The 50,856-nt window shown below is 40.6% G+C and carries 43 protein-coding genes (1 of these 43 running past the window's edge); 24 read left to right on the top strand and 19 right to left on the bottom strand.

All coding sequences use genetic code 11. The features are described from left to right. Positions 1–1,185: an elongation factor Tu gene (tuf, locus tag I6E85_RS06710; RefSeq protein ID WP_024589451.1), complete on the top strand. Its 1,185-nt coding sequence runs from the start codon at positions 1–3 to the stop codon at positions 1,183–1,185. A gap of 246 nt (positions 1,186–1,431) precedes the next feature. Here tuf and I6E85_RS06705 read toward each other — a convergent pair whose 3' ends face one another. The 5 genes from I6E85_RS06705 to I6E85_RS06685 all read right to left on the bottom strand — a co-directional run bounded on the left by I6E85_RS06705 (position 1,432) and on the right by I6E85_RS06685 (position 7,147). Then, a complete protein-coding gene (locus I6E85_RS06705; RefSeq protein WP_197236728.1) occupies positions 1,432–2,628 on the bottom strand; it encodes a dipeptidase in 1,197 nt (398 codons plus the stop codon). A gap of 64 nt (positions 2,629–2,692) precedes the next feature. Beyond that, the gene (locus I6E85_RS06700) at positions 2,693–2,947 is read right to left on the bottom strand and encodes a YheU family protein (protein ID WP_007582257.1); all 255 of its coding nucleotides are present in this window, start codon (positions 2,945–2,947) and stop codon (positions 2,693–2,695) included. After that, positions 2,944–3,936, bottom strand: coding sequence for a hydrolase (locus I6E85_RS06695; protein ID WP_007582255.1), 993 nt, complete (start codon positions 3,934–3,936; stop codon positions 2,944–2,946). The genes I6E85_RS06700 and I6E85_RS06695 overlap by 4 nt, the downstream gene beginning before the upstream one ends. An 882-nt stretch (positions 3,937–4,818) precedes the next feature. Then, positions 4,819–5,241, bottom strand: coding sequence for a TIGR02444 family protein (locus I6E85_RS06690; protein WP_101162982.1), 423 nt, complete (start codon positions 5,239–5,241; stop codon positions 4,819–4,821). Then, complete coding sequence (locus I6E85_RS06685) at positions 5,225–7,147, bottom strand: ATP-binding cassette domain-containing protein (RefSeq protein ID WP_024589507.1); 1,923 nt, start codon at positions 7,145–7,147, stop codon at positions 5,225–5,227. Before I6E85_RS06685 ends, I6E85_RS06690 begins: the two co-directional genes overlap by 17 nt. A 132-nt stretch (positions 7,148–7,279) precedes the next feature. On the opposite strand from I6E85_RS06685, the gene I6E85_RS06680 reads away from it, so the two are divergent. Further along, positions 7,280–7,483, top strand: a complete 204-nt coding sequence (locus I6E85_RS06680; protein WP_007378899.1) for a YheV family putative zinc ribbon protein — start codon at positions 7,280–7,282, stop codon at positions 7,481–7,483. Between the two features lie 32 nt (positions 7,484–7,515). On the opposite strand, the gene I6E85_RS06675 is transcribed toward I6E85_RS06680, so the two are convergent. Next, positions 7,516–7,731 (bottom strand): SlyX family protein, encoded by a 216-nt coding sequence (locus I6E85_RS06675; protein WP_007378900.1) that lies wholly within the window; start codon positions 7,729–7,731, stop codon positions 7,516–7,518. After that, complete coding sequence (locus I6E85_RS06670) at positions 7,718–8,716, bottom strand: WD40 repeat domain-containing protein (protein ID WP_101162983.1); 999 nt, start codon at positions 8,714–8,716, stop codon at positions 7,718–7,720. Before I6E85_RS06670 ends, I6E85_RS06675 begins: the two co-directional genes overlap by 14 nt. A gap of 215 nt (positions 8,717–8,931) precedes the next feature. Between I6E85_RS06670 and fkpA the strand changes: the two genes are divergently transcribed. Continuing rightward, on the top strand, positions 8,932–9,678 hold the full coding sequence (fkpA, locus tag I6E85_RS06665; RefSeq protein WP_101162984.1) for an FKBP-type peptidyl-prolyl cis-trans isomerase: 747 nt from the start codon (positions 8,932–8,934) through the stop codon (positions 9,676–9,678). Between the two features lie 65 nt (positions 9,679–9,743). Here fkpA and I6E85_RS06660 read toward each other — a convergent pair whose 3' ends face one another. Then, positions 9,744–10,214, bottom strand: a complete 471-nt coding sequence (locus I6E85_RS06660; protein ID WP_007582240.1) for an Rsd/AlgQ family anti-sigma factor — start codon at positions 10,212–10,214, stop codon at positions 9,744–9,746. A 530-nt stretch (positions 10,215–10,744) separates the two neighbouring features. Between I6E85_RS06660 and hemE the strand changes: the two genes are divergently transcribed. After that, the gene (gene hemE / locus I6E85_RS06655; protein WP_002961084.1) at positions 10,745–11,809 is read left to right on the top strand and encodes a uroporphyrinogen decarboxylase; all 1,065 of its coding nucleotides are present in this window, start codon (positions 10,745–10,747) and stop codon (positions 11,807–11,809) included. Positions 11,810–11,904: 95 nt separating this feature from the next. On the opposite strand, the gene sthA is transcribed toward hemE, so the two are convergent. Both sthA and I6E85_RS06645 read right to left on the bottom strand, forming a co-directional pair. Next, on the bottom strand, positions 11,905–13,335 hold the full coding sequence (gene sthA / locus I6E85_RS06650) for a Si-specific NAD(P)(+) transhydrogenase (RefSeq protein WP_007582237.1): 1,431 nt from the start codon (positions 13,333–13,335) through the stop codon (positions 11,905–11,907). 13 nt (positions 13,336–13,348) lie between these two features. Further along, entirely contained in the window at positions 13,349–14,482 is a 1,134-nt protein-coding gene (locus I6E85_RS06645) for a fatty acid desaturase (protein ID WP_024589509.1), read from the bottom strand. 126 nt (positions 14,483–14,608) lie between these two features. Here I6E85_RS06645 and fabR point away from each other — a divergent pair, with 126 nt between their 5' ends. From fabR to leuD, 12 genes are all read left to right on the top strand, one after another. Beyond that, a complete protein-coding gene (fabR, locus tag I6E85_RS06640; RefSeq protein ID WP_007582233.1) occupies positions 14,609–15,232 on the top strand; it encodes an HTH-type transcriptional repressor FabR in 624 nt (207 codons plus the stop codon). Between the two features lie 147 nt (positions 15,233–15,379). Beyond that, complete coding sequence (locus I6E85_RS06635) at positions 15,380–16,549, top strand: hypothetical protein (protein WP_308807815.1); 1,170 nt, start codon at positions 15,380–15,382, stop codon at positions 16,547–16,549. A gap of 9 nt (positions 16,550–16,558) precedes the next feature. Further along, the gene (locus tag I6E85_RS06630) at positions 16,559–17,215 is read left to right on the top strand and encodes a peptidoglycan-binding protein (protein ID WP_024589511.1); all 657 of its coding nucleotides are present in this window, start codon (positions 16,559–16,561) and stop codon (positions 17,213–17,215) included. 1 nt (position 17,216) lies between these two features. Then, positions 17,217–17,579 carry a hypothetical protein gene (locus I6E85_RS06625; RefSeq protein ID WP_024589512.1) on the top strand — a complete coding sequence of 121 codons (363 nt, stop codon included), beginning with the start codon at positions 17,217–17,219 and terminating at the stop codon, positions 17,577–17,579. Between the two features lie 94 nt (positions 17,580–17,673). Continuing rightward, complete coding sequence (locus I6E85_RS06620; protein WP_024589513.1) at positions 17,674–18,744, top strand: PD40 domain-containing protein; 1,071 nt, start codon at positions 17,674–17,676, stop codon at positions 18,742–18,744. Between the two features lie 2 nt (positions 18,745–18,746). Beyond that, positions 18,747–23,423 carry an OmpA family protein gene (locus I6E85_RS06615; protein WP_024589514.1) on the top strand — a complete coding sequence of 1,559 codons (4,677 nt, stop codon included), beginning with the start codon at positions 18,747–18,749 and terminating at the stop codon, positions 23,421–23,423. Positions 23,424–23,584: 161 nt separating this feature from the next. Beyond that, complete coding sequence (locus tag I6E85_RS06610) at positions 23,585–24,661, top strand: hypothetical protein (RefSeq protein WP_024589515.1); 1,077 nt, start codon at positions 23,585–23,587, stop codon at positions 24,659–24,661. Positions 24,662–24,706: 45 nt separating this feature from the next. Then, the gene (locus I6E85_RS06605) at positions 24,707–25,777 is read left to right on the top strand and encodes a hypothetical protein (protein ID WP_024589516.1); all 1,071 of its coding nucleotides are present in this window, start codon (positions 24,707–24,709) and stop codon (positions 25,775–25,777) included. Positions 25,778–26,370: 593 nt separating this feature from the next. Beyond that, positions 26,371–27,924 carry a 2-isopropylmalate synthase gene (gene leuA / locus I6E85_RS06600; protein WP_008171909.1) on the top strand — a complete coding sequence of 518 codons (1,554 nt, stop codon included), beginning with the start codon at positions 26,371–26,373 and terminating at the stop codon, positions 27,922–27,924. Beyond that, positions 27,921–28,997, top strand: coding sequence for a 3-isopropylmalate dehydrogenase (gene leuB / locus I6E85_RS06595; RefSeq protein WP_024589517.1), 1,077 nt, complete (start codon positions 27,921–27,923; stop codon positions 28,995–28,997). Before leuA ends, leuB begins: the two co-directional genes overlap by 4 nt. A gap of 60 nt (positions 28,998–29,057) precedes the next feature. Beyond that, positions 29,058–30,458, top strand: a complete 1,401-nt coding sequence (gene leuC / locus I6E85_RS06590) for a 3-isopropylmalate dehydratase large subunit (protein ID WP_024589518.1) — start codon at positions 29,058–29,060, stop codon at positions 30,456–30,458. Further along, positions 30,458–31,057 (top strand): 3-isopropylmalate dehydratase small subunit, encoded by a 600-nt coding sequence (gene leuD / locus I6E85_RS06585; protein ID WP_010555450.1) that lies wholly within the window; start codon positions 30,458–30,460, stop codon positions 31,055–31,057. Before leuC ends, leuD begins: the two co-directional genes overlap by 1 nt. A 93-nt stretch (positions 31,058–31,150) precedes the next feature. On the opposite strand, the gene I6E85_RS06580 is transcribed toward leuD, so the two are convergent. Next, positions 31,151–32,650, bottom strand: a complete 1,500-nt coding sequence (locus I6E85_RS06580) for a DUF3360 family protein (protein ID WP_007582201.1) — start codon at positions 32,648–32,650, stop codon at positions 31,151–31,153. A gap of 418 nt (positions 32,651–33,068) precedes the next feature. Here I6E85_RS06580 and I6E85_RS06575 point away from each other — a divergent pair, with 418 nt between their 5' ends. Next, a complete protein-coding gene (locus tag I6E85_RS06575; RefSeq protein ID WP_024589520.1) occupies positions 33,069–34,055 on the top strand; it encodes a hypothetical protein in 987 nt (328 codons plus the stop codon). Between the two features lie 87 nt (positions 34,056–34,142). On the opposite strand, the gene I6E85_RS06570 is transcribed toward I6E85_RS06575, so the two are convergent. Beyond that, positions 34,143–35,768: an endonuclease gene (locus tag I6E85_RS06570; protein ID WP_197236727.1), complete on the bottom strand. Its 1,626-nt coding sequence runs from the start codon at positions 35,766–35,768 to the stop codon at positions 34,143–34,145. A gap of 303 nt (positions 35,769–36,071) precedes the next feature. Here I6E85_RS06570 and I6E85_RS06565 point away from each other — a divergent pair, with 303 nt between their 5' ends. The 5 genes from I6E85_RS06565 (at position 36,072) to I6E85_RS06545 (ending at position 42,546) form a co-directional block, all read left to right on the top strand. Then, entirely contained in the window at positions 36,072–37,886 is a 1,815-nt protein-coding gene (locus tag I6E85_RS06565; RefSeq protein WP_024589522.1) for an assimilatory sulfite reductase (NADPH) flavoprotein subunit, read from the top strand. Between the two features lie 61 nt (positions 37,887–37,947). Then, complete coding sequence (gene cysI / locus I6E85_RS06560) at positions 37,948–39,645, top strand: assimilatory sulfite reductase (NADPH) hemoprotein subunit (protein WP_024589523.1); 1,698 nt, start codon at positions 37,948–37,950, stop codon at positions 39,643–39,645. A gap of 43 nt (positions 39,646–39,688) precedes the next feature. Beyond that, on the top strand, positions 39,689–40,429 hold the full coding sequence (locus tag I6E85_RS06555; protein WP_024589524.1) for a phosphoadenylyl-sulfate reductase: 741 nt from the start codon (positions 39,689–39,691) through the stop codon (positions 40,427–40,429). 141 nt (positions 40,430–40,570) lie between these two features. Beyond that, complete coding sequence (locus tag I6E85_RS06550) at positions 40,571–41,881, top strand: IS4 family transposase (RefSeq protein ID WP_024589525.1); 1,311 nt, start codon at positions 40,571–40,573, stop codon at positions 41,879–41,881. A gap of 116 nt (positions 41,882–41,997) precedes the next feature. Continuing rightward, positions 41,998–42,546, top strand: coding sequence for a DUF4124 domain-containing protein (locus I6E85_RS06545; RefSeq protein WP_024589526.1), 549 nt, complete (start codon positions 41,998–42,000; stop codon positions 42,544–42,546). Here the strand turns inward: I6E85_RS06545 and I6E85_RS06540 are convergent, their stop codons facing one another. From I6E85_RS06540 to I6E85_RS06525, 4 genes are all read right to left on the bottom strand, one after another. Then, positions 42,547–42,801 carry a hypothetical protein gene (locus I6E85_RS06540; RefSeq protein ID WP_024589527.1) on the bottom strand — a complete coding sequence of 85 codons (255 nt, stop codon included), beginning with the start codon at positions 42,799–42,801 and terminating at the stop codon, positions 42,547–42,549. It abuts the gene before it with no gap. 137 nt (positions 42,802–42,938) lie between these two features. Next, positions 42,939–45,683 (bottom strand): aconitate hydratase AcnA, encoded by a 2,745-nt coding sequence (gene acnA, locus I6E85_RS06535; protein WP_024589528.1) that lies wholly within the window; start codon positions 45,681–45,683, stop codon positions 42,939–42,941. A gap of 202 nt (positions 45,684–45,885) precedes the next feature. Then, on the bottom strand, positions 45,886–46,314 hold the full coding sequence (locus I6E85_RS06530; protein WP_024589529.1) for a hypothetical protein: 429 nt from the start codon (positions 46,312–46,314) through the stop codon (positions 45,886–45,888). 101 nt (positions 46,315–46,415) lie between these two features. Continuing rightward, entirely contained in the window at positions 46,416–46,799 is a 384-nt protein-coding gene (locus tag I6E85_RS06525; protein WP_010554787.1) for an RNA-binding S4 domain-containing protein, read from the bottom strand. A gap of 245 nt (positions 46,800–47,044) precedes the next feature. Between I6E85_RS06525 and I6E85_RS06520 the strand changes: the two genes are divergently transcribed. Both I6E85_RS06520 and I6E85_RS06515 read left to right on the top strand, forming a co-directional pair. After that, on the top strand, positions 47,045–47,332 hold the full coding sequence (locus I6E85_RS06520; protein WP_007582180.1) for a hypothetical protein: 288 nt from the start codon (positions 47,045–47,047) through the stop codon (positions 47,330–47,332). A 55-nt stretch (positions 47,333–47,387) separates the two neighbouring features. Continuing rightward, the gene (locus I6E85_RS06515; RefSeq protein WP_024589530.1) at positions 47,388–48,053 is read left to right on the top strand and encodes a hypothetical protein; all 666 of its coding nucleotides are present in this window, start codon (positions 47,388–47,390) and stop codon (positions 48,051–48,053) included. 1 nt (position 48,054) lies between these two features. On the opposite strand, the gene I6E85_RS06510 is transcribed toward I6E85_RS06515, so the two are convergent. The 3 genes in view from I6E85_RS06510 to glnL are tightly spaced (at most 29 nt apart) and all read right to left on the bottom strand, a layout consistent with a single transcriptional unit that may run on beyond the window. Next, a complete protein-coding gene (locus I6E85_RS06510) occupies positions 48,055–48,513 on the bottom strand; it encodes a cyclic nucleotide-binding domain-containing protein (RefSeq protein ID WP_010554789.1) in 459 nt (152 codons plus the stop codon). Between the two features lie 29 nt (positions 48,514–48,542). Further along, positions 48,543–49,928 carry a nitrogen regulation protein NR(I) gene (gene ntrC / locus I6E85_RS06505; protein WP_007582175.1) on the bottom strand — a complete coding sequence of 462 codons (1,386 nt, stop codon included), beginning with the start codon at positions 49,926–49,928 and terminating at the stop codon, positions 48,543–48,545. 14 nt (positions 49,929–49,942) lie between these two features. Further along, on the bottom strand, positions 49,943–50,856 hold the 3' portion of the coding sequence (gene glnL / locus I6E85_RS06500; RefSeq protein ID WP_007582173.1) for a nitrogen regulation protein NR(II). The gene runs 157 nt beyond the window's last position; only the last 914 of its 1,071 coding nucleotides appear in the window; its start codon lies off the right edge, out of view — the gene reads right to left on this strand; its stop codon occupies positions 49,943–49,945.

Raw genomic sequence — 50,856 nt, 5'->3', positions numbered from 1 at the left:
ATGGCAAAAGAAAAGTTTGAACGCGTAAAACCGCACGTAAACGTTGGTACAATCGGCCACGTTGACCACGGTAAAACTACACTAACTGCAGCAATCACTAACGTACTTGCAAAAGTATACGGCGGTGTTGCTAAAGATTTCGCATCAATCGACAACGCTCCAGAAGAGCGCGAACGTGGTATCACTATTTCAACGTCTCACGTTGAATACGATACTCCTTCACGTCACTACGCACACGTAGATTGTCCTGGTCACGCCGATTATGTTAAAAACATGATCACTGGTGCTGCTCAAATGGACGGCGCGATCTTAGTAGTTGCTGCGACTGATGGCCCTATGCCACAAACGCGTGAGCACATCCTTCTTTCTCGTCAAGTTGGCGTTCCTTACATCATCGTGTTCATGAACAAATGTGACATGGTAGATGACGAAGAGCTACTTGAACTAGTAGAAATGGAAGTTCGTGAACTTCTTTCAGAATACGATTTCCCAGGTGATGACTTACCTCTAATTGCTGGTTCTGCGCTTAAAGCGTTAGAAGGCGAGAAAGAGTGGGAAGATAAGATTGTTGAGCTTGCAAACGCACTTGATACTTACATCCCAGAGCCAGAGCGTGACATCGATAAGCCTTTCATCATGCCTATCGAAGACGTTTTCTCAATCCAGGGTCGTGGTACTGTTGTAACTGGTCGTGTTGAAGCTGGTATCATCCGCATCAATGACGAAGTAGAAATTGTTGGTATCAATGATACAACTCGTTCTACTTGTACTGGTGTTGAAATGTTCCGTAAGCTTCTAGACGAAGGTCGTGCTGGCGAAAACATCGGCGCACTTCTACGTGGTACTAAACGTGAAGACGTTGAACGTGGTCAAGTACTAGCTAAGCCTGGTTCAATTAACCCACATACTACATTCACTTCAGAAGTATACGTACTTTCGAAAGATGAAGGTGGTCGTCATACTCCATTCTTCAAAGGTTACCGTCCACAGTTCTACTTCCGTACAACTGACGTAACAGGTGACGTACAGTTACCAGATGGCGTAGAAATGGTAATGCCTGGTGATAACATCAAGATGACAGTAACTCTAATCGCACCAATCGCGATGGATGAAGGTCTTCGTTTTGCTATCCGTGAAGGTGGTCGTACTGTAGGTGCTGGTGTTGTAGCAACTATCGTAGCGTAATAATTAACGTTAAAGTTAATTGTTAGAAAAAGGTCACTCAGGTGGCCTTTTTTAATGCCTGAAGAAAAGTGATTTGCTCCTAGGTATAGCTTTATTGCCGTAGCTTAGGTTGAGTTTTACGAAACCCGAGGAAAAAGGTTGCTGAAAATAACTGAGCTCTTAGATATAAAAAAAGCACGGCTAGGCCGTGCTTATATTGAGTTAGCTCTTGGTCTTTTAGCCAATTACTAATATATGATAAAAGCTTTAATGCTTTTTCGCATACTCTTGCGCTTGTTTTAAAACTCTTAATAAATTACCGCTAAGAATCTTTTTAATATCTTTGTCGCTGTAATCTCTGTCCATTAAACCTTGAACAAGATTAGGATAGCTAGATACATCTTTTAAACCGATAGGTAATGAATCGCCAACTCCATCATAATCAGAGCCAATACCTACATAATCAATACCAATTAGCTCAACTACGTGATCAATATGGTCAAGTACTTGCTCAAGGCTTGCAAATGGGTATGGGTTTTTAGCACGGTATGCAGCATCAAAATCTTTGCTTAATTTAGTGCCGTCTTTTTTAACGGACTCTTTTTTGCTTTTTAACTGCTTGCCCCAACTGCCTGCTTTAGCGGTAACAAAGCTTGAGCCAAAGTTAATTTGAATAACGCCGCCATTTTCTTTAAGTGCCAATAGCATATCGTCATTCATATTACGCTCAAAGCCAGGCGTGTATTTACGAAGTGATGAATGTGAGGCAATTACGGGTGTTTTAGATAGATCCATAACCTGATAAAACGCATCATCAGAAATATGCGAAACGTCGATTAGCATACCAATATTATTCATTTCAGTGACAAGCTTTTTACCAAATGGGCTCAAGCCTTTCCATTTACGGCGTATATCGTAAGACGAATCCGAAATATGGTTGCTTTGCGAGTGCGCTAGCGTAATGTAGCGAATGCCACGGTCGTAAAAGTGCTGAAGGTTTTTCATATCCCCTTCAATAGGAGAGCCGTTTTCCATACCCATCGCTATAGAAAGCTTGCCTTGTTTAAATTGCTCTTCTATATCAGTACTTGAGCTAGCAATAGCAAACTTATCGGGCGCGCGCTGGGCTATGGCTTCCATACTATCAATCATTTGATTGGCTAGCTGGTAGCTTTTTCCTTTACCTTCAAATTCCAAATGCGCAGGAATATAAATCGACATAAACGGTGCGTTTAAACCGCCTTTTACAGCGCGAGGGTAGTCAAAATCGCCATCAGTTGTCGCTTTAGTTACATCAACCCAGCTTTCGTGAATTCGATAAGGTACGTCGATATGGGTATCAATTAAAATGGTGTCTTTAGCGAGTTTAATTGCCTTGCCAGATGCTGTTATTGTTGGTTCTGCTTGGGCTTGGCTAGTTAAAGCTAGTGATATGGCTACCACTAGAGTGCTGAGTTTTATCATGTTTTGGCTCTTTGGGTAAAAAGCCATTGTGTACGTTCAATTCAAAAGTTACAAGTACTACACCTTAATCAAACGCCTCTGCTTGATGCTCTTCACTTTGCAGCGCTTTAAATTCGCCCTTAGAAATAATAGTAACTGACTCATGTAATTCTGAGAAAAACACCATTGCTTCGCCATTTTTAAGCTGTAGCTTAACTTGGTTAACTTTAGATTCGATGCTTGCTTCTACTTCGCCATAATCGGTGCCTTCGCGCAGCACATAGCTTTCTATTAGGTTGTATAGTGTATCTTTATCGAGTTGTTCAAAAGGGATAATCATAATTGCTCTTTGTTTGCGTTGCCTAAAACATGTTGCCCAAAATAGCATGGCACGGCTTTCTCTAACCAAAATATAGGCTTAAACGGATTTTTACCGCTAATAAAACCAACGTGTCCGCCTTTGTCAGAGATGCGCAGCGTAACATGCTCACTTACGTCTTGCCTACTTGGTACGGCCTTAATTGAGAGCATAGGGTCGTCTTTTGCATGAATAATAAGTGTAGGTATAGCGATATCTTTTAAGTACGGCATTGCACTGGCTTTGCGATAGTAATCGTGTGCGTTTTCAAAACCATGCAGAGGGGCTGTTAACTGATTATCAAACTCTAATAAATCGTCAATTTTCATTAACTGTTTTGGCGTTAATGAAATTTGCTGCTTAATTTGTGGTAGCTTTCGCTGCATTGATTTTTTCATGCGATCGAGCAGATATTTTTGGTAAATTTTACCTAAGCTTTTACGAATAACATCGCTTGATGACGACAAATCATAAGGAGCAGATACCACCGCTGCAGCACTTAGTGGGCATGCTTGTGATTGTTCACCTAAGTATTTGGCCAGTACGTTACCGCCTAACGAAAAACCTACAGCGACCATAGTGCGCTCAGGAAATTGCAGCTTTAAGTGATTTATAAAAAAGGCTAAATCGGCGGTGTCACCGCTGTGATAAGCGCGAGGTAGGCGATTGACTTCAGTTGAGCAATTTCTAAAGTGCATAAGCACCACTGCATAACCTTGCTTTTTTAACGCCTTCATCATGCCTTTAGCATAAAAGCTATTTATGTTGCCCTCAAGGCCATGTAAAACAACGGCAAGTGGAGCGGTTTCGTTATGTGGAAGTGACCATGCTAGCTCAATAAAGTCACCATCAGGTGTATCAAGTTGCTCAAGTTCGTAGCGAGTGTGGTGAAATGGGCGGAAAAAACGCGGCATTATGGTTTGAACGTGACGATTGGTCATCCACCATGCTGGTTTGAACTGAGAGATCATGTTTGTACTACGCACTTTGTATTAAACGAAAAGCTAGTGTACCAAATTTTTCGCTTCAGAAAATAAAAAGCGCCTAACTAGTAAACTAATAAGGCGCTTTAGTGCGTCGTGCTTAATTTTGTTCGGGGATTTCTGCATCATGTATTTTTTTCAAAAAGAAAAAAGCAAAAAATATACACAAAGAAACAACGATGGTTAAAAACCCAAAAGACATAAATAAAACTGGATCTGTAAAAAAGTCTCTAAAGAATACGTTCATGAGTTGTTCCCCTCGTTGTTGATGGGTTAATCATAGGCGGTGTTTGCAGGTCGCAACGTGATCGAGATCAAGTTATTTACATAAGCAGATATAGGGGTGAAGCTAAGTTGATTTAGATCATGCTTTAAAGGCTACTAAGTTATTACCACTGAGAGCTAAGAGAGTTTTTCGCTTGAAATAGTGAGCTGATTGTAATCCATGTTTTTTCACTTTATCTAAAAGCGTAGCGCTTTTAACTTTTTTGAGTAAACCACTTAAAGATTTTTTGCACAAAGAGAAAAGAATGAGAAGTAAATGAGGGTAGAGCAACAAACTGCTCAATATTTATATCTAAGTAATTTAGTTTGTTTTCCTCTAAAAGCGAAGCGCCTCTTAACCTCTTTGTGAGTAAATTACTTAAAGGTCTTTGCGCAAAAAGAAGAAAAAGAGAAGAAAATTAGGGCAGGGTAATAAAATGCTGAGCTAAACAATCGCTCAATATTTATATTTTTATCTAAGTAATCTAGTTTGTTTTTCCTCTAAAAGCGAAGCGGCTCTTAACCTCTTTGTGAATAAATTACTTAAAGGTTTTTTGCACAAAGAAAATAGAATGAGCAGTAGAAGAGGGTATAAAAAGTAGCAGCCTAAGTGGCTTTCATATACAGCTCAATATTGTTTGGTGCTGCATGCTCGATTAATTCAAACTCATTTACTGCTTCAATCAACATATGTTGCTGTTGTTTTTCAAGCTTTAGCTCAGTGCTTAGTAACTCTGCGCGTATTGTGGCGTAATCACTTATCGTATTCTGATTAGCTTTTAAATAGCTACGGGCAGCGCGCAGAGGTTGTAATGCGTGAGTATCAAACTCACTAATTACGTTTATTAATGTATTTAGTTGTTGAGCATTAACACTTAAATTTAATGAATCTAAATAAAGCAGTAATAAGCATAAATTAACATTTTTTCCTTGCTGGTTTTGTAGTGCCAGCAAGGTTGTTTGTTGATCAGGCTTTGCGTACAAGGTGCACGCAAACTGCCAAAAATGGTCGCTATTGAGCAAGTTCATCGGCGAATGCCTGCTCTTTTTCTTCCATTTCTTCAAGTGCCATAAGTAGCTCTTCTTCAACGTCGTTAAGCTTAGGCGTAAGGGTTGCTTGCTTGGCTAATAACTCTTTAAGCTTGGCTTTGTTGTCGTCGTTGTACAGTTCGTTATCACCTAAGGTCACTTCAACTTCACTTAATTCGGCGGTAAATTTATCGAGTTGCTTTTCAAGCTTTTCAATTTGCTTTTTAAGTGGCTGAGTGGCTTTTCTAAATTCAGCCTCTAAGCGCTTTTGCTCTTTTCGGTTAACGCCTGGGTTTGCTTTAGGCTCGTCGGTTTGCTGCGCTTTAACCGCTTCTTTATTCGCGTTAAGTAACCATTGATAATATGCATCTAAGTCGTAGCCAAACTGAGTTACTTTGCCGTCATCTACTAAGTAAAACTCATCGGCAGTATTTTTAAGCATATGGCGATCATGCGATACGGTAACCATAGCGCCTTCAAAGCCTTGTAGTGCCATAACAAGTGCATGGCGCATTTCTAAATCAAGGTGGTTGGTTGGCTCATCCAGTAATAATAAGTTTGGCTTTTGATATACCAACATGGCAAGCACTAAACGTGCTTTTTCGCCGCCCGAAAATGGGGCTACAGGCTCAAGTGCTTTATCGCCAATGAAGGCAAAGCCGCCTAAAAAGTCACGTAGTGATTGTTCAGTGGCTTTTGGGTCTAGTCGTTGTATGTGCGTTATTGCACTGGCTTTTAAATCAAGAGATTCCAGCTGATGCTGCGCAAAGTAACCAATATTTAATCCGTGATGCTGAATAACTTCGCCCGCTTGCGGCTCTAAATCACCAGAAAGCAGTTTAATTAACGTTGATTTACCCGCGCCATTTCGACCAAGTAAAGCAATTCGGCTACCTGGTACAAGGTTTAGCTCTATATTATTTAAAATAGTGACGTCACCATAACCCGCTTTGGCTTTATCTATTGTCATTAGTGGGTTTGGTAATGCTTTTGGCTCTGCAAACTCAAAGTTAAATGGCGAGTCGGCATGTGCTGGCGCTAGTTTTTCCATGCGTTCCAGTGCTTTTACACGGCTTTGTGCTTGTTTAGCTTTACTGGCTTTTGCTTTAAAGCGCGTTATAAATTGCTCTAAGTGTGCAATTTGATCTTGCTGCTTATCAAACATTGCTTGTTGTTGTAGTAAACGCTCTGCTTTTTGGCGTTCAAACTGCGAGTAGTTACCTTTGTACACATTGATAAGTTGCTTATCTACATGCCAAATTTGGTCAACCACCGCATCTAAAAACTCACGGTCATGCGATATAAGTACAAGGGTGCCGGTATAAGCACGTAAAAAGCGTTCAAGCCAATAAACGGCATCTAAATCAAGGTGATTTGTTGGCTCATCGAGTAATAGTAAATCGGCGTCGCGTATTAATGCTTGGGCAAGGTTTAAACGCATACGCCAACCACCCGAAAACGAGCTGACAGGGTTTTCTATTAGGTTATTGGCAAAGCCTAAGCCGTGTAATAGCTCACCGGCGGTTGATTCAATGCTGTAGCCTTTAATGTTTTCAAGCTGAATATGTACTTTGGCTTGTGTGTCGCCATCGTTGTTTTTCTCGGCCTCACGCAGTGCTATGCGCATTGCGTAGTATTCTGGGTGGCCTTGAAGTACATAATCAATCGCGCTTATTTCAAGTGCAGGTGTCTCTTGCTTAACAGAGGCAATAGACCAATCTTTTGGAATGCTGCAGTTACCGGCATCTAGTTGCAGTTCTGATTTTAGTAAACCAAATAGCGTTGATTTTCCACAGCCATTAGCGCCAACAAGGCCTACTTTGTGCTCTGGGAATAACGTAGCTGATGCGTTTTTTAATAAGGCTTTACCGCCACGAAGTAGTTCTATTTCTGAGATTTGGATCATGAATGCGTTACTTTGCTGTGCCCTTGTTAAGTTGGCGCTATCATAACATAGAACTTAATGCTCTTATCAAGCGTATCAACAAGTGAAGTTATACGATAAAATAGCGGCAGTTCAAACCACAGGAAAAATGTTGTGAGACAAAAGAAGCGATTTATTGCTGGTGCATCGTGCCCTGACTGCAAAGCCATGGATACTATGATGCTATACAGAGAACATGATGTTGAAAAAGTAGAGTGTGTTGAGTGTGGTCATAAAATGGCGCAACCCGATAACGCTGTTCAGGCGTCTACTCGCCAATTTGAACAAGTAATTGGTGTATTTAAACCGGGCGACTAACCCGGTTTTTTATTGCCTAATTTTTACCGGTTTTAGTAATGCGGCGGAGGCGGCTCAGGTGCTTCAGACATCATAGACGATGATGACTGCGACTCTTTAATTTTTTCTGCTAGCAGCTCAGTTTGGCGTTTCATTTTTGCTAAAAGTTGCTGGTGCACTTTTATTTCATCATTTAAGACTTCAATTGTTTCGTCTTGAAAAGCCACTTTGGCTTCAAGTTCCATTAAGCGATGTTCAATTGTGTTCATTATTCTCTCGTATAATAAATCGCTCTGCGATACCGCTGGAGCTTTCGGTTAACAACGACTTACCGTTATCTGTAAATGTCACATCTAGCACCACCGCCGATTTAGGCTTACTGCCTTCGCGCGGGGTAACCTGCCAAGTTTGAATTTTTTCACCGCTTGGTATTTGCCACAAATCTACGCGCTTATTTGGTGAGCCGGTTGCAAGCAAAGTGCCTTGTTCGTTAAAACGCACAGCAGTAAAAATTTTCTGACGCGCAATATACTTCAGTTTACTCACAAGATCACCTGTAGTCAGCTTCCATACATTTGCTTGTGCCATACTATCGGCCGTAAACGCATAGCGACCTTGTGGATCGAGCGTCACTTGGGTAACACGCGTTGGGTGATTAAAACGATGAATTACTTGCCCTGTACGTGTATCCCAAAAGTAAGCAACATAATCGTTAGAACCACTTAAGGCGTAGCGTCCGTTAGGTGATAGGTCAACGGTGTTAACTTTATCTTGATGACCTAAAAACTCAATACGACGTCCGGTTTCTAGGTTTACAAATACGACAACGCCGTCGCTACGGCCGTATAAAACACTACGGCCTTGATTGCTAATAGCAATATCGCGAATACTGGCTTTTTGTATTTTGTAATAACCTTTATTTTTGCCTGTGGCTATATCCCACACAGCAAACGTGGTTTTTTCGGCGGTAACAGCCACGCTGTTATCAAAAGCAATAGCAACGGCGTATACCAAACTGTCTTGATCTTGCTGCTGAAACCATTGGTATTTTAGTACCTGCTGTTGATTATCCCACAGGGCGACCCCATGGTTGATAGAGGAGATCAAACTGTATTTACCATCGTTTGAAAGTGTTGATGAAAACGCACCTTGTGCAGCATGTTCGTAACTTGCTACAGCGTGTTGTTTTTTATCGGTACAGGCGATGGCTAAAAAACAGCTAAATACGATTAAAAAAGTACGAAATATCGACATATTACAGGTATTTCCCCTTAACTCTTAGTGACTGAGAGGTTAGACTAGGACGCGTTAAATGCCTAGGTTGTTTGTCTAATCACTGGATATGTTTTTAGTTTAGCTAACAATGTGGAATTTAGTCATTAAACAAGCAGCCTATCATGTGGGCCGTTAATCTTTAACTAGTAATAATACATTAAAATGACAACTGCAAAGTGTGTCGGAGATTTAAAATGAAAAAGACGATTAGATTGTCATTGATTGCAGCGTCAGTTTTAGCGCTTACAGCTTGTAATCAAGAAACAAAAAAAGAACAAGCTGAAGTTAAATTAGACACTGTAGAACAGCAACAAGCATACGGTATTGGTGCATCTGTAGGTAACTTTTTAAATAAAGACTTAGCAGACAAAACAGAAATTGGTATTGAACTAGACCAAGCACTTCTAATCCGTGGTTTTGAAGATGCACTTGCTGGTAATGCAAAAATTGACGAAGAAAAAATTCGCGAAGTATTAACTGAACTAGATACATCAGTACGCACTAAGCAAGAAGAAAAAGCAAAAGTAGAGTCTGAAAAAAGCAAAGAAGCGGGTGTTAAATACCTAGCTGACAACGCTAAAAAAGAAGGCGTTACAGTAACTGAGTCTGGCCTGCAGTATGAAGTACTTAGCGAAGGCGATGGCGAAAAGCCAGTAGCAACTGATGTAGTTAAAGTACACTACAAAGGTACTTTATTAGACGGTACTGAGTTTGATAGCTCATATGCACGTAACGAACCTACAACTTTCCCTCTTAACCGCGTAATTGCTGGTTGGACTGAAGGTTTACAACTTATGTCAGTGGGTTCTAAGTACAAGTTCACTATTCCTTCAGAACTTGCTTACGGCGACCGTGACTTAGGTAAGATTCCAGCTAATTCAACACTTGTATTTGAAGTTGAATTACTTGAAATTCAAAATGAAGAAGCACCAGCACAATAATAAGTTTATTGTGTAAATGCAAAAAGGGACCTTAGGTCCCTTTTTTAATATGCGTAAATAACATATTAGTTTGCGTGATTAGAAAACAAGTTATCAATAAGCTCATCTTCAAGTGCAAAGCGTGCTTCTAATGCCTCACCAATAACAGACAAGTCATCATCAAAACCCTTTAACAAGTCTTCTTTGTCTACTTCAGCGTACTTATCATTAAAATCTAACGCTATGTCGGTTGTACTGGAAATACGCGGGTAAATAGAGTTTGCAAGCTCTTGGCTCTGTAAGCCCTTTTTTTCACATGCTTTTGCTATATCGTCATACACTTCAAAATGGCCCGCAGATAGGTAATCCATTAAAAGTTGGCAAAATGATTCAATTAGTTTTGGCTCTGGCAATGCTTGATCTTGTTTTTCGTACGGCGTAAAACCTGCAATTTTGCAATAAAGTACAATAAGGTCTTGGCGTTCGTTTAGCCATTTATCAATTACTGTGTGGCTACCACCCCATTTTTGTTGAGCTTTTTCTACACGCGTCAGCATAACTGTTCTCCTAGCTGGGTTGGTCTTTCAATTAGAATATAATAAGTTTATGTACATCAAGATATATTTAATTTGCGAGTATATCAACAAGTAAAGTTGAGCTACTTTGAGGGGTGTACCTTTTTATATAATCTAAGGCGAGGGATTTTATTTTAGGCAAGAAAAAACCACCAGTTACGGTGGTCTAATTTCTTTCAGTGACTTGTTATAACAAGCTTTCTTATTTTTATGAGATGATTTTTATTGTTATTATTTTAAAACATTTATTTTTATTGTTTTAAGATTTTTATTATTGTTTTTGTTAACGCGGGACAAACAATAACAAGGTTTTTGTAATGTTGCAAACATATTAATAAAAAGTTTTAAATGTTATTCTTTTTTGCTTGTTTTATAGTCAAAATGGATTAAAGCACGCCATTATATTGATCTGCCTCTAGGGAATATTGTTTTCGTCCCTAAGCAATAGAGGGTCGGAGAATATGGTGGTACAATCTTGCACAATTTATACAAGTCTTAGGATAATTTACGCCATGAGCGAATTAAAAAACGACCGTTATTTACGTGCACTTGCAAAACAACCTGTTGATGTAACTCCGGTATGGATGATGCGCCAAGCAGGACGCTATTTACCAGAGTATCGCGCTACACGTGCACAAGCGGGCGATTTTATGAGCCTGTGCCGTAATGCTGAGCTTGCATGTGAAGTAACACTGCAGCCATTACGTCGCTACCCGTTAGATGCCGCTATATTATTTAGTGATATTTTAACGATTCCAGATGCGATGGGTTTAGGTCTTTACTTTGAAACTGGCGAAGGCCCTAAGTTTGAACGTCCTATTTCATCACTTGCTGATGTTAAAAAAATTCCAAAGTTAGATCCTACAGACGAGCTTGGCTACGTAATGAACGCAGTAAGCACTATTCGTCGTGAACTTAAAGGTGAAGTACCGCTTATTGGTTTTTCTGGTTCACCTTGGACGCTAGCAACTTATATGGTTGAAGGCGGTAGCAGCAAAGTATTTGGTAAAATCAAAAAAATGGCGTTTGCAGAGCCGCAAACACTTCATTTATTACTCGATAAGTTAGCTGACTCAGTTATTGATTATTTAAATGCTCAAATTAAAGCTGGCGCGCAATCGCTAATGGTATTTGACTCATGGGGTGGTGTATTAAGCCCGCGCGATTACAACGAATTTTCACTGCAATATATGCATAAAATTGTAGATGGCTTAATTCGTGAATACGATGGTCGTAAAGTACCGGTTACTTTGTTCACTAAAAATGGTGGTCAATGGATTGAAGCTATTGCAGCAACAGGTTGTGATGCAATTGGTCTTGATTGGACTATTAATATTAGCGACGCTAAACGCCGTGTGGGTGATAAAGTAGCTCTACAAGGTAATATGGACCCATCTATGTTACACGGTACACCAGAGCGTATTCGTCAAGAAGTAGGCACTATTTTAGAAGACTTCGGTACAGGCAATGGCCACGTGTTTAACTTAGGCCACGGTATTACACCAGATGTAGACCCTGAAAATGCTGGTGTATTCATTAATGCAGTACATGAGCTAAGTGCTAAGTACCATAAGTAATAGCTACTTAAATAAACTTTAAAACTGTTTAAAAGTAAAAAACCCGCTAAGTTGCGGGTTTTTTGTTACCTATTTATAAAGGCTTTTAAAACTACTTATTTAAATAAGCGATTTAAACCATTTAATGCCGCAACACGGTAGGCTTCAGCCATGGTCGGGTAGTTAAATGTGGTATTTACAAAGTAGTCGATATTATTGCCACCATTTTTCTGTTCCATAATGGCTTGGCCAATGTGAACAATTTCAGATGCACGCTCGCCAAAACAATGTACGCCAAGTACTTCTTTGGTTTCAGTGTGGAATAATATTTTTAAACTACCTACTTCAGTGCCCGCAATTTGCGCACGTGCCAAATGCTTAAACTGAGCACGGCCAACTTCATATGGTACTTTAGCGGCTGTAAGCTCTTGCTCGGTTTTACCGACTGAGCTCATTTCTGGGATGGTATAAATACCGGCCGGAATATCAACAATCAGTCTGTCATCACAGTTACCACATGCAATTGCATCAGCAGCTATGCGACCTTGGTCAAACGCAGCACTAGCAAGGCTTGGATAGCCAATTACATCACCTACAGCGTAAACGTTATCAACTTCTGTTTGGTATGTTTCGTTAACTTTTAATTGGCCACGGCTATCGGCTTTTAAACCAATGGCTTCAAGGTTTAATGTATCAGTGTTACCAGTACGGCCATTAGCAAATAAAATACAGTCAGCTTTTACGCGTTTGCCTGATTTTAAATGCATAATAACGCAGTCGTCACGGGTCTCTATTCGGTCAAACTCTTCGTTGTGACGTATCACAATACCGCTGTTCCAAAAGTGATAGCTAAGCGCGTCAGATATTTCAGCATCCATAAAAGCAAGTAGTCGGTCGCGTGTATTAACTAAATCAACTTTAGCGCCTAAACCTTTAAATATAGAAGCGTACTCACAACCAATTACACCAGCGCCGTATATAAGTACGCGGTGAGGGTCGTGTTTAAGACCTAAAATAGTGTCGCTCTCATAAATACGAGAATGCGTAAAATCTACCTCTGGTGGGCGATAAGGGCGTGAGCCGGTTGCTATAACAATCGTTTTAGCAGTCAGTCGCTCAGTTGAACCATCATTTCGTTTTACTTCAATTGTGTGCTTATCTACAAAGCTCGCATCACCTTGAAACATATGAATGCGGTTACGATCGTAAAAGCTACTACGTAAATTAGATTGCTTAGAAATAACAGAACTTGCGTGACGTAAAATATCAGGAAATGTCAGGCGGCTAGGGCGCTCACCAACATTAAATAACGGATTTGCTTTGTATTCAATATAGCGGCTAACAGAGTGGCGAAGCGCTTTTGAAGGAATTGTTCCCCAATGTACACAACCGCCACCAACTGATTCTTGGCGTTCAATAACCGCTACTTTTTTGTCGTTTTTTGAAAGGTTCATGGCGGTACCTTCACCGCCAGGACCCGTGCCAATAATTATTGCATCATATTGGTATGTCACGGGTACTTTTTTTTGTTCTGGTTGTTTGGCCACAGCCACTCCTAAATTAATTAAAAGAGGCTTTTAATAACCTCGCATTAAGTGCTAGCCATGCCTGTTTTTGATTTTCCCAGGCGGCTTCCAACTCATGGTATTGTGCCATTAATGCTGAGCGTTCACACTGCTTTGCCATGTTATTTTTTTTAACTTCTAACACTTGTTTTTGTAGTGAACAATAATTTTGCAGTTTTTTCAGCAGTAAATCGTACTCTTGTTGTAATAATGTAATCTTATCTTGTGCTAAAGGCAATTTTGCAAGACGCGTTTGCGTTTTGCTCATTAGCGTTTCGGCCTTTGCTTTTTCGATACGTTCAACAGGTGTACGCTTCAATTTATTAGCTAAACCAACAGCTGCTAAAGAGCGGATCATCCATTTTGTTGGATCGTAATGAAACCATTTAATACCGTTACGGTAGTCGCTTGCAAAAATATGGTGGAAGTTGTGATACCCCTCACCGTATGTAAATAACGCTAAAAAGCCGTTATCGCGTGCCGTATTTTTTTCGGTGTATGGGCGAGAGCCCCAAATATGTGCAACTGAGTTTATAAAAAAGGTAAAGTGTTGGCTTAGTACTAAGCGTAGTAAACCTGCAAGAATTAACATACCCCACACATCACCAACTAATAAACCAAGTGCAAGAGGCAAACCTACGTTCATAGCAATAGCTAGTTTTAAGTAGTGCTTATGTTGCCACATAACGACTTTATTTCGTTGTAAATCACGACAATTACTATAGTCGTTGTAGCTATCGCCTTGGTAGTCACGTAACATCCAGCCGATATGGCTATACCAAAAACCATTGGTAGCCGCGTAAGGGTCTTTTATTGGGTCGTCAACTTGACCGTGATGTATACGGTGATCGCTACTCCAATGCAGAGCACTGTTTTGTAGTGCAAAAGCACCGCCTAGCGCAAAAATAAATTCAACTGCAGGGTGTGCGTTATAGGTTTTATGTGCCCATAATCGATGGTAGCCGGCAGTAATTGATAAGCCTGCGTAAAACATGCAGCCAACAAAAGCAATCCAATGCGCGCTGGTAAATCCGTAGCTAATGGCGTACCAAGGTACAAGTGTGGCAGCCGCCAAAAAGGTTAGGCTAAAAAATAGGACGTTTGTCCAAATAATCGGTGGTTTATTCATAATTCTCAATCTCAGCGTACAACTGTAAGCTAAAATAGTATTTCAAACTCTCGTCGTCAAGTATTAGACTGTACAATTGAGCTAATATCACTAAATATTCATATAAAATAATTCAGGGAGCTGTTGATGTCGGGTGTTAGAGCGCAACAGAAACAAAAAACACGACAGGCGTTAATTCAAGCGGCATTTAATCAGCTGAGTGCTGATCATAGTTTTTCGAATTTAAGTTTACGCGAAGTGGCACGAGAAGCTGGTATTGCCCCAACTTCTTTTTATCGTCATTTTAAAGACATGGATGAGCTAGGTTTAACCATGGTAGACGAAGCGGGCTTAACTCTTCGCCAACTAATGCGTCAAGCACGCAGACGAATAGCAAACGATGGCGGCAGTGTTATAAATACCTCAGTGGTTACTTTTATGGAGTTTATTGATAACTCAAGTAACCAATTTAGGTTGTTGCTGCGAGAACGATCTGGGACTTCTAAAGCATTTAGAGCCGCTGTAGCCCGCGAGGTAAAGCATTTTATTTTAGAGTTGGCTCACTATCTAGAAAGCGAAACTAAGTGCAACGCTATGCATGCCTATATTCAGGCGGAATCTATGGTAACGCTCGTATTTAATGCGGGTGCAGAAGCGCTCGATATAGAAGGATTGCAACGCGACGAATTGATTGAGCGCGTTATTTGGCAGCTGCGTTATATTACTCGTGGAGCCGGACATTACGTAAGAGAAAACACTGAACAAAGTTAGCAAATTTAAAAATTCATTGTAGATTTTTTGTGCCTATTTCTTTATATTAACGCACTATAATAACGGCATACCTTTTAGCCGTAACTAAATAATAAATAAGTCTCTTATTAAGAGAAAGCGAGGATGCAAATGCTCACCAAGGATCCGGTGAACTTAAATTACCCCCCACTATTTGAACAACCACATAATGAGCCTGAAAATTCAGAGCCTGTGGTTACATTCTCTTATTTAAGTCGTGCTCAGCTTTGCAAACTTCCTAAAGTGTTGCAAAGGCAACTGCAAGACAACCTGTTTGGTGCGCTAGATAAACACCAAGCTGCGCGATTACGCGACGACACTCGGTGCCAATATTGGGCTAAAGACAAAGAGTGGAAAAAGGTACCATATTCTCTGTTTAAGCAAGCTAGTACACGCCTAGCTGTTTACCCAAAACAAACTCAAGCACCAACAAAGTACTCGGGCGCGGTTAATAATGGTTCAATTACATCATCGCAAACAGCGTTGCAAAACAATACTTTTATAAATAACACAGTAATGACGCCAAGCACTTCTGCATTTATAAACAGCCAATCAGCTGCGCAAAATAGTCCGCAATTTATAAATCAGCAAAGTTATAACCAAAAACCTAAAAAAGCAGCGCAACCTATACAACAGCATGCGCCCGCTGTACGTATTTATAAGCCAGAGCTAAACAGCACAATGCTACTAAAAGCGTCTCACACTGTTAGGCAAAATTTTACAACCCATGTACTTAGCGCCGCCGAAACCGTAGAGCAACTCGCACAGCAATATACCGGCTATAAAAATGCCAATTTAATTTACGATTACAACTTAGGCTATAGCGAGCGAAAACCTGCTAAAGCAGGCACAAGCTTAACAGTACCCAGTGGTTGGAAACTCAATATAGAAGGCTCATGCAGTAACAGTCGCAGTGTAGTTATTCAGTGGCAAGGGCCAACAAGTGGTCAAATAACACTACAACTAGAAAAAAAACGCCCAGACGAAGTCTCGTTTTGGCAGCACTACGCTGAGGTAAAACCGGGTCTTTATAATGTTACGGTAACGGCCAGTGGCGCAACCGACACCACCACATTTACTGTTGAACAACCCACTTTAGCCTACGAAATAGAACTACTCGACGAAGCTGGCGAACCACAAGCTAATATGGGCTACAAAATACGCCTACGCAACGGCCACATTATTACCGGGCAACTTGATCAAAACGGTTATGCCAACGTATCAGGCCCCGACTTTGAAAACGCTAAAGTCAGCTTTTTTGAACTCGACAGCGAAGATTGGTCTGTAGGCAAAGTTTAAGGATACACAATGACCCAACAACACACTGTAGCTCAAGGTGAAACGCTATTGCGCATAGCAAAGCAATACGGCTACCAAACATCTAAAGCGCTTTACAACCACCCAAGCAATGCAGAGTTTAAAGCCCTACGCCCAGACCCAAACTTAATTTACCCGGGCGATAAAATTACGATTCCGCCTAAAAAAGAAAAGTTTATACCGCTGCGCACCAACAGTATTAACAGCTTTGTTGTACAAAACGAAAAAGAGTACTTTCGTCTGCAAGTATCGTACGACGACGGCGATGACGTAGTCGGTAAACGCGTAGTACTTAATATTGGTAACCAAACAATAGATACCGTATTGCAAAGTGATGGGCTTATCGAAGTAGAGCTTAATAGTAACGACGCCCTAACCGGCACAGTCGATTTATACCTAAATGAAGGCGATACCACACCAACTAAAAGCTTTAACGTGCAAATAGGCAATCTAGATCCAATAGACACGCTTTCAGGTGTGCAAGGCCGGTGCAATATGCTTGGGTTTGATTGTGGTACGGTTGATGGTGTTATGGGTAAAAAAACTCGCATTGGTGTAAAGGAATTTCAGTACGAGCACGATCTCGACATAGACGGCATACCAGGCCCTAAAACCAAAGCAAAACTACAACAAGTATTTGGGAGTTAGTATGAGTGCCTCGCACAGTATGGCAATGGTAGTAAATAACATAAACCCGTTAACTCTGGTTAAGCCTGCTTTTGTATTTATGTATCAGGTTGATCCAAATACGCCAAAGTACGATAAAGAGCAGCTTATACTTATAAATAAACAACATAGCTGGCAACAGGTACAGTCTATAGCCAGTGTAAGGCTCGATTCTACCTGGGTAAAAATAAAATTTACTGATATCCCTCAAAGTGGCAATTTTGATTTAATGCAAGACCCAAATGATGGTCAGCCAGCTTATTATATTTTCGACAATGTCCCATTCAGTGAGCTTCACGACCAAACGCCAGAAACCGTTTTAATGGCAGAAATAGTAGAAGAGTAAGTGCAAGCACTTTATTTTAATAACACAAGTTTTAATGAATGCACTTATTTATATTACCTCGTAAATAAGTGCATGTAGTAAAAGGATAGTTTTAATGACATTTTTAAAAAATCACAGCATGCTTTGCGCTCTCAGCGTTTGTTTTAGCTTACTGCTAAGCGGTTGCTCAGAGCCCTCATCGCAAAGTTCACCACAAGCAGAGGTTGATGTTGCTAAATACCCATGGGCTAAAGAGCACAAAAACCACCCAGAGTGGCCACTCGAAATACGCGAAGAGGTGTACGGAGATGCAGATACATTTTCAACCCCGCGGTTAATGTTTTGGAATAAATATAAAGGCAGTGAAGTGCGCACACTGTGGTCATCACGGTTAGATGGTTCAGACAGGCGCCGTATTATTCCAGAAGAGGTATTTCAAAAGCTTGAATCTATTAGTATACATGCACCAGCACGCTCACCAGATAACCGCTATATTGCTATTTCGGGCTATATAAATGACCGAGCGACTCGCCAGTTATACGATACTAAAGAGAAAAAGCTAATCACCATGTCAAGCGGTGGCGGCTACCCGTGGTTTAATTGGACCTCAGACAGTGAAAACGTCATTTTTTACTCAGATGGCAAAAACTTTAATTACCATGTACCTACAGGGGAACTCACCTCTCGACCGCAAATTCACCACAGTGGCGCTGCTTTTTTACTGCCTGGTGATAAAGAGTTTTTAGCGGTAAAGCACGATGGCTTTTGGATACATAAGTTTAATGGTGAAGTAGTGCGTAAAGTGAACTTTGGTTTTCCGAGAGCATGGGAAATGAAAAACCACCGTATTTCACCAGACGGCAAGTATTTAGCGTTTATGACGTATGGTAGAGAAGATTTTCACTTCCACTGGGTGAATATTGCAAACCCTGAAATAGAGCACTCAGAAAAAGGGGAGGGTGGTGGAGTGATATTTTCATTGGACGAAAATGTCACGCTTAAATTTGGTTTTAACCCGATGGGCGAGGTTGATGAGCTTGGTAGACCTGTTACTTATAGCATTATCACTAGAGCCAATATTTTAACGAGAGAGAAACGTATTACGCGTACTAAAGAAATGAATATTTGGGGCCTTAACGTTTTAGCACCTATCGCTATTACCAACCAAAAAGCACAGAGTAACTAATTATGCATGATATTAGCAAAGGATCTGCAAGCCCATTGGTTTATTTACTAACTGGATATGTTAAACATAATAAACCGATTGGCAAATTAACGCCGGTAGCAAACCGAATTGTTATTGCTGAACAGCCAAAGTCAGCCACTTATAATACAAAAAAGCCTATTGTGTTAAAAACGAATAAAGCCGGTATTTTATCGACAATAAATAGTGACTCATTAGAAGTACGTCAGCCGTTTCATGCCTACATGGCTAATAATCAACGGCCTATTATTATTCCGCCAATGGAGTCCATTGGCCTCATTGCCAATAATAACCCTAGAGGATGGGCTAAAGAATTTGTTGATAATTTAAAAAATTACAGTAGCTCAAATACACCGTTATTAGAGTTACAAACAATCCCTATTACCAATTTAAAACAGCCTACAGAAAATAGCGAAGACGACACTTACAATAAGTGGTATGAAAGGGAAATAATTCAAAAAAACGTAAAGAGTATTCAAGCGTATGTGTTGGCAAAAACGAGGGCTGTTGTATTAAGTATTAACCCAAACATCCCGCTTCTTTCTCCGGGTGAAAATATTGTTTTGTCGTCGCCTATAGGTAGAGATATACCAGCTACTTTCGTCACTGAAACTAACTTAGCGGTGATAACCGGTACTAACAAGATACTACCCAAAGGGTTGTATAGAGTAAAAATAAGGCTTCAGCGGAATACCTATGAGGCCAATATTGCAAGCTGGTGTACTAAATCTATTAAATTTGACGGCACACATTATTACTATGAACTTGCCGAAATGATCCACTTTGATATAAAAAATGAGGCAGGTGAGTTTGATGTAATTAACTGCGATCCGCTTTCGGTTGAAGAGGCAATAATAAAGCAATTTCCTCGCTTTTATAGCCACTTAATAAGTTATGCAAAAGATTTAAAAACCGAGCATGCTACCTATGACCCTAAAAATATTAGTATTAAAGATGAAAACGGTAAAGAGGTTGGTCGCGCAAAAGTTAGTGATGAACCAATAAAAATAGCCAGCGGCTTTGAGAGCTTTTGCCATGGATGGGCGGTGGCTAAAGGCCGTGCACAATTAGCCGCAGGGTTAATAAATACCGATATAACAGCCAGTGCCAGTAACGGTAATTTTACCACTAATGGTAAGTTTGTTTTAGGGAGTAAAATTGCTAAAGCAATACATACTCATTTAAACGAAACAGAAGATAAAACTATTCAAGCAACGCTAGATTCCGTGTTTGCTATGCAAGATGGGCAGGATGCTTGGAAAAAGCTACGTGAAGCTCGCGCAGCCTTTACAACCGATGCTTGGCGGCAAGCACTTGCAGAAAATTTGTGGCGCTTACCAGCTAACACTCCAGCAGCAATGGAAAGCTATAATAAAAGTTTAGGTAAAAAGCTCGGCATTCCTAAGGTGGCAATGGATGCAGCAGGTAATGCACTCAATATAGCTGACTTAACCACAAATATTGCAGCACTTGGGCAAACTACGTTGCAGCAATTTGGTACAAATATCCCTAATTTAGCGCAAGCTAAACGGCACTATAAAACGGTTGCTAACGATTACTTTGAGCATTTAAGTGCCAAAGAAATTGTAAAAGATGTCGTAATTGAAGGAACGTTTTCGCTTAATAGCGAGCAAGTAACCGATGATTACCGCAATACTATTTTGCAGCAAAGCGAGGCCGTTATAAAAGCGCTTAAGCAAAATGAGAACCTTAAAGTAACCGTGGCAGGCCACACCTGCGATATAGGTAATTACGATTATAATATTGCGTTATCTGAGCGACGAGCAGAGGCTGTTAAGCACATTTTAGTGACCCAAGCAGGCATTGATGAAGCGCGTATTGAAGTGCTTGGGCTGGGTTATGCTCAACCACTTATAAATAATAAAGATGAGGCAAGCCGAGCACAAAACCGCCGTGTACATATTGCGGCGTATGCTATTAGCCAAATAAATGTTTGCCCATCTCGTGAAGGTATGGACAGTTTAGAGCGCTTTCGTAATTTAACCGTAGCCAATGATATAAAAGTAGATGAAACAGGCGACGATATGGCGTGGCAAATGATTAACATTGCTCTGGGTGTTATGGCATTTATCCCAATAACAGCTCCCATTGCCGCGGCAGTAGCGGTAATAAAAGCGGGTGGCGCTATTGCTACGTCGGCTGCGAATTTAATGGATGAAGCACTCCTCGATAACGCCTGTAAACAATTCTACGCAGAAATTCAGCGAGATAAACGCCTAGGCCAGGAGTGTGCAGCTAATCAAGGTATGATGCATGAGCTATTAAGTGAATATAATAAAGACGGAAAAACGCAGCAAAGTACACAATGGGCAGCTCAATTTAGGCTGCGCTCAGAGGCAATATCGGGCCTTATGGGATTGCTACTAAGGGCTCAGCGTGAAGGTGATAAAAGCCAATATTATTCAAATTTAGAACGCTATAAAGTAAAACAATACATAGAAAACTTTTTATTAGGTGATAGCTGGGCACTGCCTAATTTGCCCGGTGCATCAATTAGGATGGATACATTTTGGGTATTTTTAATTGATAGCATTACCAATCAAAAGCAAAGTAAAAATGGTGATAAAAAAGCACTTTACGGCTTTAGTGATAACTACAGCTTGCTAGATAAAGCGACACGTAAAGCCGTAGTTACAGATCCTGAAAACACGCTTTATTTGCAATCGCAATCTAACCCGTATGGTTTTTATATGATGACGGTGCCGACAGTAGCGCGTGAGCATAATTATATTACGGCTGAATTTCAAAATTACTTCCCCATTCACACATTTGCTACGCAAGAAAAAGAAGGCAATAAATACCTCGAAAGCTTTGCAAACACATTTGAACCAGTATTTTCTGACTATGGTGAGGCGAGCTATCATCACAGCGCTATATATTATCAAGACCAGACTTCAAAAAAATGGTTGCCAATTATTGCCAATAAACTAAAGCGGCTAACGCCATTCACCCCGATTCGTGTTCTCGTTGTGTTTAACGATACGATGACCGGTATTGCCCCTATTACCTTGAAAGTAACGCGCTGTGATGGCGTAAATAACGAGCTTGCTTATAAAGAGCTAGTAAGGCCGCTTGTAGAGTCTGAGCTATTAAATAATGAAAAGCACTTTGCCGGAAAGTTTGGTTGTGTATTTACACCATTTTTTCAGTTGGGGCCAAAAACGTATTTAGGTACCAAGCCTATGGTGCACGAAGAAGCTTTTTACTCGATTATAAACGACTCTGCAGTTGAATATTATCAAGATGACAATTTCTCTGATATGCGTTATTTCATTGGTGCGCAAGTTGGCAGTAGCCGTGAAGTTGTATTGCCACTAATGGGGGAGCGTAAAGATAATAGTGATGAGATGATTTTTGAGTCTGACACTGCTGAGGTCCTCTATGCCTTAGGCATAAAAAATAAGTTTGTGGCGAATGAGTTTTATGTTGATTTAAATACAAAGCGTAACGGTGGTAATGAAGAGTCACTATTAATAAAAGATTTTTTAACGAGTAGTAGCTCAAGCTTTGTATATCCAGAGCTTTTTGCTGGGGAAAAAAGCATTAGAATTTTGGTGCGCTTTGGTGGTGAGGGTAAACCTTATTTAATAACCAGTAAAATACAAAGGCAAGGGCAATTTATTCGTTTATTTGAGAGTGAATTTGCTGCCGCACAAAGTTTAGGGTTTAAAGTACGCCAGTTTGGCGATGACATAATATTTGATGACTTTGATTGGAATACCCAAGTCGATATTATGGTTGTAGCCACCTGTACAGAGCTAGAGTCTGATAATTATACAAAAAAACTCATTGGTTTAGATTGGCGTAGTGTGCCATGTGATTTAATACTGCAGCAAACTATTGGTATTAATGATCAAGGCCCGAAGTATAAGTCAAAACTTTGCTATTTAGGCAAAGCTACACGTAATGCAAATAAAGGTTATAAAACAGAGCGTATTTTAAATAAAATGGTGGATACGTGGCATGACGATGACTATCAATTTGAGGATAAGTGGTATGACAACCAGTGCCAAATTGATGAGCAGGTAGGCCCAGAGTATGAAGAGTTAATTGAATTATTGAATAACGCAGGCCCTTATAACGAAAAAGGTAAACAGGCTCGAGCGCTGCTTAATTGGCATAATAAAGACGCTGAAGCATTTGCCGGTGAAGAGCAGGTTTTTGTTTTTGCGGCAAATTTTAGTTTGAAATATGAGTCGCCAAAGCGTGTTGAAGTAAACGGCTTAAGGCCTTTTGGAGACATATTTACAAGCCAATTTAGTGATATGTTTACTGACAAAGAGGACAGGCAATATACGATGGAGCTAGGTATTGCTAGCTTTAACTCGGCGGGAAATTCGGGCTTTAATTTTAATGATATCGGTTCGATGACTGATAAAATTAGCAACCATGGCTTGCAGTTAAAGTTACCACTACCGAACCCTACAAATAGCAATTTACCTTGGGGTAAAACATTACCAGAAGCTGATTTAAAAGAATTAGCCGCTGAGCTAAATAGCGATCATTCAACCCCATCACAAAAAGACCTATATAAGCGCTTGTCAGAGGAAGGGTTGACTGAAGATGAAGTGAAACAGTGGTTTGTTGAAGATGCTACAAAGAAGAAAGTAAGGCCGCTAGGAGCTTTTAAAAGCGAATAAATTTATTCGTAATTTAAGTAGTCACCACTAACATAACTGAGCGCAACAGCGCAATTATAGCAAGAATAAAAAGCTCATGAATATGAGCTTTTTATTTATTAGGGTATGGGCATAGTATGCAGATTGGCTCAGTACTTTAACTGCTTAAAAGGATTTTAATAATGACGTTTTTAAAAAATCACAGCGTGCTTTGCGTCCTCTGCGTTTGTTTTAGCTTATTGCTAAGCGGTTGCTCAGAGCCATCATCGCAAAGTACAAAAAACACAACAGCCGTTGACGTTTCTAAATACCCATGGGTTAAAGAGCACAAAAACCATCCAGAGTGGCCACTTGAAATACGCGAAGAGGTGTATGGTGATGCAGATACATTTTCAACCCCGCGGTTAATGTTTTGGAATAAATATAAATACAGTGCAGTGCGCACGCTGTGGTCATCACGGTTAGATGGCTCAGACAGGCGCCGTATTATTCCAGAAGAGGTATTTCAAAAGCTTGAATCTATTAGTATTCATGCACCAGCACGCTCACCAGATAACCGTTATATTGCTATTTCGGGCTATATAAATGACCGAGCGACTCGCCAGTTATACGATACCAAAGAGAAAAAACTCATTACCATGTCAAGCGGGGGCGGCTACCCTTGGTTTAACTGGACCTCAGACAGTGAAAACGTCATTTTTTACTCAGATGGTAAAAATTTTAACTACAATGTACCAACAGGGGAACTAACCTCTCGGCCGCAAATTCACCACAGTGGCGCTGCTTTTTTACTCCCAGGTGATAAAGAGTTTTTAGCTGTAAAGCACGATGGCTTTTGGATACATAAGTTTAATGGTGAAGTAGTGCGTAAAGTGAACTTTGGTTTTCCGAGGAAATGGGAGATGCTGGACCACCGTATCTCACCGGATGGAAAATACTTAGCGTTTATGACTCATATTAGACCAAAAGCGCATTTTCATTGGGTGAATATTGCCAATCCTGAAATAGAGCATTCAGAGAAAGGTATGGGCAGCAATGTAATTTTTTCACTTGATAAAGACGTTACCCTCAAATTTGGCTATAACGATTTTAAAAGGCCAACTAGTCGGGATGAAGTGCCTGACATATACAGTATTATGACTAAAACGAATATTTTAACAGGTGAAAAAAAAATCACACGCGTAAAGGAAATGGGTATTTGGGGTCTTGATACTTTAGGTCCAATAGCGATTACAAATGTAGCAGCGCAGGGGTTGTAACCATACATGCCTTTCTCTAAATAAAAGCCAAAAAGGATTTTGATAATGACGTTTATAAAAAATCACAGCGTGCTTTGCGCCCTCTGCGTTTGTTTTAGCTTATTGCTAAGCGGTTGCTCAGAGCCCTCATCGCAAAGTTCACCACAAGTAGAAGTTGATGTTGCTAAATACCCATGGGCTAAAGAGCATAAAAACCATCCAGAGTGGCCACTAGAAATACGTGAAGAGGTGTATGGCGATGCAGATACATTTTCAACCCCGCGGCTAATGTTTTGGAATAAATATAAATACAGTGAAGTACGCACGCTGTGGTCATCACGGTTAGATGGCTCAGACAGGCGCCGTATTATTCCAGAAGAAATTTTTACCCAACTGGAGCCTGCGGGATTGCATCCACCAGCACGCTCACCAGATAACCGTTATATTGCTATTTCGGGTTATATAAATGACCGAGCGACTCGCCAGTTATACGACACCAAAGAGAAAAAGCTAATTACTATGTCAGGCGGGGGTGGCTACCCTTGGTTTAACTGGACCTCAGACAGTGAAAACGTCATTTTTTACTCAGATGGCAAACACTTTAATTACCATGTACCAACAGGGGAACTCATCTCTCGACCGCAAATTCATCATAGCGGCGCTGCTTTTTTACTGCCTGGTGATAAAGAGTTTTTAGCGATAAAGCACGATGGCTTTTGGATACATAAGTTTAATGGTGAAATAGTACGCAAAGTTAATTTTGGTTTTCCGAAAGCGTGGGAGATGAAAAACCACCGTATTTCACCTGATGGGAAGTATTTAGCATTTATGACTCATTCAAGGCCAAAAGCACATTTTCATTGGGTGAATATTGCTAACCCGGAAATAAAGAACTCAGAAATAGGAGAAGGTAATGGCGTTATTTTCTCTGATAAAGAAGATTATCAGCTGGAATATACCAATCGCAATTTGCCTGAGCGTAATGAGAAAGGGTGGTTCCTTTCCGAGCGTATTATAAGAATAATAAACATAGTGACAGGCGAACAATCAGAAGCATTAGAAAAAGAGAATAATATTTGGGGTATGGGCTCAATATACCCTATAGCAATTACTAATTCGGCAATGCAAGGAAGTTAATATGCATGAACTAAGCAAAGGATCTGCAAGCCCAATAGTTTACTTATTAACAGAATACTTTGAACAGAATGAATCGATTCTATTGATATGCAAGTAGGCTCAATATAGCTCAAATCACTTTGACTATTTTGTCGATAAAGTGAGTAATGGCACTTTTTAATTATTAAACATGGGATTACTTTATAAGCCCAGATAAAAATAATAAAACTTATCTAATCGGAGATCACTTTAAAGCCGATTTGATTATGGTGGCAAGAAGCGTGTTTGGTATTTTTAATCTTGTTATTTAAGGTTTATTGGTTTTTATTTTCTTTATGATTATGTTTTAAAGGTGTTTTGTGGAATTTTTATGCTTGCTTCCATGGCTTTGTAATGTTAAAAATAGGCTTCACTGAACACACACATAAGAAAACAAGATGCATATTATTCGTTTAATTACACTAAAACTTAACCTCTTACTGCTATGGCAAGTAAGCGGGGATTAGTGTGTTTGCATCGAGTTGAACACTAAAAAACCCCGCAATTGCGGGGTTTTTTTTATCTCGCGGCTGGGATTAATTGAAATTTGGGTAACATAGGAATGAGGGGCAGTTATGCAAGAGCAAGATAAAGTATGGATTTTTGATACCACCTTACGTGATGGCGAACAGGCACTTAAAGCAAGCCTTACTGAAGATGATAAAATTCAATTAGCACATACAATTAGCCGCTTGAATGTGGATGTGATGGAAGTAGGCTTTCCGGTTTCGAGCCCTGCTGATTTTCGCTCGGTGCAACGTATTGCAACCGAAGTAAAAGGTCCTATTATTTGTGGTTTAGCACGCTCAGTTGCTAAAGACATTGAAGCCTGTGGCGAAGCTCTTCGCACAGCTCAGCAAAGCCGTATTCATACTTTTATTGCTACAAGCCCTTTGCACCTTGAACATAAATTACGTATGAGCCTAGACGATGCAACGGCCATGGCTGTTAAATCAATTAAATTGGCACGTAACTATACTGATGATGTTGAGTTTTCGTGTGAAGATGCCGGTCGTACGCCGCACTGGGATTTATGTAAAATTGTTGAGCAGGCAATTAATGCCGGAGCTTCAACTATTAACTTGCCAGACACCGTTGGTTTTGTAACGCCAGACGAATACGCCGCGATGATCCGCCATTTAATGAATAACGTGCCAAATATTGATAAAGCGCGCTTAAGCGTGCATTGCCACAATGATTTAGGTTTAGCAGTAGCAAACTCGGTAGCCGCAGTGCAAGCCGGTGCGCGCCAAATTGAGTGTACTATTAATGGCATTGGTGAGCGTGCTGGTAACTGCTCGCTTGAAGAAGTGGCGATGATCATGAAAATGCGCCACGACCACTTAAAAGTATACACCGATATTAAAAGTGAAGAAATTTACCGCGCATCTCGTCAAGTGGCTAAAATTTGTAATATGCCAGTACAACCAAATAAAGCGATTGTTGGCGAAAACGCCTTTGCGCATAGTTCTGGCATTCACCAAGACGGTGTATTAAAAGCGCAAAATACGTATGAGATTATGTCGCCAGAAAGCGTTGGTGTGCCAAGTAACCAATTAAATATGACTTCGCGTTCGGGTCGTCATGTTATTGAGCATCGCCTAGAAGAGTTAGGCTATCAAAAATCTGATTACGATATGGATGGCTTATACAAAAGCTTTATTGAGTTGGCTGACCAAAAAGGCACCGTATACGATTACGACCTTGAGGCGATGATTTACTTTAATCAAATTAACGACAAAGACGAAAAATACCAATTAGAATTTGTTAACTCAGCCTCTAACTCACAATCAGTAGCAAGCTCTACCATTGGAATGCGTATTGATGGCGAAGCTAAACAAGAAGCGGCGACAGGTAATGGTCCAGTTGAAGCCTCGTTTGCAGCTATTGAGCGTTTAACCGGTATGAGCGTTGAAATGATTGAATATAACTTAGAAGCAACAGGCCAAGGTGCAAGCTCATTAGGCCAAGTAAATATTATAGCTAAATACGATGGCCGACCTTACCACGGTGCGGGCATTGCAGCGGATGTGGTTGAAGCGTCGGTACGCGCCATGATCCGTGTTTATAACTTAATTTATCGTGCACAAAAAGTGTCTGATTTAAAACAACAAAGGAAAGCAGGATGAGTAAAACAAACTACAGCGTTGCAGTATTAGCTGGCGACGGTATTGGTCCAGAAGTAATGGCAGCAGCAGAGCAAGTACTTGATGCTGTGAGCAATAAGTTTGGTTTTACCCTAAACCGTCAGCATCATGCTATTGGTGGCGCAGCCATTGATGAATTTGGTGAAGCATTACCAGAGAGCACGCTTACTGCATGTGAAAACTCAGACGCTATTTTATTTGGTTCGGTAGGCGGTCCTAAATGGGAAAACTTACCACCAAACGAGCAGCCTGAGCGCGCATCGTTATTGCCGCTTCGTAAGCACTTTGGTTTGTTTTGTAATTTACGCCCTGCACAGTTATTACCTGCATTAAGTGCAGCGTCGCCACTTCGCGCTGATATTAGTGAAAAAGGTTTTGATATTTTGTGCGTGCGCGAACTAACTGGCGGCATTTATTTTGGTGAAAAAGGTCGCAGTGGTGAAGGCGCAGAAGAGTTTGCATTTGATACGCAAACATACTCACGAAAAGAAATCGAACGTATTGCACGCTTTGCTTTTGAAGCGGCAAAACTACGTAGTAACCACGTTACCTCTGTTGATAAAGCCAATGTATTAGCATCAAGCGTATTATGGCGCGAAGTAGTAACTGAAGTTAGTAAAGACTACCCAGAAGTAAGCTTAGATTACATTTACGTAGATAACGCGGCTATGCAGTTAGTTAAACAGCCTAGCCAGTTTGACGTACTACTTTGCGATAACTTATTTGGTGATATTTTGTCAGATGAGTGCGCTATGATCACAGGCTCAATGGGCTTATTACCATCGGCAAGCTTGAATCAATCGGGTTTTGGATTGTACGAGCCAGCAGGCGGCTCAGCGCCAGACATTGCAGGTAAAGGCGTTGCAAATCCAATAGCACAAATTTTAAGTGCCGCATTAATGTTACGTTACTCGCTAGGGCAAGACGAAGCGGCTCGCACGATTGAAAAAGCAGTAGCAGAAGCCGTAGAAGCAGGCGTTGGCACTCCAGATATATATCCAAATGCAGGTTACAGCACAAGCGATGTAGCAGCAGCCATCGTTTCACGCATTTAATAACATAGTAAAGTTGCAGCACCGTTATGCTGCAACTCAAACAGATTAGGGAATTAGCAAGTGGCCCAAACGTTATACGAAAAAATTTGGCAAGCACACACCGTTGCCAGCATAAACGAGCAAACCGACTTACTTTATATTGACCGCCATTTAGTGCACGAGGTGACTTCTCCGCAGGCTTTTGCAGGTCTACGTGAAAAAAACCGTACTGTACGTTGCCCAGAAAAAACCTTTGCAACGATGGATCATAACGTATCGACTAAAAGCCGATCACTTGATGCCGCAAGCGAAGTATCTAAAAACCAATTAATGGCGCTTGATAAAAACTGTAAAGAGTTTGGTATTGTACTTTACGATTTAAACTCAATTAACCAAGGCATTGTCCATGTAATGGGCCCAGAGCAAGGCATTACTTTGCCAGGCACAACCATTGTATGTGGCGATAGCCATACTTCTACACATGGTGCGTTTGGCGCATTAGCGCATGGTATTGGTACGTCTGAGGTTGAGCACGTATTAGCAACGCAAACGCTACAGCAAAAAAAGGCGAAATCGTTAAAAATTCAAATTAACGGTGTATTGCGTCCAACGGTTACGGCTAAAGATTTAATTATGGCGGTAATTGGCAAGTTAGGTACCGCTGGTGGCACAGGTTATGTAGCAGAGTTTTGTGGTGCAGGCATTGAAGCGCTTTCAATGGAAGCCCGTATGACGCTATGTAATATGAGCATAGAAATGGGTGCAAAAGCGGGTTTAATTGCATCTGACCAAATTACTTATGATTACTTAAAAGGTCGTCCGTTTGCACCAAAAGGCGCAGATTTTGATGCAGCCGTTGAATATTGGGAAACATTAAAAACAGATGAAGGCGCACACTTTGATTTAGTTGTTGAGCTAAATGCTGACGACATTCAACCGCAAATTACCTGGGGCACAAGCCCAGAGCAAGTAATTGGTGTTGATGAGTGCATACCCGATCCAGATAAAGAGCCAGATTTAATTAAAGCCGATGCTATTCGCAGCGCACTTAAATACATGGACTTAAAAGCGGGCGATAAATTATCAAGCGCGAAAGTAGACACGGTATTTATTGGCTCATGTACAAATAGCCGCATTGAAGACTTGCGCGCTGCTGCAAAAATTGTAGAAGGCAAACAGGTTGTAGCCGGCATAGAGGCGTTAATTGTACCGGGCTCTGGCTTAGTTAAAAAACAAGCCGAAGACGAAGGCTTAGCTGATATTTTTAAAGCCGCTGGCTTTGAATGGCGCGAACCGGGTTGTTCTATGTGTTTAGCGATGAACGATGACCGCCTAGGAGCAGGCAAGCGTTGTGCATCTACTTCTAACCGTAACTTTGAGGGTCGCCAAGGTCGTGGTGGGCGTACCCATTTAGTTAGTCCCGCAATGGCGGCAGCCGCTGCAATACATGGTCACTTTGTTGATATTAGAGGAGAAGCCTAATGAGCGTATTTTTTAGTGGCTTAATGGCCCCACTTGATAAAAACAATGTAGATACTGACCAAATTATCCCTAAGCAGTTTTTAACATCAACTAGCCGCGAAGGCTTTGATGCGGCATTGTTTTATGATTGGCGTTACCTAGATAACGACGAGCCAAACCCTGACTTTATTTTAAACCGCCCATGCTACCAAGGCGCGCAAATATTATTAACGCGCGACAACTTTGGTTGTGGCTCATCTCGTGAGCACGCGCCATGGGCGCTGAAGCAATATGGCTTTGAAGTTATTTTAGCTGAAAGCTTTGCAGATATTTTCTTTAATAACTGTGGTAACAACCAAATGTTAGCCATAGCGTTACCTGCCGACACGCTTGAGCAACTGTTTGTACTTAGCGAGCAGCACGACGATATTAACATTGAAATCGACCTTGAAAATCAAACACTAACAAGCAGTAAGTTTGCACCAATTAGTTTTGATATTAGTAAAGAGGTAAAAGAACGTTTGTTAAGTGGTTTAGACTTTATTGGTGTAACCGAAACGCTAAACCCACAAATTGATGCGTTTGAAAAACAACTAGCGACTGAGCGTTCTTGGCAGTAATTGCTTAACCGTGTGTATTAAAAATCACGTATTAAAAAGCACGGCAATTGCCGTGCTTTTTTGTGGGTAAATATGAGATGTAATAGCTAAAGGTTAATGCCTAAAGTCAGCCATTAACGCAGGTATACCGGGTAACATGCCTACAATTGCCATTACAGTGGTAAGTAACACAAACATAATAAGTGGAATCACCCAGCGGCTCATTTTAGTTAGCTCAGCGCTGCGCTCTTTACAGCCAATCAGCCCTAAGTTATCAAGTAACATAGTAAGTGACCAACCAAAAGCAGGATTAACCAAGGTCGAAGCAAACACCACAATAGCGGCGGATTGCGTCGTTTTACCTTCGCGCGTCATTTCCATGCCAGCTTCAAGTAGCGGGATAAACACCCCAACAATAAGCGCTACACACAATACAGGCTGCCAAATTGCTAAATCCATAGGGTAACCCCATAAACCAGCAATAATACAAAATAATGCAGTTAAAATAGCGCCAGCAGGGATAGGGCGTTTAGCAATAGCGGCAGGCACAATATAAGTACCCCAAGAGGACGCAAAGTTAGCACCACCGGCAAGTGAGCCAAATGTTTGTCTAACCGATGCGCTCAGCATGGTGTCGTCGATATTCATTTGTACTTTTTCAGTACGTTGCGGATAGCTTATTTTTTGAAATACTTGATGACCTAAAAAATCTGGCGACCACATGGCAACGGCAAGCACTGCAAACGGGAGTACAACAACAAAGCTTTCAAGTGTTGGTAAACCTAGCATCCAGCCCGTGTTTTCACCCCACCAGTAAGCTGGGTTCATATTTGGTAAACCCGGTGCAGTATGAAACTCAAACGGTGCACCTAAGGCAAAGGCAACCACACCACCAATAAGGCAGCTTAACGGCACTGCTAACCAACGTTTTTTAAAGTGCTCTAATAGCGCATACAATAAAATGGTGGCTAAAATAACAATAAATGCAATGTGTGCCATATCAATGGCTTCCGCCCAAGCAAACAGCTTTTTAACTTGCGAAATAGTACCAATAAAGCCTAAATAAATGAGCAGCCCGCCACATACACCTTTACTGGTTAGGCGCGCGAGCATACTTCCTCCCTTGGTTATGGCTAAAATAAAACCAAAGGCACCAATGAGTAAGCCAAACGCCATAGGGTGACCGCCAGCAGCAACAACAATAGGAATTAACGGAATAAGCGGGCCGTGAGTACCAGCCAAGTTGGCTGTTGGTAAAATAAAGCCTGAGAATAAGATGATAAAAATAGAAACAATGAGTAATTCGTAACGTACATTTTCTAAAACAAATGCATCGCTTAAACCAAGAGGCGCCGCAAAGGTTGCTGCAATAGCCCCCACCATAACGACTTTACCAATAGTGCCCGCCATTGCTGGAATGGTGTCTTCAAATTCAAATCGGTAATCTCTAAACGGTAAATTAGGACGCCAGCGCTTAGGCTGCATAATTTGTAATTCATGTTCGAGATACTCGTCGCGAGTATTAAACTCTGAACTCGGCTTGTGAAGTTGCTCGTAGCTTTGAGCATCCTTGTGCGTGTTTGATGGTGCATCACCGGGTGGTGTAGTTTGCATGCGTTCTCCTGCAACATTGTTGCTTAATCAAATAAATACGGCTTTTGTTAAAGCAAATGAATATTGAACATGCAGGGTAAATCAGCTCTTAGGCTGGGATGTATAGGCAAAAGGTCGTGCATGGTTGTTTTTAATACAGTTAATCTGACAATCAGCTTTACGTTAAAAATTATAAAACTACACAAAATGATTTAAAGTTATTACAAATCAATAGCTTGGTTTTTATTTCAAGGAGTTTGATCACTGTTTATAGCGGGAAATAGTGTTAATGGCAGGTTATTATCCTTTAGTCTTAGTGGCTGTAAAAGCCGCTTTGTTTGAAAAGCTTATTGGTAGCAGCCGTTAATTTCGTTTTATTTGTGGTGAAATAATACTTCTGTTACTTTCGGATTGTTAATAACAACAATAAAGAATAGAGATGCAACTCAACTCCCCTAAATCAATTGGTATTTTACTTGGTACGCTTTACGGCATATTTATGCGGCTGTTTGTAGAGCTAGTCAATGCTTACAATTTAGGTAGCTTAGTCTCTATATCATTTATGTTTTTAGTGCCCGTTGCAATTGGTTATATTCGTGTTCATTTTGAATTTAAAAGCACAGAAACATTAACTAAAAGGCAAATGATCACGATTGCTTGGCAGCCTATTTTTGTTTTTTTATTTGTAAGTGTAATTACTTTGCTTGAAGGGAGCATTTGTGTGGCAATGGCTTTGCCTGCTTTTATGTTTTTTGCCAGCATTGGTGGGTTACTTGCGGGCTTTGTTAGAAAACGTAAAATAAAAAAAGCGAATAGTTCTTTATTATCAATCGCGTTATTACCTATATTGCTCTCACCTATTGAAGTTAACTTTTTACATTTATCAAAAACATACGAAGTAACAAATTCAATAGCTATTAACGCGCCCATCAATGTTGTGTGGCAGCAGTTAGCTAATGTGAGTGACATAAAACCACAGGAAGTGCCTTTTTCACTCACTCAATTAATTGGTGTACCAAAGCCATTAAAGGCAAGTATGAATGCTAGCGGTATAGGCGCTGTTCGCACAAGTACTTGGCAAAAAGGCGTTGTGTTTAAAGAAGTAATAACCGACTGGCAACCAAATAAACAGATGCATTATAGATTTGATATAGACCCAGATGCTATCCCCGATGACGCACTCGATAAACACGTAAAACTAGGCGGTGAATACTTTTCACCTCTTTACGGTGGATATGAGTTAAGTGAAGATAAAAGCGGCAATACGATTTTAACGTTAAAAACGACCGTGCAAGATAATACAAATTTTGGTGTTTATTCGCGAATATGGGGTGAGGTGATATTTCAAGATTTTCATCATTCACTTTTAACGTTGATGAAAAACAGAGCTGAAAAATCACTTATCGTAACTGTTTATTATAATTAGCTTAAACCATCATATTTTTAAAAAATATTACACGCTAAAAGGTAAAGCCTTTGCATTTGCAAAGGCTTTTGTTTTAACTGCTAACTTTTACCAAATCATTTCTACAAATTCAGGGTGGTCGATATACGGGTTACGATTACCTTGAAATTCAAACGCTGCTTGGTTACGGTCAAGTTCCATTTGGCTTACAGGATCGCTGTTATGCCAGTTAAGCAGCATGGCTACAACCCAGTTCTCGAATACTTGGTTGCTTGAACCATTAAGTACAGCATTACTTGAGGTCGTTTTGGTTTGCCAAGTGCCTATTACATTTTCGTAGCGCGTTGCCATGTAAAAATAAGCGCGAGCAAAGTCACCTTTAAATTCGTCAATTGGCTCAAATACAGTACCTGAGTAATTTAATGAATTTGCGGCAGAACCTAATTTACTTCCGTTAGTTGATGTAAATGAAGCGCTTGCTACTTCACCAAATGGGAAGTTACTACGTTTTGAGTTTACATAACCGTCGGTTGCGTAAATATGATGCACATCTGAGTTCATTGGCTCAATAGTGCCGCCAAACCAGCTTTTAGGAAATGAATGCTCACGGTTGTAACAGCCGCCTTCTCCACTATAGTTACCACATTGATCGCTCACCGCAGCATAATTGTAGCTATCTGAGCCGTTTGGTTTTTCGCTATACATATCTAAAATGCTGTTATCGTTTTCAAAGTATGTATCACGTGCAGATGAATCGTAAAAATTCCAAATAGCCGAGTAACCCTGTGCATTATAATCTTTAATAATATTATAAAGCTCAGTTTTTAGTGAATAGCCCGATAGCCCTTGAGCTGTACCATAGTAGCCAGTGGGTGTTGGGTTGGTCCCGCCGCCATCACCAGAGCTACTACTTAAAGTAAATGCCGTGCTGTCTGTATTATTAAAACTTGCACCGCTAGCAAGTGTGGTAGAGCCTTGCTTAAGCGCATAACTGCCATTACCTGTTGAACAACACATGCCATCGCCGTAGCTGTCGTTAATAACAAGTGTGTAAGTTCCATCAGTTAGGCATATTTGCTCATCATACTGAGTGTTTGATGCGTAACCACTGCCGTTAGCAACAGCGCTACCTTGATTGTTATTAACGGCCCAGCTAGTTTCGCTACCGTAATTATCGGTATTAAGCGTTAAGGTAAGGCTATTGTCGGTACAGCTTGTTGATGCGCTGCCATCAGCGTTTGGTAAAAAGTTATCTACGTATACGGTTTCGCTGCCATCAAATCCACTTACATCATAAAACCTAAGCCCTACGCTAATTGTTTTATCACTACTTGCTGTATAGCTATGGCTAACTGTTTGCCATTGGTTAGTTTGTGCTTGATTTGAATAGCCTTGATAACCATCTACATACAAGCGAGCTTTAATTTTACCTTCGGTGTGGTAAACATCAGCCGAAAAGTTATAGGTTTTACCTGCTTCTACAGCAACTTGTTGTAGTAAATCAGTGTTACTTTGCGACCCTGTAGTTACATTTACAGCAGCAGAGCTACTGCCACTTTTAACTGTGCTGGTTGAGCGAGATAAAGCAATTCCGCTATCTATCGTAGTCCATGCATCAGGTGTATTACCTGACCATTGTTCAAATCCGCCATTAGCTACATTGGCCATTACAGGTAATGAGCCAAGTAACAATGCGGTACTAAGTAGTTTATTTTTATATTTCCCGTGTAACATAGTTGTTCCTATTTTTATTTTGAATGAGGAATATACCCTACATTAGTTAGGTTACAAAATTGTTAATTTAAAGTGCTGTAAAAGGCAATAATTGCCCTTTAATCTGTTTTTGAAGGTATTTTTATAAATTAATAACTAAATGGAATATCAAAGCAGATTCTATTCTTTTTTTATCTATGCAGAGCCCGTTATCCTACATACTTAGAAAACCTCAACAGATACGCTCTGGATGAGGTAAAACTCATTTTTAACAATACACAAAGTGTGTTGTGTTTAATTTTCAGGGTTATGGGGAATCGATTCATGTTGTTAGGTCAACTAAATGCTGCGGCAAGCCCGCTATCGCAAGATCAAGTACAAAAGCTGCAAGGTTTAGTGGCTGAACTTAATCCAATTCAACAAGCATGGGTAAGTGGTTACTTAGCTGCAAATGCTAATTCGGCTGCGTTAGGTGCCCCTACGGCAGGCGTACCGGCTGCGGGTGATGCAGCAGCGCTAACTATTTTATATGGTTCGCAAACAGGTAACGCAAAAGGTGTAGCTACCAAAATGAAAGAGCAGGCTGAGTCGCGAGGCTTAGCAGTTAAGCTTGTTAGCATGTCAGATTACAAACCAACAGCCCTGAAAAAAGAAAAGTTTTTAACTATCGTTGTATCTACTTACGGCGAAGGTGAGCCACCTGAAGACGCAGAAACACTTCACGAATTTTTAGCCACTAAAAAAGCGCCAAAACTAGACGATGTAAAAATAGCGGTTATTGGCTTAGGTGATTCTAGCTATGAGTTTTTCTGCCAAACAGCAAAAGATTTTGAAGAACGTTTAAATAAACTCGGTGCACAAACCATATATCAACGTGCTGATTTAGATGTAGATTACGAAGATGAAGCTGCAACATGGATTGCCGGTGCAGTTGATGCATTTGAACCTGATTTAAAAGCGCAGCAAGAAGCCGCTGGTGGTCAAGTTGTATCAATGCCATTTGGAGCACCAACGACCGCTTCAAGCCAATACACAAAGCAAAATCCATTTGAAGCAGAGCTATTAACAGTTCAAAAAATTACCGGTCGCGACTCAACTAAAGATGTACGCCACGTTGAAATTTCGCTTGAAGGTTCAGACATTACTTACACACCTGGTGATTCATTAGGTGTGTACTTTTTAAATGATGATGTATTAGTTGATGAAGTACTTACACTTACTCAAATAGATGCAACAAGCATTGTAAAAGTAGGTGATGAAGAGCTAAGCGTACGCGGCGCACTTATTGAAAAACTAGAGCTGACTCAGTCATACCCTGGTTTTGTAGAAAAATACGCAATAGCAACTGGTACGCCTGAATTATTAAAGCTTGTAGAAGATAAAGCCGCAATGCGTGCGTATATTGAACCTCGCCAAATATTTGATGTAATTCGCCAAAACCCTGCAAAAATTGATGCGCAAACATTAGTAGACTGCCTACGTAAACTACAAGCTCGTTTGTACTCAATTGCATCTAGCCAAGCTGAGGTTGAAGACGAAGTACATTTAACACTAGGTCTAGTGCAATTTGATGCATTTGATAGCGAGCATTTAGGTGGTTGTACTGGTTACTTAACTCGTCGTGCAGAAGAAGGTTGTAAAGTTAAAGTATTTAGCGAACACAACGACAATTTCCGCCTACCCACTAACGATGATACACCTGTGATTATGGTTGGTCCTGGTACGGGTATTGCGCCGTTTCGTGCATTTTTACAAGAACGTGATTCGCGTGAAGCGCAAGGCAAAAACTGGTTGTTTTTTGGTAACCCACATTTCACTCAAGACTTTTTATACCAAGTAGAAATACAGGGTTATTTAAAATCGGGTTTACTTAACAAAGTAGATGTTGCATTTAGCCGTGACCAAGCAGAAAAAGTATATGTGCAAGATAAGTTACGCAGTAACAGTAAAGACGTGTTTGAATGGTTAGAAGCTGGCGCTCACTTTTATATTTGTGGCGATGCAAATCGCATGGCAAAAGATGTACACAACGCCTTGCTTGATATTGTTAAAGAAAACACAGGCAAGAGCAATGAAGACGCAGAGCAATATTTAAAAGATTTGCGTAGCGCAAACCGCTATCAGAAAGACGTGTATTAATCACGTTTCTTATTTTATTTAACAGCTAGCAGCCGTCACTGTAACAAATTTAGGATTTAAAATGAGCGAACAAGATAAAAACGTAAAACTTTCTGATAACGAACGTTTGAAAAGAGAAAGTAACTTTTTACGTGGCACCATAGAAAAAGATTTAACAGACGAAATTACCGGTGGCTTTACAGCCGATAACTTTCAGCTAATTCGTTTTCATGGCATGTATCAGCAAGATGACCGCGATATACGTGGTGAGCGCGCTAAGCAAAAGCTAGAGCCGCTACATAATGTAATGTTACGTGCACGTATGCCTGGCGGTATTATTAAGCCAGAGCAGTGGTTAGCAATCGACAAGTTTGCAGATGACAAAACAAGCTACGGCAGTATTCGTTTAACTACGCGTCAAACATTTCAGTTTCATGGAGTGTTAAAGCCAAATATTAAAGGCATGCACCAAATGCTTGATAGCGTAGGTATAGACTCTATTGCTACAGCAGGTGACGTTAACCGTAATGTACTTTGTACTACTAACCCCGTTGAGTCTGAGTTACATCAAGAAGCTTACGATTGGGCTGCAAAAATTTCTGAACACTTATTACCAAAAACGAAAGCGTATGCCGAAATTTGGTTAAATGGCGAAAAAGCAGAAACCACAGAAGAGCCAATTTTAGGATCTAACTACTTACCGCGTAAGTTTAAAACCACGGTGACTATTCCACCTAACAACGAAGTTGATGTGCACGCTAACGATTTAAACTTTGTGGCAATTGCTGATAACGGCAAGCTAGTTGGTTTTAACGTATTAGTGGGCGGTGGCCTTGCCATGACGCACGGCGATACAGCAACGTATCCGCGTAAGGCTGATGACTTTGGCTTTATCGCGCTAGAAGATACCTTAAAAATTGCAGAGCATGTTGTATCTGTGCAGCGCGATTGGGGTAATCGTTCAAACCGTAAAAATGCAAAAACTAAATACACATTAGACCGTGTAGGTGTTGATGTATTTAAAGCAGAAGTAGAAAAACGCTCAGGCGTTACGTTTGCACCAAGCCGTCCGTTTGAGTTTACTCATCGTGGCGACCGCATTGGTTGGGTTGAAGGCATTGATGGTAAGCACCACTTAACGCTATTTATTCAAAGTGGTCGTATTTTAGACTATCCAGGCAAGCCGCTTAAAACAGGTTGTCGTAAAATCGCAGAAGTTCACCAAGGTGACATGCGTATGACGGCAAACCAAAACTTAATTATTGCTGGCGTACCTGCAGATCAAAAAGCCGTGATTGAAGAGATTGCACGTAGCCATGGCCTGATTGATGACACAGATTCGCAGCAGCGTAAAAATTCTATGGCGTGTGTTTCACTGCCAACGTGCCCACTTGCAATGGCCGAAGCAGAGCGTTACTTACCAAGCCTAGTAGAAAAAACTGAAGCATTACTTGCTAAGCACGGTATACCCGATGACAGCATTATTATGCGCGTTGTAGGTTGCCCGAACGGCTGTGGCCGCGCAATGCTTGCAGAAGCTGGTTTAGTGGGTAAAGGCCCAGGTAAATACAACGTTTACTTAGGTGGTAATTTAGAAGGTACACGTATTCCTAAATTGTACCTTGAGAACGTAGGCGAAGACGTTTACCTAGAAGCATTCGATAAGCTCATTGGCCAATGGGCAAGCGAGCGCAATGACGGTGAGTGTTTTGGTGACTTTGTTATACGCAAAGGCATTGTTGCTGAAGTAAAAGTATCGGTAACCGATTTTCACGCTTAATTAAATACCAGCGCTTTGGCGCTAGTGAGGTTTGGAATTTACCATGAGTGAATTTAAAAACATTTTACAGCTAGATAAACAAAGCCAGGCGGCTATGTTAGCTGATGCTAATGGTTTACTAGCGAATATGAGCGCAGAACAGCGTGTTGCATGGGCGCTTGATAACTTGCCTAATACGGCTTTTTTATCATCTAGCTTTGGTATTCAAGCGGCAGTAATGCTGCATTTAATGACCTCACAACGTCCAGATATTCCCGTTGTATTAACCGATACAGGCTATTTGTTTCCTGAAACGTATCAGTTTATTGAGCAAATGAGTGAGCGTTTATCACTTAACTTAAAGGTGTATAGAGCGCCGCTTAGCCCAGCATGGCAAGAGGCTAAATTCGGTAAACTATGGGAGAAAGGCGAAGACGGCATTAAGCAATATAATCAGCTTAATAAAGTAGAGCCGATGACCCGCGCGTTAAAAGAAATAGAAGCGGGCACGTGGTTTAGTGGTCTGCGCCGCGATCAATCATCTACACGTGCTGATAAGCAATTTGTAGAAATTAGCCGTGGTACCGTCAAAGTGTACCCGATTATTGAATGGTCTAACCGCGACGTGTATCAGTATCTTACTAAGCACGATTTACCTTACCACCCATTATGGGAGCAAGGTTATGTGTCTATGGGAGACGTACATACAACACGTAAGTTAGAACCAGGAATGACTGAGGAAGAAACTCGCTTTTTTGGTTTAAACCGAGAATGTGGACTACACATGGATGGTGACGGTATTTAACGCGACTACGGTGTAGTTAAATTGCAAATAAAAACGCAGCTTCTGCTGTAATGCCGATCATTTAAGAATTAGTTAATAGCACTTGAACGATCTTCTAGGTATGTAAGAATCCGAATTCTTTTGTAGAATTCGGATTTTTTTATGCAACTTTCTAATGCTCTCGATATTATTAACAACATCAAACCTAATGACGTTGAAACACTCGCAGATTTACTCCCTTTATCTCTTATCGAAGAAGCCTATGCACTGACCGAAACCGTTACACTACGAAAAAGAAAACTAACCCTAGAATCGATGGCTTGGTTGTTGATCGGGATGGTTATTTATAATGACAAATCGATGGCCGATGTCGTTAATATGCTCGACATTGTTGACCGCGATGGTAAGCCATTTGTTGCGCCAAGTGCTTTAACTCAGCGTCGTAAAAACCTAGGTGAAGCCGCCATGAAAGCCTTATTTGAATGCACCCAAAGGCATTGGAATAATGGCGCTAATCATCCTCATTGGAATGGGCTTACCTTGCTTGGTGTCGATGGTGTTGTTTGGCGTACGGATGACTCACCCCAAAACAATGAAGCCTTTACAAAACCGACCAATACACAATACCCACAGGTCAGAATGGTGTGTCAAATGGAGCTAAGCAGCCACCTAATCACGGGGAGTGCTTTTGATGATTACAAGGTCAATGAAATGGTGCTGGCTGAAAAGCTTATAGAAACCACACCCGATAACAGTCTCACTTTATTCGGCAAAGGTTTCTATTCTTTAGGGCTTTTACATAAATGGCAAACAACTGGCAGTGAACGCCATTGGCTAATCCCCCTGAAAAAAAATGTGCAATATGAAGTTATTCAAACATTAGGGCGTAATGATAAATTAGTCCAACTTAGCAGCAACCCAAGAGCAAGAAAGATGTGGCCAACGCTGCCTAACACCTTAATCGCGAGGTTAGTGACTCGAAAAATAAAGGGGAAGTCATATAGTGTGATGACATCTATGACAGATCCGATGCGATATCTGTCAGCCGATATAGGCGATTTGTACAGTCACCGCTGGGAGATAGAGCTTGGTTATCGGGAACAAAAGCAATATATGCTGGGCAATCGATTAACATTAAGAAGTCGCTTACCAGCGCTTGTAAAGCAAGAGCTGTGGGGAGTGTTGCTTACTTATAATATGGTGCGATATCAGATGGTAAAAATGTGCCACACATTAAAAGGTGATTATTTACCGTACCAACTGAGTTTCAATGGTAGTTTAGCTCAAATAATGAGGTTGCTTGTTGGATTACCTTATTCAACACCTGGAGCCATACCACGTCAATTAAAATACTTTTATGCGATGGCAGAAAGCCTAATTCTAGAGCCTCGAAGGGAACGGGGTTTTCCTCGTGCAGTCAAGCCAAGACCACAGCGGTACGCTAGAAATAAAAAAGCCGCTCACCTTAAGTGAACGGCATTACAGCTTCTGCTGCGTTTTTATTTTTTTATTAGGGTACAAAAAATTGCCTAATTAAGTATTTTTTATTAGACTCAGGGCAATAAAGGATTAATTAAAGCAGGAACGCTATGAAATACTTTACCTACTTAGCTATATCAATCATGGCTATTGCAGTTATCTCTTTGTTTTATTTAAAAAAGCCCGATGGTCAAACATGGCTTTCTGCATCATCAATTAGCAGTGAATCTCAACAAATTAAAGAAAAAATGGTTGCGCTATCTAGCAATACTTTGGACCAAGCAGTGCAGGGCTTTAAGCAAGCAGGCGATAAAATTGCGAGCAGTATTTCTGATGAACCAATCCCTGAAAGTACTACCTCAAGTAGCAAAATTTTTAAGTGGCAAGATGAAACAGGCCAATGGCACTTTTCTGATACACCTAACCCGCATGCAAAAAGTATTGAAGTAAAACTCGACCCTAAAGATATTACTGTTATTGCTGCAGAAGACACGTCTATTTTAAATACCACTCCAAGTAAAAATACAATGTCGGCTGCACCAGAGGGGATCAGTATTTTGAACCCAGACTCGGTTAAAAAGTTATTTAATGACGCCGAAAATGTAAAAGACAAACTAGAAAAACGTAATAAAGAAATTAATAATTTAAGTGCACTCTAATTATTTAGAGTGAGTGCTTTTATGGTTTTTTAAATAACGTTTTTCGGCTTCCATCAATAATACGGTTAAATATATTTTAGTGGGAAGCGACAGCAGTACACCTACAGCAATGCATGCCGCCGCTATAATTATTCCTTTAATACCATGCTCGACAGTAAAGTAACTCGACACAATTAAAGTGTGGCCAGTCACGATAAGGCACAACCCAAGCACTATTGATGTTTTAAGCAGCCTAATTATCATTGTTTGCGACATAGTTACCTCACTAATAGTCGCTATAGTGTAGGCACGCTTTAAATGCTTAGCATTGATTTAAGACAACAAACAGCACACATAAAAAAGCCCAGCTTATTACTAAGCTGGGCTTTTAAATGTATTAACTACTGTCTTTGTTAGTCGAGCATATTACGCAGTACATATTGTAAAATACCGCCGTGTTTGTAGTAATCCCACTCTTTAGGGGTATCAATACGTACGTCAGCACTCAAGGTTACTTTTTTACCTTCGGCATTTGTAGCAATAACGGTTACTTCATCGGTTTTATCGTACAGGCCATCAATATCAAATTGTTCTTGCCCTGTTAACCCATGAGACTCGTAGCTTTCACCTTCTTTAAATTGCAGCGGTAATACACCCATACCAATTAAGTTAGAGCGATGAATTCGCTCATAGCTTTGTGCTACAACCGCTTTAACGCCTAGTAAAAGTGAGCCTTTGGCCGCCCAGTCACGAGATGAACCCGTACCGTACTCTTTACCCGCTAAAATAATGAGTGGCGTATTATTTTTTTGATACTCCATTGCTGCATCATAAATACTCTCTAGCGTATCGCCAGGCTGAGTACGTGTTACGCCGCCTTCAGTACCTGGTGCTAGTAAGTTTTTAAGACGAACATTAGCAAACGTGCCACGCATCATTACTTCGTGATTACCACGGCGTGAACCGTACGAGTTAAACTGCGCTTTATCTACGCCATTTTCTTGCAAGTATAAACCTGCTGGTGCATCTGCTTTAATAGCGCCCGCAGGAGAAATATGGTCAGTGGTTACTGAATCCCCAAGCTTAGCTAAACAACGTGCACCTTCGATAGTAGGAATACCCGGTGGTTCTACTTTCATACCATCAAAAAATGGTGCTTTTTTAATGTAGGTAGATGCGTCATCCCAATCGTAAAGTTTGCCATCTGGTATTTTAATTTGCTGCCAACGGCTATCGCCTTCGTAAACGTTAGCGTAGCTTTTTTCGAACATTTCTTTAGTTACTGTTTCTTTAACTAGGTCACTTACTTCTTTAACGCTCGGCCAAATATTTTTAAGGTAAATATCGTTACCGTTAGCATCTTGAGCCAGGGGTTCGTTGTATACGTCAATATCGGTTCTGCCCGCAATGGCGTAAGCAACAACAAGCGGAGGGGATGCTAAAAAGTTCATTTTAACATCTTGGTGAATACGACCTTCAAAGTTACGGTTACCCGATAAAATAGAGCTAACCACTAATTTATGCTTTTGAATCGCATCTGATATTTCAGTCGCTAGTGGGCCTGAGTTACCAATACAGGTAGTACAACCATAGCCAACTAAGTTAAAGCCTAAGCTTTCTAAGTCGTCCATTAAGCCGGCTTTTTCTAGGTAGTCGGTAACTACTTTAGAACCTGGAGCAAGTGATGTTTTAACCCAAGGTTTTACATTAATTCCTAACTGTTTTGCTTTTTTAGCAACCAAACCAGCAGCTAAAATTACACTTGGGTTAGAAGTATTAGTACAGCTGGTAATCGCGGCAATAACGCAAGCACCATCGTTTAGCTCAAACTCTTGTCCTTTAAATTTAACTTTAGCGGCGCCCATAAACTGCGCTTCATTAACTGGTTCATCTGGGTTTGTTGTTGGACCTTCGCCTTCGATACGAGCTTGTTCTTCATCGCTATTATCACGACGAGCCATACGTTCATCTTGAAAGTTTTTTAAATGCTGGCTAATCACTTCACCAGCCTTGTTTAGGGAAATTCTATCCTGTGGTCGTTTAGGGCCTGCAAGGCTTGGTACAACATCACCCAATTTAAGCTCGAGTGTATCGGTATAGCTAGCTTCGTCGCCATCGTTACGCCATAAACCTTGGTGTTTTGCGTAATCCTCAATGAGTTTTAGCTGCTTTTCGTCGCGGTTTGTTAAGCGAAGGTAGTTAATGGTTTCATCATCAATCGGGAAAATACCACACGTAGCGCCGTATTCTGGTGCCATATTCGCTATGGTTGCTCTATCGGCAAGTGGTAAGTCGGCAAGGCCGTCACCATAAAACTCTACAAATTTACCCACTACGCCATGGTTACGCAGTATCTCTGTTACTGTTAATACTAAATCGGTTGCGGTCGTGCCTTCAGGTAAGCGGCCGCTTAGCTTCATACCCACTACTTGTGGGATCAGTAAACTAATTGGTTGACCCAACATAGCTGCTTCGGCTTCAATGCCGCCTACACCCCAACCAAGTACACCTAAGCCATTTATCATGGTTGTGTGAGAGTCGGTACCTACGAGAGTGTCTGGGTAAGCGAATTTTTTGCCATCGCGCTCTTCATTAAAAACAACGCGTGCTAAGTATTCTAAATTCACTTGGTGAACAATACCGGTTGCTGGTGGCACTACTTTTAAATTATCAAAAGCGGTTTGTCCCCAGCGTAAAAATTCGTAACGTTCTTTATTTCGGTCGTATTCTAGTTTTGCATTTAAATCAAAAGCACCATCGTTACCATAACCATCTACTTGTACCGAGTGATCAATGACAAGCTCAGCAGGTGATAACGGGTTTATTTTTGCGGGATCTCCACCTAGTTTTTCCATTGCGTCACGCATCGCGGCTAAATCAACAATAGCGGGTACGCCGGTAAAATCTTGCATAACAACACGGGCGGGAGTAAAGGCAACTTCAGATGCAGGCTTTGCTTGAGGGTCCCAATTAAGGAGAGCTTGAATATCTTGTTCTTTTATATTTGCGCCATCTTCGTTACGAAGAAGGTTTTCAAGTAATACTTTTAAGGAAAAGGGCAATCGTTTCGCTTTGTCGCCAAGTCCTTTTAGAGAATGAATATGATATTGCTCACCATTTATTGTGAGCTGATGTTGGGTATCGAAACTATTATTCATTATTTGCCCCTTTATGAATTAGAAAAATATTTTGAAGAGTGACCTCTGTAGTGTTCGAGTTGCAAAGTACATACCAGTGTAAAAAATCGTGTTTAGAGAATGAATTTTGTACAGTTAATATAGTAGAGATGATGCTGAAAAGTTTAATTTCAAGAGATGATTTGAAAGAGGTAGGGTCAAAAGTTATTTCGACCCTTATTAATTATTGTAACCAACCTTGTTGCTTACCTTTAATACTCAAACAAAGTAAAGCAATGGCAATAATGATTACAAAAATAGGCATAAATACAGCACTTGCGCCAAGTAGCTCAATACTGTTTATGACCACAAAATTATAATATTGCTGAATTAAAATAGCGCCGAGCGATAGCGCAAAAGTAGGTGTTGCCAGCGCGTTTTTAGCAAGTAAAAACAGACAACCAAAAGTGCTTCCAAATACAGCTATAGCAAATGCAATGGTTGACCAAATAGGAATGTTAGAGTAGGCAGTTTGTTGATCTAGTGGAAGTTTACCTATCATTTCGGGTGTCATCATCATGTGCATAGCAAATGCAATAACGCCAAGTAAGTTCCATATTAGTGCCGCCCATACAACTGGCTTAAACCAATTTTTAGGTGTTTTAACAGACATTTTATAACCTTGTTTTTATTATTATTAACTAGGTTATTAAAGAGTAAAAAGGCCAACTATACAAGTTGACCTTTTTATATAAAAAGAGGGCTTTTAAATGCTTAACCAAATGAAATAGGACGACGACCTGTTTTATCATCTACTTTTGGTTTTTTAGTTCGCTTGCGCTTACTTTTAGCTGGCTGATTTGTTGGTTGTGGTGCAGCTTGCTTTGACTCTGCCTGAGTTTGTACCGCAGGTTTTTCTGCAGGGGTTGCATCTTCACTTAGCGCAAGTTTAAAAAATTCGCCATCAAATTCTAATACATCGCCACTGTATAATTTTTTCCGCTTTATTGTACAAATTTCATGGTTAACACCCACATAGCCTTCGGTAATTAGGTTTTTAGCTTGGCCGCCACCTTCAACTAAGTTTAGTACTTTTAATAATTTACAAAGCTCAATCGGCTCTTCTTCTAATTCTATTTCTATGTATTCTTCGTTCATATTTGCTCTCGGTGGGGTAACGCACAAGCTGTAGTATAAAGGCTTGCAGCTACTTTTGCACCAAAGCAAGTGACTTTCGTTAATTGTAATACGTAAATAGTTATGAAATTTTTTATGTATTTTATCTGTCTTTAAAAAAACTGAAGCAATTGAAGAGTAACCTTTGCAGCAGTTAATTTTACGTATGGCCTGCTAATTGCTAAAACTTTGGCGGATTAAATAGTTTTCATTAAATGGAGTAGGAAATGGGCGTAAGATTAGCAATGAAAAAAGAGCTAATGGGATTAGACAATTCAGGTATGTTAACTGCTGACGATGTTAGAGAGCACCTTGCTAATTCTGTAAAAAAGCAAGCTGATCAAGATGAACGCGGTTTTTCTGTAATTTCAAAGTTCAATGATACCCATAGCCGTTTAGTTAGTGGTGATGCCACGAGAAAAACAAAACTCGAGTTTGAACGACATCGTTTATTTAAAGAAGTTTTATATACTCGAAAAAGTGTTGATGCTTGGTTAGATAGCCAAACAAATTAAATTGCTATAAATAGTTACCTTTAATAGACTACAAGCGTAATCAAAAGGGGTAACTATGAAAAATGGAATTTTAATGTGTGTGTTGGCATTACCATTAGCTGCGTGCCAACAACCTACCGTGTATGTATTTAGTGAAAACTTGCAAGATGAACAGAGCAATCAGCTCGATGCTGCGCTAAAAGCACAATCGCTCCCTTATGAATATGTACCGCTGGCAATCCCATCAGAGTTTGGTGAGGCTACATTACTCTTATCAAGTGACAAAATTTACCCAAAAGAGACTGAGCAGTTAGCTACTATTATGCAGGGGCTAGGTTACGAGCCACAAGTTAACTATACAACGCGTTCAAATCATTTTTATGGTGATGGCAATATAGGCTTTTATCTAAAAAATGCAGTGGCGGGTACAACCTTTGTTATGCCTAAAAAGTTACGAACAACTCAATGCAGCGAAGACAAGTACAATGATTTACTCGTCACATTTACAGATAAATATGCTGACTTTACCTTACCCAGTGGCGCTGTTGTAAGGTTAGGTTGGGAGTTTTTATACGGTTACGTTGTCATTTATTACAAAAATTATTCGCAAACATACAGTCACTCACAACCACTTATAAATACGCCCTTTGGCGCCAAACCATCTGATACTTACAGGTTTACAGCTCACGTTAATAACCCCAGCTGGCTTGATTGCTCACTACAAATTATTTATATGGACTGAACTAACCGTGAGTTTCTATATGCTCGCTTAGTTTGGCAATGCGCAGACTCATACCTTCTATAATTCGGTCTTTAATTTTTTCGCGGATAACATTAGGTAAGCGGGTGAGTGCTTCAGGGGTAATAGCGAGGACTATACTGTCGGTTTTAGCGCGAGCACTAGTACTACGCTCTCGGTTATTTATAAAGGCACCTTCACCTATAAATTCACCGGGCTCTATAGTGCCAAGTTCTAGCAAATGATTATGTTTAAATACTAATAACGCGCCGCTAAGTACAATGTACAAACGTTTGTCGTTATCGTATTGCTTAAATAAAAATTGATGCTGGCTTACTAAATACAACAGGCCGAACGACTCTAATAAGACTTGGCGCTCGCTGAGCGTAAATTCTTTAAAAAAGTGCAGCCTGTTTATAATTTCCATTTGTTTAAACAAAGGAATATGTTCGATTAGCTTCATCAATAACCAAATGTGTTAAAAGCGTTTAATCAGCTAATATTGCGCTCTTTTAATTTTCGGGTCAACGTGTTGCGTCCCCAACCAATTTTTATAGCAGCATCTTGCTTATGACCAGAACAATTAGCCAGTGCGGTTTTAATTAAGCGAGTTTCTAGCTGGGCTTGAATGTCAGGCCAAATATTTTCTTTGCCTTGTTTAAGCTCTTGATTAAGCCATTGCTGAAACGCATCTAGCCAATCACCTTCTTCCTGGGTTGGCGAAGCATCCAGAATCTCTGGAGGTAAGTCTTGCTCGCTTACAAGCTCACCCGGTGCCATTACAGTAAGCCAGCGACAGGTGTTTTCTAATTGGCGTACATTGCCTGGCCAATTAAATAAGCGTAATTGCTCAGTTGCCTTAGGGCTCAGCACTTTGCTTTCTACTTGTAGCTCTTTAGCGCTTTTATGTAAAAAGTGTTGCGATAAGCTTTCTATATCTTCAGTACGCTCTCGAAGAGCAGGTAAACGTAGGCGCACAACATTAAGACGATGGAATAAATCATCCCTAAACTTGCCCTGTTTAACTAAATCTTCAAGGTTTTGGTGCGTAGCCGCAATAATACGCACATCTACTTTTATACTTTGATGGCCACCAACGCGATAAAACTCACCATCGGCAAGAACGCGTAATAAACGTGTTTGTACATCAAGTGGCATATCACCAATTTCATCTAAAAATAGTGTGCCGCCATTGGCTTGCTCAAAGCGGCCTTTACGCACGCTGTCGGCGCCCGTAAATGCGCCTTTTTCGTGGCCAAATAACTCTGACTCAACAAGCTCTTTTGGAATGGCTGCCATGTTAAGTGCAATAAATTGATTTTCTTTACGTGGGCTATGATTGTGCAGCGCACTGGCGACAAGTTCTTTACCTGTTCCAGATTCGCCATTTATTAATACGCTCATGCTAGAGGCCGATAGTTTACCTATCGCTCTAAACACTTCTTGCATTGCGGGCGCTTCACCAATTATGTGGGCACTTTTTGGTGGAGCTTGCTTGCGTTTAGTTTTTTTAGTGGAGTTTGCTCTGCATGCGCTTTCGACTAGCGCCACTGCTTCGTTTAAATCAAACGGCTTAGCGAGGTATTCAAAAGCACCTTTTTGGAATGCATTTACAGCTGAGTCTAAATCTGAGTGCGCAGTCATTATAATAACCGGCAGCCCAGGGTTTTGCTCTGCAATAAGTTCAAGCAACGCCATACCATCCATACCAGGCATTCGTACGTCAGAAACTAAAACAGTAGGTTGGCTAAACTTTAGGGCGCTTAGTACATCTTGCGCATTAGCAAAGCTCTCTGTGTTAAACCCTGCACGGGTTAGTGCTTTTTCAAGTACAAATCGAATAGAAGCATCATCATCTACAAGCCAAACTGTTTTCATGCAAACTCCAAACATTAATCTGCAAAGGGCAGATAGATATTAAATTCAGTATGTCCAGGCCAGCTATCACATTCTATATAGCCATCATGTTGATCTATCAGTGTTTGCGCTATTGAGAGTCCTAACCCAGAGCCACCTTCTTTATTGGTGATCATAGGGTAGAACAGTGTTTCGCGTACACTGGGATCAATACCTGGTCCGTTATCAGATATTTGGATCAACAAGGCTTTTTTAGGTGCTTTACCTGGGCGACGATGCTGATGATTAATGCGGGTTTTTATTGTTATTTCACCGCCATCTACAAGCGCCTGTTGGGCATTTCGAACAATGTTTAATACCACTTGCTGAATTTTGCCTTGATCAATGTATACATCAGGAATACTTGGGTCGTAATCTTTAACTAAGCTAATGTTAGAACAATTATCTAACGTACTTAGCCTTGCAACTGATTCAAGTGATTGATGTATATTGCCATACGATTTTTGCGGAAGTTGATTGGGTCCCAAAAGCCTATCTACTAGTTCGCGTAATCGGTCGGCTTGCTCAATGATGAGCTCAGCACATTGATCTCTTTCTTGTTGATCAACCTCATACTGCAATAACTGCGCCGCTCCGCGAATTCCACCTAAAGGATTTTTAATTTCGTGAGCTAAGCCTCTAATTAGGTTTCGGGCAGCTTGATATTGATGCATTTGATTAGACGCTTGGTCGTGCTTAATTTCGTCATCGGTTTGGCGCCACTCAAATAAAATATAAAGCGAGCCATTAAACTTAATTTGTCGTGTACTTACGGCTACTTTTGCATGGCGAGAATCGCTAAAAACCACGTCAGCTCTATGCTGCTGGCAATCTACGCCTTCAACTAATGAGTATTGTTCTATACGCTGTAAATCGATTGAATGGTAGTTAAAAAGGCTATCAAACGGTT

Source organism: Pseudoalteromonas sp. NZS71, from assembly GCF_015864715.1.
Taxonomy (GTDB): Bacteria; Pseudomonadota; Gammaproteobacteria; order Enterobacterales; family Alteromonadaceae; genus Pseudoalteromonas; species Pseudoalteromonas arctica.
The sequence above is the reverse complement of the archived record's forward strand: the minus strand, read 5'-3'. Positions and strand labels throughout refer to the sequence as shown.

Coding starts and splice junctions, on each gene's coding strand:
- acnA (WP_024589528.1), bottom strand. CDS start 45,683: ATGAATAATAGTTTCGATACCCAACATCAGCTCACAATAAATGGTGAG.
- I6E85_RS06530 (WP_024589529.1), bottom strand. CDS start 46,314: ATGTCTGTTAAAACACCTAAAAATTGGTTTAAGCCAGTTGTATGGGCG.
- I6E85_RS06700 (WP_007582257.1), bottom strand. CDS start 2,947: ATGATTATCCCTTTTGAACAACTCGATAAAGATACACTATACAACCTA.
- hemE (WP_002961084.1), top strand. CDS start 10,745: ATGAGCGAATTAAAAAACGACCGTTATTTACGTGCACTTGCAAAACAA.
- I6E85_RS06570 (WP_197236727.1), bottom strand. CDS start 35,768: ATGTTACACGGGAAATATAAAAATAAACTACTTAGTACCGCATTGTTA.
- leuA (WP_008171909.1), top strand. CDS start 26,371: ATGCAAGAGCAAGATAAAGTATGGATTTTTGATACCACCTTACGTGAT.
- I6E85_RS06540 (WP_024589527.1), bottom strand. CDS start 42,801: ATGTCGCAAACAATGATAATTAGGCTGCTTAAAACATCAATAGTGCTT.
- leuB (WP_024589517.1), top strand. CDS start 27,921: ATGAGTAAAACAAACTACAGCGTTGCAGTATTAGCTGGCGACGGTATT.
- I6E85_RS06685 (WP_024589507.1), bottom strand. CDS start 7,147: ATGATCCAAATCTCAGAAATAGAACTACTTCGTGGCGGTAAAGCCTTA.
- I6E85_RS06550 (WP_024589525.1), top strand. CDS start 40,571: ATGCAACTTTCTAATGCTCTCGATATTATTAACAACATCAAACCTAAT.
- I6E85_RS06525 (WP_010554787.1), bottom strand. CDS start 46,799: ATGAACGAAGAATACATAGAAATAGAATTAGAAGAAGAGCCGATTGAG.
- I6E85_RS06605 (WP_024589516.1), top strand. CDS start 24,707: ATGACGTTTATAAAAAATCACAGCGTGCTTTGCGCCCTCTGCGTTTGT.
- I6E85_RS06690 (WP_101162982.1), bottom strand. CDS start 5,241: ATGAACTTGCTCAATAGCGACCATTTTTGGCAGTTTGCGTGCACCTTG.
- I6E85_RS06670 (WP_101162983.1), bottom strand. CDS start 8,716: ATGTCGATATTTCGTACTTTTTTAATCGTATTTAGCTGTTTTTTAGCC.
- fabR (WP_007582233.1), top strand. CDS start 14,609: ATGTCGGGTGTTAGAGCGCAACAGAAACAAAAAACACGACAGGCGTTA.
- cysI (WP_024589523.1), top strand. CDS start 37,948: ATGAGCGAACAAGATAAAAACGTAAAACTTTCTGATAACGAACGTTTG.
- I6E85_RS06615 (WP_024589514.1), top strand. CDS start 18,747: ATGCATGATATTAGCAAAGGATCTGCAAGCCCATTGGTTTATTTACTA.
- fkpA (WP_101162984.1), top strand. CDS start 8,932: ATGAAAAAGACGATTAGATTGTCATTGATTGCAGCGTCAGTTTTAGCG.
- I6E85_RS06515 (WP_024589530.1), top strand. CDS start 47,388: ATGAAAAATGGAATTTTAATGTGTGTGTTGGCATTACCATTAGCTGCG.
- ntrC (WP_007582175.1), bottom strand. CDS start 49,928: ATGAAAACAGTTTGGCTTGTAGATGATGATGCTTCTATTCGATTTGTA.
- I6E85_RS06520 (WP_007582180.1), top strand. CDS start 47,045: ATGGGCGTAAGATTAGCAATGAAAAAAGAGCTAATGGGATTAGACAAT.
- I6E85_RS06580 (WP_007582201.1), bottom strand. CDS start 32,650: ATGCAAACTACACCACCCGGTGATGCACCATCAAACACGCACAAGGAT.
- I6E85_RS06510 (WP_010554789.1), bottom strand. CDS start 48,513: ATGAAGCTAATCGAACATATTCCTTTGTTTAAACAAATGGAAATTATA.
- I6E85_RS06695 (WP_007582255.1), bottom strand. CDS start 3,936: ATGATCTCTCAGTTCAAACCAGCATGGTGGATGACCAATCGTCACGTT.
- I6E85_RS06660 (WP_007582240.1), bottom strand. CDS start 10,214: ATGCTGACGCGTGTAGAAAAAGCTCAACAAAAATGGGGTGGTAGCCAC.
- I6E85_RS06575 (WP_024589520.1), top strand. CDS start 33,069: ATGCAACTCAACTCCCCTAAATCAATTGGTATTTTACTTGGTACGCTT.
- I6E85_RS06545 (WP_024589526.1), top strand. CDS start 41,998: ATGAAATACTTTACCTACTTAGCTATATCAATCATGGCTATTGCAGTT.
- I6E85_RS06645 (WP_024589509.1), bottom strand. CDS start 14,482: ATGAATAAACCACCGATTATTTGGACAAACGTCCTATTTTTTAGCCTA.
- I6E85_RS06555 (WP_024589524.1), top strand. CDS start 39,689: ATGAGTGAATTTAAAAACATTTTACAGCTAGATAAACAAAGCCAGGCG.
- I6E85_RS06610 (WP_024589515.1), top strand. CDS start 23,585: ATGACGTTTTTAAAAAATCACAGCGTGCTTTGCGTCCTCTGCGTTTGT.
- I6E85_RS06565 (WP_024589522.1), top strand. CDS start 36,072: ATGTTGTTAGGTCAACTAAATGCTGCGGCAAGCCCGCTATCGCAAGAT.
- I6E85_RS06625 (WP_024589512.1), top strand. CDS start 17,217: ATGAGTGCCTCGCACAGTATGGCAATGGTAGTAAATAACATAAACCCG.
- I6E85_RS06620 (WP_024589513.1), top strand. CDS start 17,674: ATGACATTTTTAAAAAATCACAGCATGCTTTGCGCTCTCAGCGTTTGT.
- I6E85_RS06705 (WP_197236728.1), bottom strand. CDS start 2,628: ATGATAAAACTCAGCACTCTAGTGGTAGCCATATCACTAGCTTTAACT.
- I6E85_RS06630 (WP_024589511.1), top strand. CDS start 16,559: ATGACCCAACAACACACTGTAGCTCAAGGTGAAACGCTATTGCGCATA.
- leuD (WP_010555450.1), top strand. CDS start 30,458: ATGAGCGTATTTTTTAGTGGCTTAATGGCCCCACTTGATAAAAACAAT.
- tuf (WP_024589451.1), top strand. CDS start 1: ATGGCAAAAGAAAAGTTTGAACGCGTAAAACCGCACGTAAACGTTGGT.
- I6E85_RS06675 (WP_007378900.1), bottom strand. CDS start 7,731: ATGAACACAATTGAACATCGCTTAATGGAACTTGAAGCCAAAGTGGCT.